The sequence below is a fragment of the Pseudomonas sp. AD21 genome (genome assembly GCF_002878485.1).
Classification (GTDB): Bacteria; Pseudomonadota; Gammaproteobacteria; order Pseudomonadales; family Pseudomonadaceae; genus Aquipseudomonas.
Map to the genome: position 1 here is coordinate 1 of NZ_NQYG01000030.1, position 56,127 is coordinate 56,127.

General features: G+C 60.3%; 52 protein-coding genes, 2 tRNA genes and 2 pseudogenes (1 of these 56 only partly in view). 22 read left to right on the plus strand and 34 right to left on the minus strand.

Annotation, left to right across the window (positions count from 1 at the left end; all coding sequences use genetic code 11):
- The first annotated feature begins 137 nt into the window (after positions 1 to 137).
- Genes PseAD21_RS17835 through PseAD21_RS17845 form a run of 3 tightly spaced genes read left to right on the plus strand, consistent with a single transcriptional unit; the run spans position 138 to position 3,703 of the window.
- Positions 138 to 797, plus strand: coding sequence for a paraquat-inducible protein A (locus tag PseAD21_RS17835; protein WP_102356810.1), 660 nt, complete (start codon positions 138 to 140; stop codon positions 795 to 797).
- Positions 784 to 1,407 carry a paraquat-inducible protein A gene (locus PseAD21_RS17840; protein WP_102356811.1) on the plus strand — a complete coding sequence of 208 codons (624 nt, stop codon included), beginning with the start codon at positions 784 to 786 and terminating at the stop codon, positions 1,405 to 1,407. The genes PseAD21_RS17835 and PseAD21_RS17840 overlap by 14 nt, the downstream gene beginning before the upstream one ends.
- On the plus strand, positions 1,400 to 3,703 hold the full coding sequence (locus PseAD21_RS17845) for a PqiB family protein (protein WP_102356812.1): 2,304 nt from the start codon (positions 1,400 to 1,402) through the stop codon (positions 3,701 to 3,703). The genes PseAD21_RS17840 and PseAD21_RS17845 overlap by 8 nt, the downstream gene beginning before the upstream one ends.
- A 182-nt stretch (positions 3,704 to 3,885) precedes the next feature.
- Here PseAD21_RS17845 and mksF read toward each other — a convergent pair whose 3' ends face one another.
- From mksF to mksB, 3 genes are read right to left on the minus strand one after another with little or no spacing between them, the layout of a single operon-like run.
- Positions 3,886 to 6,726, minus strand: coding sequence for an Mks condensin complex protein MksF (mksF, locus tag PseAD21_RS17850; protein ID WP_102356813.1), 2,841 nt, complete (start codon positions 6,724 to 6,726; stop codon positions 3,886 to 3,888).
- Positions 6,723 to 7,424, minus strand: a complete 702-nt coding sequence (mksE, locus tag PseAD21_RS17855; protein WP_102356814.1) for an Mks condensin complex protein MksE — start codon at positions 7,422 to 7,424, stop codon at positions 6,723 to 6,725. The genes mksF and mksE overlap by 4 nt, the downstream gene beginning before the upstream one ends.
- Positions 7,414 to 8,694: an Mks condensin complex protein MksB gene (mksB, locus tag PseAD21_RS17860; protein ID WP_178082141.1), complete on the minus strand. Its 1,281-nt coding sequence runs from the start codon at positions 8,692 to 8,694 to the stop codon at positions 7,414 to 7,416. The genes mksE and mksB overlap by 11 nt, the downstream gene beginning before the upstream one ends.
- 220 nt (positions 8,695 to 8,914) lie before the next feature.
- Here mksB and PseAD21_RS17865 point away from each other — a divergent pair, with 220 nt between their 5' ends.
- Positions 8,915 to 9,661, plus strand: coding sequence for an energy transducer TonB (locus PseAD21_RS17865; RefSeq protein WP_102356816.1), 747 nt, complete (start codon positions 8,915 to 8,917; stop codon positions 9,659 to 9,661).
- A complete protein-coding gene (gene rimI / locus PseAD21_RS17870) occupies positions 9,654 to 10,106 on the plus strand; it encodes a ribosomal protein S18-alanine N-acetyltransferase (RefSeq protein ID WP_102356817.1) in 453 nt (150 codons plus the stop codon). The genes PseAD21_RS17865 and rimI overlap by 8 nt, the downstream gene beginning before the upstream one ends.
- Positions 10,107 to 10,233: 127 nt before the next feature.
- On the opposite strand, the gene PseAD21_RS17875 is transcribed toward rimI, so the two are convergent.
- The gene (locus PseAD21_RS17875; RefSeq protein ID WP_102356818.1) at positions 10,234 to 10,638 is read right to left on the minus strand and encodes a serine kinase/phosphatase; all 405 of its coding nucleotides are present in this window, start codon (positions 10,636 to 10,638) and stop codon (positions 10,234 to 10,236) included.
- Positions 10,639 to 10,779: 141 nt separating this feature from the next.
- Here PseAD21_RS17875 and can point away from each other — a divergent pair, with 141 nt between their 5' ends.
- Positions 10,780 to 11,424, plus strand: coding sequence for a carbonate dehydratase (gene can, locus PseAD21_RS17880; RefSeq protein WP_102356819.1), 645 nt, complete (start codon positions 10,780 to 10,782; stop codon positions 11,422 to 11,424).
- 6 nt (positions 11,425 to 11,430) lie between these two features.
- Here the strand turns inward: can and PseAD21_RS17885 are convergent, their stop codons facing one another.
- The 3 genes from PseAD21_RS17885 to acpA all read right to left on the minus strand — a co-directional run bounded on the left by PseAD21_RS17885 (position 11,431) and on the right by acpA (position 15,138).
- Positions 11,431 to 11,946 (minus strand): SET domain-containing protein-lysine N-methyltransferase, encoded by a 516-nt coding sequence (locus PseAD21_RS17885; protein ID WP_102356820.1) that lies wholly within the window; start codon positions 11,944 to 11,946, stop codon positions 11,431 to 11,433.
- Between the two features lie 181 nt (positions 11,947 to 12,127).
- On the minus strand, positions 12,128 to 13,324 hold the full coding sequence (locus PseAD21_RS17890; protein WP_102356821.1) for a hypothetical protein: 1,197 nt from the start codon (positions 13,322 to 13,324) through the stop codon (positions 12,128 to 12,130).
- 119 nt (positions 13,325 to 13,443) lie between these two features.
- Entirely contained in the window at positions 13,444 to 15,138 is a 1,695-nt protein-coding gene (gene acpA / locus PseAD21_RS17895; RefSeq protein WP_102356822.1) for an acid phosphatase, read from the minus strand.
- A 148-nt stretch (positions 15,139 to 15,286) separates the two neighbouring features.
- On the opposite strand from acpA, the gene PseAD21_RS17900 reads away from it, so the two are divergent.
- Both PseAD21_RS17900 and PseAD21_RS17905 read left to right on the plus strand, forming a co-directional pair.
- The gene (locus tag PseAD21_RS17900) at positions 15,287 to 15,577 is read left to right on the plus strand and encodes a nucleotidyltransferase family protein (protein WP_102356823.1); all 291 of its coding nucleotides are present in this window, start codon (positions 15,287 to 15,289) and stop codon (positions 15,575 to 15,577) included.
- The gene (locus PseAD21_RS17905) at positions 15,574 to 15,912 is read left to right on the plus strand and encodes a DUF86 domain-containing protein (protein WP_102356824.1); all 339 of its coding nucleotides are present in this window, start codon (positions 15,574 to 15,576) and stop codon (positions 15,910 to 15,912) included. The genes PseAD21_RS17900 and PseAD21_RS17905 overlap by 4 nt, the downstream gene beginning before the upstream one ends.
- A 42-nt stretch (positions 15,913 to 15,954) precedes the next feature.
- Here PseAD21_RS17905 and PseAD21_RS17910 read toward each other — a convergent pair whose 3' ends face one another.
- The gene (locus PseAD21_RS17910; RefSeq protein ID WP_102356825.1) at positions 15,955 to 17,373 is read right to left on the minus strand and encodes a short-chain fatty acid transporter; all 1,419 of its coding nucleotides are present in this window, start codon (positions 17,371 to 17,373) and stop codon (positions 15,955 to 15,957) included.
- Between the two features lie 312 nt (positions 17,374 to 17,685).
- Between PseAD21_RS17910 and PseAD21_RS17915 the strand changes: the two genes are divergently transcribed.
- Entirely contained in the window at positions 17,686 to 18,999 is a 1,314-nt protein-coding gene (locus tag PseAD21_RS17915) for an MFS transporter (protein WP_102356865.1), read from the plus strand.
- Between the two features lie 6 nt (positions 19,000 to 19,005).
- On the opposite strand, the gene PseAD21_RS17920 is transcribed toward PseAD21_RS17915, so the two are convergent.
- Entirely contained in the window at positions 19,006 to 20,376 is a 1,371-nt protein-coding gene (locus PseAD21_RS17920) for a gluconate:H+ symporter (RefSeq protein WP_102356826.1), read from the minus strand.
- Positions 20,377 to 20,705: 329 nt separating this feature from the next.
- Here PseAD21_RS17920 and PseAD21_RS30330 point away from each other — a divergent pair.
- From PseAD21_RS30330 to PseAD21_RS17935, 4 genes and pseudogenes are all read left to right on the plus strand, one after another.
- Positions 20,706 to 21,392: pseudogene (locus PseAD21_RS30330) on the plus strand (PAS domain-containing protein); the annotation flags it as partial.
- Positions 21,393 to 21,494: 102 nt separating this feature from the next.
- A pseudogene (locus PseAD21_RS30335) lies at positions 21,495 to 21,932 on the plus strand (methyl-accepting chemotaxis protein); the annotation flags it as partial.
- 155 nt (positions 21,933 to 22,087) lie between these two features.
- Positions 22,088 to 22,687: a flavin reductase family protein gene (locus PseAD21_RS17930; RefSeq protein WP_102356828.1), complete on the plus strand. Its 600-nt coding sequence runs from the start codon at positions 22,088 to 22,090 to the stop codon at positions 22,685 to 22,687.
- Positions 22,688 to 22,762: 75 nt separating this feature from the next.
- Positions 22,763 to 23,395 (plus strand): LysE family translocator, encoded by a 633-nt coding sequence (locus tag PseAD21_RS17935; RefSeq protein ID WP_102356829.1) that lies wholly within the window; start codon positions 22,763 to 22,765, stop codon positions 23,393 to 23,395.
- A gap of 34 nt (positions 23,396 to 23,429) precedes the next feature.
- On the opposite strand, the gene PseAD21_RS17940 is transcribed toward PseAD21_RS17935, so the two are convergent.
- The 3 genes from PseAD21_RS17940 to ggt form a co-directional block, all read right to left on the minus strand.
- Complete coding sequence (locus PseAD21_RS17940) at positions 23,430 to 23,801, minus strand: type II toxin-antitoxin system HigA family antitoxin (protein WP_064387655.1); 372 nt, start codon at positions 23,799 to 23,801, stop codon at positions 23,430 to 23,432.
- Between the two features lie 3 nt (positions 23,802 to 23,804).
- Complete coding sequence (locus tag PseAD21_RS17945; protein WP_095122959.1) at positions 23,805 to 24,107, minus strand: type II toxin-antitoxin system HigB family toxin; 303 nt, start codon at positions 24,105 to 24,107, stop codon at positions 23,805 to 23,807.
- Between the two features lie 249 nt (positions 24,108 to 24,356).
- On the minus strand, positions 24,357 to 26,189 hold the full coding sequence (gene ggt / locus PseAD21_RS17950; protein WP_102356830.1) for a gamma-glutamyltransferase: 1,833 nt from the start codon (positions 26,187 to 26,189) through the stop codon (positions 24,357 to 24,359).
- A gap of 262 nt (positions 26,190 to 26,451) precedes the next feature.
- Here ggt and PseAD21_RS17955 point away from each other — a divergent pair, with 262 nt between their 5' ends.
- Entirely contained in the window at positions 26,452 to 27,552 is a 1,101-nt protein-coding gene (locus PseAD21_RS17955; protein ID WP_102356831.1) for a DUF2817 domain-containing protein, read from the plus strand.
- A 159-nt stretch (positions 27,553 to 27,711) separates the two neighbouring features.
- Here the strand turns inward: PseAD21_RS17955 and PseAD21_RS17960 are convergent.
- The 6 genes from PseAD21_RS17960 to PseAD21_RS17985 form a co-directional block, all read right to left on the minus strand.
- Positions 27,712 to 27,788 (minus strand) — tRNA-Met (locus tag PseAD21_RS17960).
- 86 nt (positions 27,789 to 27,874) lie between these two features.
- Positions 27,875 to 29,329 (minus strand): amidase, encoded by a 1,455-nt coding sequence (locus PseAD21_RS17965; protein ID WP_102356832.1) that lies wholly within the window; start codon positions 29,327 to 29,329, stop codon positions 27,875 to 27,877.
- A gap of 61 nt (positions 29,330 to 29,390) precedes the next feature.
- A complete protein-coding gene (locus PseAD21_RS17970) occupies positions 29,391 to 30,437 on the minus strand; it encodes an extracellular solute-binding protein (protein WP_102356833.1) in 1,047 nt (348 codons plus the stop codon).
- 28 nt (positions 30,438 to 30,465) lie between these two features.
- Positions 30,466 to 31,272, minus strand: coding sequence for an ABC transporter permease (locus tag PseAD21_RS17975; protein ID WP_102356834.1), 807 nt, complete (start codon positions 31,270 to 31,272; stop codon positions 30,466 to 30,468).
- Positions 31,272 to 32,192, minus strand: a complete 921-nt coding sequence (locus PseAD21_RS17980; RefSeq protein WP_102356835.1) for an ABC transporter permease — start codon at positions 32,190 to 32,192, stop codon at positions 31,272 to 31,274. Before PseAD21_RS17980 ends, PseAD21_RS17975 begins: the two co-directional genes overlap by 1 nt.
- 15 nt (positions 32,193 to 32,207) lie before the next feature.
- Complete coding sequence (locus tag PseAD21_RS17985; protein ID WP_102356836.1) at positions 32,208 to 33,326, minus strand: ABC transporter ATP-binding protein; 1,119 nt, start codon at positions 33,324 to 33,326, stop codon at positions 32,208 to 32,210.
- Positions 33,327 to 33,551: 225 nt separating this feature from the next.
- On the opposite strand from PseAD21_RS17985, the gene PseAD21_RS17990 reads away from it, so the two are divergent.
- Entirely contained in the window at positions 33,552 to 34,454 is a 903-nt protein-coding gene (locus tag PseAD21_RS17990; RefSeq protein ID WP_102356837.1) for a LysR substrate-binding domain-containing protein, read from the plus strand.
- Here PseAD21_RS17990 and PseAD21_RS17995 read toward each other — a convergent pair.
- The gene (locus tag PseAD21_RS17995; RefSeq protein WP_102356838.1) at positions 34,447 to 36,504 is read right to left on the minus strand and encodes a methyl-accepting chemotaxis protein; all 2,058 of its coding nucleotides are present in this window, start codon (positions 36,502 to 36,504) and stop codon (positions 34,447 to 34,449) included. The genes PseAD21_RS17990 and PseAD21_RS17995 overlap by 8 nt on opposite strands.
- A 333-nt stretch (positions 36,505 to 36,837) precedes the next feature.
- Here PseAD21_RS17995 and PseAD21_RS18000 point away from each other — a divergent pair, with 333 nt between their 5' ends.
- On the plus strand, positions 36,838 to 38,055 hold the full coding sequence (locus PseAD21_RS18000; protein WP_102356839.1) for an MFS transporter: 1,218 nt from the start codon (positions 36,838 to 36,840) through the stop codon (positions 38,053 to 38,055).
- 182 nt (positions 38,056 to 38,237) lie between these two features.
- Here the strand turns inward: PseAD21_RS18000 and ychF are convergent, their stop codons facing one another.
- From ychF to PseAD21_RS18040, 8 genes are all read right to left on the minus strand, one after another.
- Positions 38,238 to 39,338, minus strand: a complete 1,101-nt coding sequence (gene ychF / locus PseAD21_RS18005; protein WP_102356840.1) for a redox-regulated ATPase YchF — start codon at positions 39,336 to 39,338, stop codon at positions 38,238 to 38,240.
- 22 nt (positions 39,339 to 39,360) lie between these two features.
- The gene (gene pth / locus PseAD21_RS18010) at positions 39,361 to 39,945 is read right to left on the minus strand and encodes an aminoacyl-tRNA hydrolase (protein WP_102356841.1); all 585 of its coding nucleotides are present in this window, start codon (positions 39,943 to 39,945) and stop codon (positions 39,361 to 39,363) included.
- Positions 39,946 to 40,115: 170 nt separating this feature from the next.
- Positions 40,116 to 40,718, minus strand: a complete 603-nt coding sequence (locus PseAD21_RS18015; RefSeq protein WP_102356842.1) for a 50S ribosomal protein L25/general stress protein Ctc — start codon at positions 40,716 to 40,718, stop codon at positions 40,116 to 40,118.
- A 141-nt stretch (positions 40,719 to 40,859) separates the two neighbouring features.
- Positions 40,860 to 41,801, minus strand: coding sequence for a ribose-phosphate pyrophosphokinase (locus PseAD21_RS18020; RefSeq protein ID WP_003171603.1), 942 nt, complete (start codon positions 41,799 to 41,801; stop codon positions 40,860 to 40,862).
- A gap of 45 nt (positions 41,802 to 41,846) precedes the next feature.
- Positions 41,847 to 41,921 (minus strand) — tRNA-Gln (locus tag PseAD21_RS18025).
- 36 nt (positions 41,922 to 41,957) lie between these two features.
- On the minus strand, positions 41,958 to 42,809 hold the full coding sequence (ispE, locus tag PseAD21_RS18030) for a 4-(cytidine 5'-diphospho)-2-C-methyl-D-erythritol kinase (RefSeq protein WP_102356843.1): 852 nt from the start codon (positions 42,807 to 42,809) through the stop codon (positions 41,958 to 41,960).
- 2 nt (positions 42,810 to 42,811) lie between these two features.
- Complete coding sequence (lolB, locus tag PseAD21_RS18035; RefSeq protein WP_102356844.1) at positions 42,812 to 43,429, minus strand: lipoprotein insertase outer membrane protein LolB; 618 nt, start codon at positions 43,427 to 43,429, stop codon at positions 42,812 to 42,814.
- 3 nt (positions 43,430 to 43,432) lie between these two features.
- Entirely contained in the window at positions 43,433 to 45,157 is a 1,725-nt protein-coding gene (locus PseAD21_RS18040) for a tetratricopeptide repeat protein (RefSeq protein ID WP_102356845.1), read from the minus strand.
- A gap of 182 nt (positions 45,158 to 45,339) precedes the next feature.
- Here PseAD21_RS18040 and hemA point away from each other — a divergent pair, with 182 nt between their 5' ends.
- The 6 genes from hemA to PseAD21_RS18070 all read left to right on the plus strand — a co-directional run bounded on the left by hemA (position 45,340) and on the right by PseAD21_RS18070 (position 50,700).
- Complete coding sequence (gene hemA, locus PseAD21_RS18045) at positions 45,340 to 46,626, plus strand: glutamyl-tRNA reductase (RefSeq protein WP_102356846.1); 1,287 nt, start codon at positions 45,340 to 45,342, stop codon at positions 46,624 to 46,626.
- On the plus strand, positions 46,623 to 47,705 hold the full coding sequence (prfA, locus tag PseAD21_RS18050; RefSeq protein ID WP_102356847.1) for a peptide chain release factor 1: 1,083 nt from the start codon (positions 46,623 to 46,625) through the stop codon (positions 47,703 to 47,705). Before hemA ends, prfA begins: the two co-directional genes overlap by 4 nt.
- Entirely contained in the window at positions 47,706 to 48,536 is an 831-nt protein-coding gene (prmC, locus tag PseAD21_RS18055) for a peptide chain release factor N(5)-glutamine methyltransferase (RefSeq protein WP_102356848.1), read from the plus strand. It abuts the gene before it with no gap.
- On the plus strand, positions 48,530 to 49,285 hold the full coding sequence (locus PseAD21_RS18060; protein ID WP_102356849.1) for a molybdopterin-synthase adenylyltransferase MoeB: 756 nt from the start codon (positions 48,530 to 48,532) through the stop codon (positions 49,283 to 49,285). The genes prmC and PseAD21_RS18060 overlap by 7 nt, the downstream gene beginning before the upstream one ends.
- Positions 49,278 to 50,069 carry a glutamate racemase gene (murI, locus tag PseAD21_RS18065; protein WP_102356850.1) on the plus strand — a complete coding sequence of 264 codons (792 nt, stop codon included), beginning with the start codon at positions 49,278 to 49,280 and terminating at the stop codon, positions 50,067 to 50,069. Before PseAD21_RS18060 ends, murI begins: the two co-directional genes overlap by 8 nt.
- A 112-nt stretch (positions 50,070 to 50,181) precedes the next feature.
- Positions 50,182 to 50,700: an acyloxyacyl hydrolase gene (locus PseAD21_RS18070; protein WP_102356851.1), complete on the plus strand. Its 519-nt coding sequence runs from the start codon at positions 50,182 to 50,184 to the stop codon at positions 50,698 to 50,700.
- A 128-nt stretch (positions 50,701 to 50,828) separates the two neighbouring features.
- Here the strand turns inward: PseAD21_RS18070 and PseAD21_RS18075 are convergent, their stop codons facing one another.
- The 7 genes in view from PseAD21_RS18075 to PseAD21_RS18105 are tightly spaced (at most 52 nt apart) and all read right to left on the minus strand, a layout consistent with a single transcriptional unit that may run on beyond the window.
- Entirely contained in the window at positions 50,829 to 51,134 is a 306-nt protein-coding gene (locus PseAD21_RS18075; RefSeq protein WP_025109343.1) for a YkgJ family cysteine cluster protein, read from the minus strand.
- A 52-nt stretch (positions 51,135 to 51,186) separates the two neighbouring features.
- The gene (locus tag PseAD21_RS18080; RefSeq protein WP_102356852.1) at positions 51,187 to 51,678 is read right to left on the minus strand and encodes a DUF2878 domain-containing protein; all 492 of its coding nucleotides are present in this window, start codon (positions 51,676 to 51,678) and stop codon (positions 51,187 to 51,189) included.
- A complete protein-coding gene (locus PseAD21_RS18085) occupies positions 51,671 to 52,936 on the minus strand; it encodes a cyclopropane-fatty-acyl-phospholipid synthase family protein (RefSeq protein WP_102356853.1) in 1,266 nt (421 codons plus the stop codon). The genes PseAD21_RS18080 and PseAD21_RS18085 overlap by 8 nt, the downstream gene beginning before the upstream one ends.
- Positions 52,923 to 53,738 (minus strand): DUF1365 domain-containing protein, encoded by an 816-nt coding sequence (locus PseAD21_RS18090; protein ID WP_102356854.1) that lies wholly within the window; start codon positions 53,736 to 53,738, stop codon positions 52,923 to 52,925. The genes PseAD21_RS18085 and PseAD21_RS18090 overlap by 14 nt, the downstream gene beginning before the upstream one ends.
- On the minus strand, positions 53,735 to 54,982 hold the full coding sequence (locus PseAD21_RS18095) for an NAD(P)/FAD-dependent oxidoreductase (protein WP_102356855.1): 1,248 nt from the start codon (positions 54,980 to 54,982) through the stop codon (positions 53,735 to 53,737). Before PseAD21_RS18095 ends, PseAD21_RS18090 begins: the two co-directional genes overlap by 4 nt.
- Entirely contained in the window at positions 54,979 to 55,761 is a 783-nt protein-coding gene (locus PseAD21_RS18100) for an SDR family oxidoreductase (protein ID WP_102356856.1), read from the minus strand. Before PseAD21_RS18100 ends, PseAD21_RS18095 begins: the two co-directional genes overlap by 4 nt.
- Positions 55,758 to 56,127, minus strand: the 3' portion of a protein-coding gene (locus PseAD21_RS18105; RefSeq protein WP_102356857.1) for a nuclear transport factor 2 family protein. 53 nt of this gene lie beyond the right edge of the window; 370 of the gene's 423 nt are visible here — the last part of the coding sequence; its start codon lies beyond the right edge, outside the window — the gene reads right to left on this strand; it ends in the stop codon at positions 55,758 to 55,760. The genes PseAD21_RS18100 and PseAD21_RS18105 overlap by 4 nt, the downstream gene beginning before the upstream one ends.

Here is a 56,127-nt window from a genome sequence, read left to right on the forward strand (position 1 = left end):
AACCCCAATTGCGAAAGCAATTGGGGTTTTGTTTTGCCCGCAGGAAAGTTTTTTACTTAGCCAGCGAACAAATTTGCACAGTTATTTTCGAATCAGAACACTAGAATAGCCCCATCTTTTTCGGAGTCAGAGCCTTTATGTCAGAGTCGGTTGACGCCCGCGGGCTGTCAGAATTACCGCTGGAAGACCTGGTGGCCTGTCACGAGTGCGACCTGCTGATGCGCAAGCCAAAGCTTGCCCACGGCGAGAAAGCCCTGTGTCCACGCTGCGGTTATGAGTTGTATGCCCACCGCTATAACGTGGTGCAGCGCAGCCTTGCTCTGGTCATCGCTGCATTGCTGTTGTTCGTGCCAGCGAACTTTTTACCCATCATGCAGCTGAATGTACTCGGACAGTCGTCGCAGGACACCGTCTGGAGCGGTGTTGTCGGCTTGTTCGATACCGATATGCGCGGTGTTTCCGTCGTCGTATTTCTCTGCAGTATGGCGATTCCGTTGCTCAAGTTGCTCTGCCAGTTATTCGTATTGCTGACGATCCGTTTCAACATCGGGCGCAGCTACGGCTTGTTGCTGTATCGCATTTACCACCACCTCAAAGATTGGGGAATGCTTGAGGTCTACCTCATGGGCGTGTTGGTGGCGATCGTCAAACTGGCAGACATGGCGGCCATCACTGTTGGCCTCGGTCTGGCATGTTTTGTCGGTTTGTTGTTGGTTCAGGTCTGGCTGGAAGTGGTGATGTCACCGCATCAGATCTGGCAGGCGCTATCAGGAGAAGACCCTCATGCGGGCGATTGATGCGGGCATTCTGATTTGTGCTGAATGCCACGAATTGAACAGACAGGAAAAAGACTCGGAAGAACAAACCTGTACCCGCTGTGGGGCGCTGGTGCATGCCCGTCGCCCGAACAGCCTGGCTCGAACCTGGGCACTGCTGATCACCGCGGCGATTATCTATATTCCGGCTAATGTGCTGCCGATCATGACCGTCAGCTCCCTGGGGCAGGGTGATCCAAGCACGATCATGTCCGGTGTCATTCAGTTGGTGCAGCACGGCATGATTCCAATCGCCGCTGTGGTGTTTATCGCGAGCATCTTGGTGCCGACCTTCAAGTTGGTGGGTATCGCGCTGCTGTTGTTTTCGGTTCAGCGACGCCAGCCATTGTCTGCACGGCAGCGGATCTGGATGTACCGCTTCATCGAGTTCATCGGTCGCTGGTCGATGCTCGATATCTTTGTGATCGCCATTCTGGTGGCGGTCGTCAACTTCGGCCGGCTTGCCAGTGTCGAAGCTAATCTTGGCGCCATCGCCTTCGCCAGTGTGGTGATTCTGACGATGCTTGCCGCAGTAACTTTCGATCCCCGACTGATTTGGGATAACACGGAGTCGGACGACGACCATGACTGATTTGCCCGTAGCGAAAACCCGGCCGGCCTCCAACTGGTCTGCCATTTGGGTATTGCCCCTGATTGCCCTGATCATCGGCGGCTGGCTCGGCTGGCGTGCCTATAACGAAACCGGCATCGAGATTCAGGTGCGTTTCGAAAGCGGTGAAGGCATCCAGGCCAACAAGACCGAGGTCATGTACAAAGGCATGTCGGTCGGTAAGGTGAAGGCGCTGAAGCTCGACGACGAAGGCAACTCCAAAGGGGTCATCGCCACCGTCGAGATGAACAAGGATGTCGAGCAATACCTCAAGACCAGCACGCGTTTCTGGCTGGTGAAACCGAGCGTGACCCTGGCCGGTATCACTGGCCTGGAAACCTTGGTCTCGGGTAACTACGTGGCCATCAGCCCGGGTGAAGGCGAACCGACCCGCAAGTTCAAGGCGCTGGCCGAAGAACCGCCGCTGTCGGATTCCAAGCCCGGTCTGCACCTGACCATCAAGGCGGATCGCCTCGGCTCGCTGAACCGTGGCAGCCCGGTGTTCTACAAGCAGATCAAGGTCGGGCAGATCAAAAGCTACGTGCTCTCCGAAGACCAGAGCACTGTTGAACTCAAAGTGTTCATCGAGCCGACCTACGCCAAACTGGTGCGCAAACACACGCGCTTCTGGAATGCCAGCGGCATCAGTATCGACGCCAATCTGTCGGGAGTAAAAGTGCGCAGCGAGTCTCTGGCGAGCATCGTCGCCGGCGGTATCGCCTTCGCCACACCGGAGAACCGCAAGGACAGTCCGCCTACCGATCCAAGCCTGCCGTTCCGTCTCTATGAAGATTTCGACGCCGCGGCTGCCGGTATTCGGGTAAAGGTCAAACTCAGCGACTTCGAGGGCTTGCAGGCTGGCCGAACGCCGGTCATGTACAAGGGCATTCAGGTCGGTAACCTGAAGGCGTTGAAAATCGATCCGGATCTGAACAGCGCCACGGCCGAGCTTACCCTTGACCCTCTGGCTGAAGACTATCTGGTCGACGGCACGCAATTCTGGGTGGTCAAGCCGTCGATTTCCCTGGCCGGGATCACCGGGCTCGAAGCGCTGGTGAAAGGTAACTACATCGCTGTACGCCCTGGCGACAAAGGTGCCGCGCCGAAGCGCGAATTCGAGGCACGGCCAAAAGCGCCACCATTGGACCTGCGCGCACCGGGCCTGCATCTGGTGTTGTTCACCGACGCTCTGGGTTCGATCGAAGTCGGTAGCCCGATTCTGTATAAACAGGTCAAGGTCGGCTCGGTACAGAGCTATCAGTTCTCCAGGACCAAAAAACAATTGGTGATCGGCGTCCATATCGAGAAGGAATACGAAAACCTGGTCAACGCCTCGACTCGCTTTTGGAACGTCAGCGGAATCACTCTCACCGGTGGTCTGACAGGTGGGATTCAAGTGAAGAGCGAGTCATTGCAGACACTGATGGCCGGTGGTATTGCCTTCGAAACACCGCAAGCCAAGGCGCCGTTGCAAAAGCGCATTCCGCGTTTCCGTCTGTTCGCCAACCATGATGAGGCCAACCAGAAAGGCACGGTGGTGACGATCAAGGTTGACCGCGCCGATGGTTTGCGCCCGGGTACGCCGATCCGTTTCAAAGGGCTGGATGTCGGCAAGATTGAAGACGTTGATCTGACAGATGACCTGCAATCGGTAATGATCACCGCGCGGATCACTGAAGTGCCGGAGCGCATTGCGCGGGTTGGCAGCCAGTTCTGGGTGGTCAAGCCTGAGTTGGGGCTGATCAAGACCCAGAATCTGGAAACCCTGGTCACCGGGCAGTACCTGGAGGTGCAACCGGCGGCGAAGAACCTTGGCCCGCAGAAGAATTTCGTTGCGCTGGCCAATCCGCCGGAAGTGTCCAGGCAGGAAGCCGGTTTGAGTCTGGTGTTGAGTGCGGCCCGTCGTGGTTCGCTCAAGCCTGGCGTGCCGGTGACTTACCGCGAAATCACCGTGGGCAAGGTCACGGGTTATGAGCTGGGGCAGACAGCTGATCGGGTATTGGTGCACATTTTGATCGAGCCGAAGTACGCGCCGCTGGTGCGTAGCGGTACGCGGTTCTGGAACACCAGTGGCGTCGGTTTTGATATCGGTCTGTTCAAGGGAGTGACGGTACGCACGGAGTCACTGGAGACGGCGATTCAGGGCGGCATCGCCTTCGCCACGCCGGACGGCGAACGCATGGGCAACCCTGCGCGGCCTGAGCAAACGTTCCCGCTGTTCGACAAGTTCGAGGATGAGTGGCTGAGCTGGGCGCCGAAGATTCCACTCGGTAAGTAATTCAGCTGTGTCTGGAGTGGCGTCATCGCGAGCAGGCTCACTCCTATAGGGGAAGGTATTCCAACTGTAGGAGTGAGCCTGCTCGCGATAGGGCCCTAAGCGCCAGAACAAATCCAACGCCATAAAAAAGGGCCGCGATCCCATCAGATCGCGGCCCTTTTTTTGCCTTCAGCTGACGCCGATCAAACCGCATCCAGCTCCGGTTCATCTGCTTCAACATTGACCGTGGCTTTCACCACATCATGGCGACGGATGTACTTCCAGTCCGCCTCGTCGATGTAGATGCCCGCAGGCCCGCTGCCGCCTTCCAGGTCGATGGCGACACTGGCGCAGACCTGCGGCTTCACACTCGCCAGAATCGGCACGAAGCCCAGTTGCAGGCTGGTTTCCAGCAGGGCGGCCTGGTTCTTCTCATCGATGTCCGCCGCCTCGTCGAGGTAGTACGGCAGGCGCACACGACCGGCGAGGTCACGGTCCATCAAGTGCAGCAACAAGTACATGTTGGTCAGCGCCTTGATGGTCATGGTGGTGCCGTTGGACGCCGCGCCATCGATGTCGGTGTGGATAACCGGCTGACCGTTGACCTTGGTGATCTCGAACGCCAGTTCGAACAAGTCCTTGAGACCGAGCTGGTTGTGGTTCGCTGCCACCAACCGAGCCAGATATTCCTTGGCCTCTTCGTTCTTGTTGTCCTGCTCGGCGCTCTGGCTGAGGTCGAACACCGACAGGGTTTCGCCTTCTTCGTACTGACCGGCGCTATGGATGATCTGGTCGATGTGCTTGAGCGCTTCCTTGTTCGGCGCAAGCACGATACGGAAGCTCTGCAGGTTGGAGACCTGACGCTTGTTGATCTCGCGGTTGAACAGCGCCAGTTGATGTTCGAGGCTGTCGTAGTCGCTGCGAATATTGCGCAGGGTGCGAGCGATGTCGGTGACCGCCGCACGACGCGCCTTGCCCAGCGTCAGGGCTTCATCGGTACGGTGCGCGTAAGCGTTGATCAGCAGTGACAGGCGGCGCTCCATATCGTCTTCGCTGTCGAACTTGGCCACGCCTTTCAGACGCACTTGTGCGTACAGCGCTTCGATCTGACCGTCGGCGCGCAGCAGGCCTTGCCAGCTGTCCTGATAGTCGTTGAGCAGCGGCAGCAGGTTGTCCATCGAATCGTCGACCGGATCCATGAACGGCGTACCGAACGGCAGATCTGTCGGCAGCAACTGACGACGGCGCAGTGCATCGTCGAGGGTGCGTTGCTTGGCTTCCATGTCGGCGATCTGCCGGCCGACCAGTTGCAGCTTGGCCGACAGTTGCTGGACGCGCTCGGTGAACGCGTCGCTGGAACGCTTGAGTTCGTCCTGCGCGCCTTCCATCTGCGCCAGTTGTTCGAGCTTGTCGCCTTCTTCAGCGCTCAGTGTCTGGGTGCGGCGGAAATCTTCCAGGGCTTTCTGCGCATCCAGCACTTGCTGGTACAGCGCTTCGGTCTGGGTCTTGCTCGCAGCACGGTCAGCAGCAACGGCTTGCTGGGTTTTCAGTTGCTTGAGTTCTTTTTCCAGACGCTCTTTCTGATCACGCAGTGCGGCACGGTCAGCCAGCGCTTGCAGGGCTGGCGGCTCGATGTGCGAGATGTCGATCGACAGGCCCGGCACTTCGAAACGCTCACCCTTGAAGCCATCAAGGATCAACTCGACCGATTTGACCCACTCGCCGTCTTCATCGAGGGTGATGCCGTGCTCGCCCAGCGGCAGGCTGAACAGTGCGCTGTTGAACAGGCGCATCAGACGCTCGACGTCCTGTTGCGAGAATTCTTCGCGCAGACGGGCGTAGCTGTTGTTGTCGGCGTGATCGAGTTGCAGTTTCACCGACTTCAGGCGTTTTTCCAGATCGCGCAGCCGCTCTTCCAGATCCTCGGCGCTGAACTGACGCGATTGCGCCAGAGCACCGGCCAGTTCGTCGTGAGCGTCTTTGGCCGCGAGCAATTGTTGCTCCAGCACTTTGACGTCATCGACCAAGGCAAAACGATTCTTCAGCACCGACAACTCACCCAGCCAGCGCTGGATGCCGGAAATCTCCCGCTCCAGACGCATCAGCTCCTGGGTGCCGCCGCGCTGATCGTTTTGCAGACTGTCCTGCTCGCCACGGTAATGGTCGGCCTGAATCGTCAGTTCTTCTTTGCGCGCACTGGCGTAGTCCGACCATGTGCCGAGCAACGAATCGAGCAGCGGTGACAGGCGATGCAGTTTTCCGCGTAGCACGTCACGCTGTTTCACGCCGTTGGCCAAGGCCTCGACCAGTGGGCCGGCCGCGACCAGCGAGTTGTAGTCCTGTTCCATCCGGCGCACGTCGCGGAAGGCTTCTTCGCACGCGGCGATGTAATCGACACTGCCGGAACGCAGGCTGTGCTCGAAGGCATCGAGGAACAGTTGCTTGAGCTTGGCTGCGGTGATTTCACGCATGTGCAGCAGGTTGATGAACAGCGCGCGGAACGTCTTCAGGCTCTGCTCGCTGGTGGAGCGCAGCGGGATCAGGGTCAGGTCGAGCGGGATTGAGGTGTGGCCGCCAACCAGCAGACGACGCAGTTCGTCCGGCTTGAGTTCGTAGGCTTTCAGGCCTTCTTTCTCAAGGTTGCTGAACAGCTCTTTCTGACGCAGGCAGGTATCGTTCTTTTGGTAATGCGCCAGATCGAGTTTGCCGGCATAGGCGAAGAACTGGTGACCGAAACCGCCGCCCGGGCCACGACCGACCACGCCAATCACGTGCGGGCCGTGGGGCAGGTTCACTTCGACAAGGATGTAACTGGTGTCGGAGGCGAAGTAGAAACGCCGCGATTGTTCCAGGCTGTACTTGCCGAAACTCATGTCCGACATGCGCGCCAGAATCGGGAACTGCAAGGCGTTGATCGACGCCGATTTACCGAGGTTGTTCGCGCCGTAGACCGACAGCGGTTCTTCCAGCGGGAACAGGCCGAGGCTGTAACCGGCGGTGTTCAAAAGGGCAAAGCGGCGGATGCCGTAGCGTTCCTGGCTCATGCGTCGGACTCCTGTTCTTCGGCAATGGCGCGGGCCAGTGCGTCTTCTTCGCTTTCTTCTGCAAATTCGGACAGATCAAGCGGATCGTCGGTTTCGAGGAATTTGGCTTCGGCTTCTTCGTCGATCAGCACCGGTGCCGGCAGCGGCAATACGCTGTGGACGCTAGCGGCCAGATCGCGGTCTTGCTGCACCGACAGGCACACATCAAGGAAACGGTGCATCGGCGGCAAGAAACGGTACACGCCGTTTTCTTCGCCGGCGAAACCGAGTTGAGTCATGCGACGCATGATCTTTTCTTCGAGTTCTTCAACGGTCTGCACTTCGGCCTGAATGAACAGGTCGCGGTACTTTTCCAACAGCGACGGCAGTTCTTCACGGCCGAGGCTGCCACCGTCGAGCACGGCGATCGGGTCGCGGCCCTGGTCGGCCAGATGCTCGACGAGGATGAAGGTGAACAGCGCCAGACGCTGGGCGGTCTTGTTCACCGCCGCGGCGGCCATGTCCGGCACGAAGTAGTAGAAACCACGGGTGTCGCAGACCAGTTCAAAACCCAGGGCCTTGAACAGCGTGCGGTACTGATCCTGGAAGTTCGACAGTTGCGCGTACAGCTCCGGGTCGCGGCGGCTGACGTGGTAGCCCTTGAACAGCTCGCGGAAGATCGGCGCCAGTTGGGACAGTTCGGAGAGATCAAGATGCATTGGGGATGCTCGCAGAATCCTCGGCGGCGGTGTCGCGGGCCGAGAGCAGGGCGAAGGAGCGCAGGCTGACCTGGTGCTCGTGAGTGTGGTATTCGCGGCGTTCCAGACGCTCGCGCTTGAAGCGTTTTTCCCGCGACAGGCGCGAGAACCAGTAGAGCAATTCGTCAGTGGCGCCGTCCGGCTCCTGCTCCAGCAGCCAGGTCATCAGATCCGGCATTGGCAGGGACTCTTCGCAACGCTCGACCATCTCGCGCACGGTGCGTGGTGCACGTGGCGCGTCGCCGGATTTTTGTGTTTTGTGCGCTTTCGGGAAGCGTGCCGGTTTTGGTTCGAATCGGGCCAAAGCGTAAACGTAAGCTTCGACCTGACTGGCGCTGCCGAGGAAGGTGCTTTGCGGCCGGGTGAACAGCGGCATCGCCGCTTGCGGCACGGCATCGATGCCTTTACGGCGAATCGCCGCCAGTGCGAGTGCGGCACCACGGGTCACGGCGTTGTGCCGGCGCGCTTCTTCACGCAGCGGCAGCAATAGTTCGCGGGCATGACGCAAGGTCAGTTGCGCGCTGGTCTGCATTTCGAGGATGCGCGCGTGGGTGCGCAGGAGCATGTCGTCGTCAACCAGATGGCCGAGACGTTGCTGTTCGCTGAGCATCTTCAGTAGCACGGTTTCGACCTTGCGCACGCCTTGTTCGAAGGCGCCGTCGGCGTTCACCAGATCGATCATTGGCTCGACGTATTCGTCCCACGTCGCCAGTACTTCGGCGTAACGCTGGCGCAGCGGAATCTGCCGGTCGCTGGTCTTGGCCCGTTCGGCCACGGCCACCAGTGCCTGCTCGTCGTTGTCGAGCTTCTTCAACACGTCGCGCACGCGCATGTCGAGCAGGCGCAACTGGCGAGCGAGGTCGTGGCCGTCGCGAATGTCGAACGCGTCCTGAATGTAACCGGCCAGACGTTCGAGGTGGCGCAGGTAGGCTTCAATCTCCAGGCACAGGCCCAGACGGTGCTCACGGCGCAGGTAGGCGAGGAAATCGTGGATCTGTGCATTGAGCTCGAAACGGTTCGGGCTTTTCGCGACAGGAATCAGGATGTCGAGGCGAATCCACACGTCGAGCAGGCTGGTGATGTCCTGCGGCGTGCTGTCCAGTTGTTGGGCGGCCAGTTGCGTGCGCAGTTCGTTGAGGCTCAGGGTGCCTTGGTCGAAGTGCTCGCACAGTGGCTCCAGAAGTGCCCAGTGTTCAGCGAGGGCGCGCAAGACGCGCTTGGGTTCGATCATCGGAATGGCCGGCTGGTTGGCGATTAAAAGCCGCGATTGTACTGCATCACGAAGGATACGATTCACTCTCGGGGACAGGCTGTCGCTTTCTTTAGGTCAAGTCTATCGATCAACAACGGGCGATCTTGAGCGAAGGGCGGTAGAATCAGCGCACTTTCAGTTATCCACAAGTGGCCGACCTTTGCTTATCGAGTCCCGCCGCCGCGCCTATTTGAACGCCATGCAGGTGGTCAACTGGCTGCCGCGCACCGAATTGCCTTTCGCCGCACCGTCGCGGCCCGAGCTGCTGGACATGCACGAGCCTGAACCTGAGGTCGCGGTGATGCCGGTTGTGCAGGCCGAAGCGGCGGTGCAACCTGCCGCCCGTCCGGTGGAGCGGCCAAAAATCGAAGTGCCGCGCCCCTCGCTCGCCAGTACCCGCAATGGCGCCAAACCGGTGGAAGAGGTCGAAGAGGCGCCGGTCGTCGTCAAGCCCGCGCCCGCGCCGCCACCGCGCTTCGCCCTGCAATTGCTGCGCGCCGGGGCGTGTCTGCTGCTGGTGGAGTTACCCACAGGCGAAGCGTTCCAGAGCCGCGATCCGGCCTATCTGCTGCTTAAAGACATGCTGCGCGCTGCCGGTCTGCCGGACGCACCGCAAATCGTCGGCGAGCCGGTGCGCTGGCCGTGGTTGAACCGCGGCACCATGGATCAAGGCCCGGAAGCCGCCCGCGACTTTGTGCAGGGGTTCCTTTCGGTGCAAATGGAAACGGCGCCCTGCACCTGCCTGTGGCTGATTGGCCTGCCGGCGGTGCGCTTTGCTGGTGAAGCGGATGCCGAGGCGTTCAATAGTGAATTGCAGATTGAAGGGCTGGGCCTGGCCTGGGCCATTCCCGGTCTGGAATTGTTGATGGAAGAGCCACAGCGCAAAGCCGCTGTGTGGCAAGCCATGCGTCGGCTGATGGCGCGCTGGAAAGAATCGAATGAGTGAAGCTGTATCGTTCCGCCCGATGACCGAGGCGGACCTGGACGCTGTATTGAAGATTGAATACGCGGCGTACAGCCATCCCTGGACCCGCGGGATTTTTCTCGACGGGCTGGGCAAGTACCAGATCTGGCTGATGTTCGAAGGTCAGCAGCAGGTCGGCCACGGAGTGGTGCAGATCATTCTGGATGAGGCGCATCTGCTCAACATTACCGTCAAACCGGAGAATCAGGGGCGTGGGCTGGGGCTGACGTTGCTGGAGCACCTGATGTCGATTGCCTACAAGGCTAACGCTCGGGAGTGTTTTCTGGAAGTGCGTGACAGCAATACGGCGGCGTTCAAATTGTACGAGCGCTATGGCTTCAACGAGATTGGCCGGCGTCGGGATTATTATCCGGCGGTGGGCGGGCGTGAAGATGCTGTGGTCATGGCCTGCACTTTGGTTGACTAAGCCTTAAAAGCTTCGCAAGCAAGCCCGCTCTCACATGGGTTTTGGGTTGATCACAACATGTGTGAACGACTCAAAACCCATGTGAGAGCGGGCTTGCTCGCGAAGGCGGCCTCTCAGGCAACAACGATCAGCGGTTGCCATCCAGCGGATCACGCCGTGCCAGCTCCGCTTCATCCAGACCATTGCCGCCGCCGATGTCATCCTCGTCGACAATGCTCAAGTCCCAATCCGCCTGGTTGCCTTCGCCGGCTTCTTCGGCGTCCCGGGCGCCGTCTTCATGAATCAGCGTTTCCGGGCTCAAGTCATCGTCGGTGGGTTCATGGTCTGCTTTCGATGCGCCGGTAAACCCGGCCTCACGCACCCGCTCGTTCGGCATCAGTTGCTCGCGTTCGCGCTCTGGAATCTCGTCGCCGATTTTCGCGCTGGGTTCGTCTTCATCGAAATCCAGCTCATGCACCGAGCCCATGCGGTCTTCGTTATCATCGATGGGTTCCGGTTGCACCGCATCGTACGGACGTCGTGAATCAGTCATGGCAATTCCTCATACTGTGGGCCTTACTGAGTGGACTCACCGGGAACACGAGAATTCCAAAGAAAAACACCTGCGGTTCTTGCGTGACCCCGACGGGCGGTCGTCTGTCATACCAGCGCATCTTTCTTGAGGCCTTACACCATGCACGACTTACAAGACCTGATTGATAACAACGAGCGTTGGGCTGACGCGATCACCAAGGAAGACCCGGATTTCTTCGCCAAGCTGGCGCGCCAGCAGACCCCTGAGTATCTGTGGATCGGCTGCTCCGACGCACGGGTGCCGGCCAACGAAATCGTCGGCATGCTGCCGGGCGATCTGTTCGTGCACCGCAACGTCGCCAACGTGGTGCTGCACACCGACCTCAACTGCCTGTCGGTGATCCAGTACGCAGTCGATGTGCTCAAGGTCAAACACATCCTCGTCACCGGCCACTACGGTTGCGGCGGTGTGCGCGTATCGATGCAGGATCGCCAGTTCGGCCTGATTGACGGCTGGCTGCGCTCGATCCGCGATCTGTACTACGAAAAACGTGAAGAGCTGGCCAAGCTGCCGACCGAAGAGGAACAGGTCGACCGGCTGTGCGAACTCAATGTCGTCCAGCAAGTGGCCAACGTCGCCCACACCAGCATCATCCAGAACGCCTGGCATCGCGGGCAGAGCCTGTCGATTCACGGTTGCATCTATGGCATCAAGGACGGTCGCTGGAAAAGCCTGAACACCACGATCAGCGGTTTCGAACAACTGCCGCCGCAATACCGTCTGCGCCCGGTCGGGGCGTTGTAAGCCCGATCAGTGCGCATGCCGCCAGTGCTGCAGGAAATGCTGGCCCTCGATACTGGGTGGTTCATCGTAACCGGTGATCCACCCTCGGCAGCGCGGCCCGCCGCAGGTGCAGGCAAACTGTTGCAACAGGCGATCTTCGGTGGCGGCGAAGTCGATGGTCAGGCGTTCACCCGGGTGAATATCGCGCAGTGCCCAGAGCCACAGTTCGCTCATGTCGAGGAACACATTCGGGTCGCAGGCATGTTCGAGCAGCCCGCAAAAGCGCGGGTCGTAGATATGGATTCCGGTCAGTAGCTGCCGGGTCTGGCGACAGCGATAGGGCAACAGTTGCCCGGAAATACGGCACATCCGGGTGATGCGCAGGAATTCCCGGCGTGCCACCACTGTCGAGTGACCCTGTCCGTCCGGAACGATTTCGAAATCTACTGTAGAAGGGAAGCCGAGGCGCACGGGCAAGCCGGCAAAGGGGTAGATGCCTGGCGTATCAGGGGGAGTGTGCTGCGGCTGTGCGTGATTGTTCATAACGTTCCCTGTCGTCAAGTGTTGTGACTTGCGCGGTCTGACGTCCTGTCAGCACTGCAATCTATTTGTTTGGATCCAATCATTTCGTGAATGACGCACCTCGTCTACTGTCAGATCTGACAGGGGAAAAGAGCTGCGTCCCGCGTCAGCAATGACTGACACGGGAAGCCTTTTCAGCGGATCAGAGGTGTGGTGCAGGCACTGCAGTGGCTGGCAACTCGCCCTTGAGCTGTTGCAGTTGCGCCTTGATCGGCGTGGTCGAGCACTTGGCGGCAGCCTGTGCCGGGGTCAGGTTGCGGATCGAGGTGTAGAACAGCTCGCAGGTCTTGACCTTCTGCGTCACTTGCCAGGTCTGCGTGCAGCTGTTGAGCAGGGTTTTCGGGTCGGTGCCCGGTTTGCTGCCCATCCCGGCCTGCCAGCAGGCCGCGCTCAAGTCCTGGCCCATGACCTTCAACCCGGCGGCGTCGGCCTTGGCTTCATCGCCGTCGTAGCTCGCCGGGTCGGCGGCGTACCAGATGTAGCTCGGGTGGTTCGAACCCAGTACTGGCACGTTCACCCCCGCACTCGGGCTGATGGTAGCCAGCCCCAAAACGCCTACGGTCGGCCCGTATTGCTGCTTGATCCAGTTACGCACCGGCGCGCCGAACGCGACCATCGGCAAGGTGGTGCCGGCGCTGGTCTGGCTGAACTGCTTGACCAGTGTGGTCTGGTAATCCTTAAAGTAGTCGTAGACCCCCTCCAGATCACTGCCGGCATTGGACGGCGCCGCGATTGGCGCAATGTCGATGATGGTCTGATAGGCCGGGGTCTGATCGGCCGGGATACCGTTGTCGGTCAGCAGCGTGGCCCAGCGATCCGTGGTGTTCGAGCGCAGGTAATCCTGGGCCTGGGTCAGCGAATAGTCCGGCGGAAAGTGCAGCAACTCGACGCTCTTGCGGTTTTCCAGGGCCATGCCCAGCGGCAGGAACAGATACCAGCTGTAAGCCCATTTGCCATCGGCGTTGAGCTTGCTGGCGCCGTTGTAGGCCAGATCGCCGGCATCGAGCAGTGCCGACAGCGGTTTGTCGTAGCCTTGCGGTACGCCGCTGATTTCGACATGAATCTGCCCGTTATCGTTTTTCACCAGTACCTTGGCATTGGTGTAGCCATCGCGTTGCACGCTCTGGCTCAGGTAATGGGCGACGGTCTGTTCCAGCGACCACTTGCGATAGCAGATCACGCTGCAGTTATTGGGGTAGGCGAAGAGGCGGGTGACGCGCTCGGTGCTGCCCAGTTTCAGGTCGACATCGGCGTGGGCGGCCGAGCTCAGTGTGAGCGCGGCGAGGGCCAGTGCGGTGGGGGCCAGTACGGTGGGGATAAGTCCTGCGAGTTTGAACATGCTCAGATCCTTTTCAGCGTGGGTTCCCCGGGATGTCGGGGCGCTTCATATTGGATCAGCCGTGTTGCACAGAGAAACCGTCATTCACGGATTTTTGCGTCAGCCCGCAGGACTCGGTTTCAGGCTTGAAAATGCAAGGCGTTGGTCAGATCGCCCATGGGTTTCTGACCGCGGGCGATCATCGCGTCATCCCGCTGCTTGAGGCCGTCGAGGGTTTCGAGCTGGAACACTCGAGTGATCAGTCGCAGGATCGACGCTGTGTCGTAAACCGTGTGATCGACCGTGCCCTTGCGCGCAAACGGCGACACCACCAGCGCCGGCACCCGCGAACCCGGGCCCCAGCGGTCGCCCTTGGGCGGTGCAACGTGATCCCACCAACCGCCGTTTTCATCGACGGTCACAATCACCACCATGTTTTGCCACTGCGGGCTTTCGCGCAGCACCTTCAATGCGCGGACGATGTGCCGATCCCCGGACGCCACGTCGGCATAACCGGCGTGCATGTTCAGGTTGCCTTGCGGTTTGTAGAAACTCACCGCCGGCAACTTGCCGGCCTCGGCATCGGCGAAGAACTTGTTGGTGCTCGACTCATCGCCCAGGCCAGCATCGCGCAGGCGTTTATTGCGCTCGACGGGGTTTTCCGGGCCTTGCTGCTTGAAGTAGTTGAACGGCTGATGGTGATACTGAAAATTGGGGATTTTCGGAATGCCGCCAGAATCCTTGTACTGCTCCAGCGTTGCCTGCCACGCACCGGCGTACCACGCCCAGTCAATGTTCTTCTTCGACAGCTTGTCGCCGATGTGTTCGTGGGTCTGCGGCACCATGACGTTGGGCAGATCCGCTTTGGAATACGCCGGACGCTCCGGGTCGCGAATCCAGGTTGGCCAGTAGGGCGGGGCGAGCGTATTGACGCCGAAGCCGTCCGGGGTCAACGCGCTCGGGCCGAACTGCGGCGGGCCAGTCATGGCGCTGGCGGGGGATTGCTCCAGCGGTTTCAAGCGCGAATCGTTCGGATCATCGCTTTGCAAGGTGGCGATCTGACTCTTGGCCACCGAATTGGCCGCGTCCGGATAGAACGGCGCGGTGGCGCTGATCAGGTATTGGTGGTTGAGGAACGAACCACCGAAGGCACCCTGGAAGAAGTTGTCGCACAGTACGAATTCCTGCGCGACATCCCACAGACGCAGGGAATAACGGCTCTGGGCGTAATGGCCCATGGTCAGGCCGCCGGAGTCGGCCCAGGCGACGAAGCCATCGTTCTTGCCGCCATTGATCTGCATCTGGTTCTGATAGAACACGTGCCACAGATCGCGGGTGACCAGGCCGAACGGCAGGTCTTCGCCATTCGGGCCTTTGAGGGCGAACGGTGCGTTGGGCAGGTTTTCCTGAAACTGCGTGGCGGCGGGGTAGGTCACGCCATCGAGGGTTTGCGGGCCGATCTGCAACACCCCGCCCCAAGCTGGCGGCAAGGTCTGCAGCAGACTGCCGTTGCGGTCACGTTGCTGATAATCGGCAGGCTTGAGCGCTGACAGCGGTTTCTCGACACCGGGGAAATCACCGAACAGGTTGTTGAAGCTGCGGTTCTCGGCGTAGATCACCACCACGGTCTTCACTTGGTCACGAAGGGCTTTGTCCAGCTCGGTCGGCGTCAGCGGGCGCTCGGCCGGTTTGCCCGGCTGATCGCTGGCGTTACCGCAGCCAGCCAGCGTGGCACCCACACCGAGGACAGCGACCCCGCCGAGGAAGCGGCGGCGACTGGTGTCGGTGGGGTTGTCGGATTCAGGTGCGTCAGTGCTGTCTGTTTCGTCTTTCATCTATCAGCCCGTTTTGCTTAACTGTTTCAGTTTGTTTCGGGCGGACGCTAGCAAGGGAATGTGACGGTTGGGTTACAAAATGGTGCGGTGTCTACGACCCTTCGGCACTGCTAGACTGCTGCGATATCGAAACTGGCCTGAGTGAACCATGAAGCCTTCCATTGCTCTTGATCTGCAACGAGCTGCCGTCCGTGAGGTTGTCGGCAGATTCCGTGTGGCCAATCCGCGAGTGTTTGGCTCGACAGCGCTGGGTACCGATATGGAAGGCAGTGACCTTGATCTGTTGGTCGATCCATTGCCTGGCGCCACCTTGTTTGATCTCGGTGGACTACAGCTTGAACTTGAGGACTTGCTGGGGGTTACCGTCGATCTGTTAACGCCGGGAGACCTTCCGCTGAAATTTCGTCAGCAGGTTCTTGATCAGGCCCGTCCCGTATGATCGAGAATCGGCTCGGCGATTACCTTGAGCACATTCGTCAGGCCGCGAGCGACGCACTGGTCTTCGTCGAAGGTCTGAGCAAGGAAGAGTTCGTAGACGATAAACGGACGCAGCAAGCGGTCATCATGAGCCTGGTCATCATTGGCGAGGCGGCAACCAAAATAATGGACCGCTTTCCAGAATTCGCGGCTCAGAACACTCAAACTCCCTGGCGCAGCATGCGCGGGATGCGTAACCGGATCGCTCATGGCTACTTCGACATCAATCTGGATGTCGTTTGGGAAACGGTTCAGGTTGCTTTGCCTGAGCTGCTGAGATTCCTACCCTCCAGGTAACATTGATTGCACCTGCCATTTGGCAGGTGCAATCCCGTCAAGCTACGGCATCACCGGCGGCGTATACGCCAATGTCGTCCCCAGCACCCACAGCAAGAACAGCACCAGCGGCGTGTGCACCAGCAGTTGCACGAACGAGAAGCCGATCAGGTCCCGCGCCTTCAGACCGAGCACGCCCAGCAGCGGCAGCATGTAGAACGGGTTGATCAGGTTTGGCAGCGCTTCGGCGGCGTTGTAGATCTGCACCGCCCAGCCGAGGTGGTATTGCAGATCGTTGGCGACTTGCATCACGTATGGCGCCTCGATGATCCACTTGCCGCCGCCGGACGGAATGAAGAAACCGAGAATCGCCGAGTACACGCCCATCAACAGCGCATAGGTGTCGTGGGACGCAATGCTGACGAAGAAGGTCGAGATGTGATGCGCCAGCGTCTGCGCATCGGCGCCTTTGACCGTAGTCAGCAGCGCGGCAATCGAGCCGTACAGCGGGAACTGGATCAGCACGCCGGTGGTGGTCGGCACCGCTCGGGCCACCGCATCGAGGAAGCTGCGCGGGCGCCAGTGCAGCAGGGCGCCGAGCATGATGAACAGGAAGTTATAGGTGTTGAGCCCGGAAATCGCAGTGATCGCCGGTTTGGTCGAGAACTCGTGGAACAGCCAGCCGGCCGCCAGCAACACCAGCAAAATGATCAGCAACGGACTGTGCTCCAGCCACTCACCTGGCCGGGTACGCGGTTGCAGCGGCGGCAGATTGAATGCCGGGTCGATGCCGCAATCCTTGGCGTCGCGCGCAGAGTTCGGGCCGGGCGCGGTGGCGTAGGCGACGATGATCGAAATCACGATCAATGCCAGCAGCATGGCGCCGGACTGCCAGAGGAAGATGGTCTGGGTGAACGGAATCACCCCGGTGATCGACAGGATCGACGGTGGCAGGCTGGCCGGGTTGGCCTGCAACTGCGCCGCCGATGACGACAGCCCCAGCGCCCAGACCGCGCCCAGGCCCAGGTACGCCGCCGCACCGGCTGCGCGGTAATCCATTTTCAGATCGGTGCGGCGGGCGAGGGCGCGCACCAGCAAACCGCCGAACACCAGCGACAGGCCCCAGTTCAACAGCGAGGCGACCATCGAGATCAGCGCGACCCAGGCCACGGCGGAGCGGCCGTTTTTCGGGATACGTGCCAGTTTGTCGATCAGTTTGACGGCCGGCGGCGAGCTGGCGACCACGTAACCGCCAATCACCACGAAGGCCATTTGCATGGTGAACGGGATCAGGCTCCAGAACCCGTCGCCGAACGCCATCGCGGCATCGGTGGGTTTGGCGCCCATGGCCATAGTGGCCAGTGCGACAATGATCACCGCCAACGCGGCGAACACCCAGGAGTCGGGGAACCAGCGTTCGGCAAAGCTTGAACAGCGCAGGGCAAAGCGCGCGGAGCGGCTATCTTCGATCTCAACGGCCACAGGAAGTACCTCGGATTTTTATGGTTATTTTGGGTCTGCAGATCGCTGAGTGCTTTGGGTGGGAACGGGCTTGCTCGCGAATGCGGTGTGTCAGACCAATCAGTGTCGACTGACACACCGCATTCGCGAGCAAGCCCGCTCCCACAGGTTTTCACTGGACGGTGGCTGCAGACAGGCCTCAACAGTAAATCAAGCCAAGCGCTTTTGTGAGCAGGTTTTGCAAAACCGGGACTATGGTCTAACGGGTTGTCCCCAGGCGGATTTGCGTAGACCATGAGCGCCTTGGTTTTTTGCCTGCCAGAGTTCTTTGCCATGACTGCCCAATCCACAGCCCGACCGGCGCCGTTCAGCCGTTCCGACTACAAGACCCTCGGCCTTGCAGCCCTCGGCGGGGCGCTGGAAATCTACGATTTCATCATTTTCGTGTTCTTTGCCCTGACCCTCAGCCAGTTGTTCTTCCCGCCGGAAATGCCCGAGTGGCTGCGTCTTCTGCAAAGCTTTGGCATCTTCGTCACCGGTTACCTGGCGCGGCCTCTGGGCGGGATCCTGATGGCGCATTTCGCCGATCGCCTGGGCCGCAAAAAGGTCTTCAGCCTGAGCATCCTGATGATGGCGCTGCCGTGCCTGCTGATCGGGATCATGCCGACGTATGCCCAGATCGGTTATTTCGCACCGCTGTTGTTGCTGGCGCTGCGCATCCTGCAAGGCGCGGCGGTCGGTGGTGAAGTGCCGAGCGCCTGGGTGTTCGTCGCCGAGCACGCGCCCGCCGGGCATCGCGGTTATGCCCTGGGCTTTTTGCAGGCCGGGCTGACTTTCGGTTACCTGATCGGCGCGTTGACCGCGACGTTTCTCGCGCAAGTGTTCACCCCGGCGGAAATTCTTGATTACGCCTGGCGCTATCCCTTCCTGCTCGGTGGCGTGTTCGGCGTGATTGGCGTTTATCTGCGCCGCTGGCTGAGCGAAACCCCGGTGTTCATGGCGATGGAAGCGCAACGCGAGGCGCGGGTCGAACTGCCGCTGCGCACGGTGCTGCGCGAGCATCGACTGGCGATGTTGCCGGCGATGTTGCTGACCTGCGTGCTGACTTCGGCAGTGGTGGTGTTCGTCGTCATTACGCCGACCATGATGCAGAAAACCTTCGGCATGAGCGCCAGCCACACCTTCGCCCTCAGCGCATTGGGCATCGTATTCCTCAACATCGGCTGCGTGATCGCCGGCCTGCTGGTCGACCGTATCGGCGCCTGGCGCACGGTCATGCTGTATAGCCTGTTGCTGCCGCTGGGTATCGGCGTGCTGTATGGCTGCTTGATCATGGGCGGCGATTGGGTTGGCCTGGCTTACGCCGTGGCCGGTCTAGCGTGCGGTGTGGTCGGTGCGGTGCCGTCGGTGATGGTCGGCTTGTTCCCCGCGCGCATTCGCGTGTCAGGCATTTCCTTCACCTACAACATTGCCTACGCCGCATGGGCAAGCATCACACCGCTGTTGCTGATCGGTCTGATGCCATGGAGTCCGTGGATCTGCGTGATGTTCTGCGCGGTGATGGGCGCGGTCGGCATCGGTAGCGCGGCGTATTTCGGTGTGCGCATGCCCGGGGTCGGGCGCCGTTCGGTGGCGCCCTGTTCCTGAAGGCCGTTACGTCAACCAGTGCCACCACAGCAAGGTCCCCACCAGGCCTACCACCGAGACGATGGTTTGCAGGACCGACCAGACCCAGATCGTCTGTTTCAGCTGCAAGCCAAAGTACTCGCGAACCATCCAGAAGCCGGCGTCGTTGACGTGGCAGAAGAACACTGAGCCGGCGCCAATCGCCAGCGCCACCAACGAACTTTGCGTCGCGGCGAGGCCCGCCATCATCGGCGCCAGAATCCCCGCCGTCGTCGTGGTGGCCACCGTTGCCGAGCCTGTAGCCTGACGCAATGCCACAGCGATCAGCCAGGCCAGCAACAGGTACGGCATGTGCGCGCCTTCGGCGACCTTGCTGATGGTCTGGCTGATGCCGGCATCCAGCAAGGTCTGCTTCAGGCCGCCACCGGCGCCGATGGTCAGCAACAGCACGGCAATCGGCGCCAGGCTTTTGCGCAGGGTGCCGCCGACGTGGTCGCGCGGCATGCCGTTGGCCCAGCCGAGGCAGATCACCGCCGCCATCACCGCAATGCCCAGCGCCACCAACGGTTCGCCGAGGAACTTCAGGGTCAGGGCGACGCTGCTTTCCGGGCTCATCGCGACTTTCGCCAGAGTGCTGCCGAGCATCAGCAGCACCGGCAACAGAATGATCAGCAGCGACATGCCGAAACTCGGCTGACGCGGCGCTTTCGGCGGAGCGCTGAACAGTGCGCCGAGTTCTGCCGGCTCATCGACGTGCATGCGTTTCGACAGCCAGTTGCCGTAGATCGGTCCAGCCAGGATCACCGCCGGGATGGCGATGCTGAAGCCCAGCAACATGGTCAGCCCAAGGTCGGCATGCAACGCGCTGACGGCAATCAACGGCCCGGGATGCGGTGGCATCAGTGCGTGCAGTGTGGTCATCCCGGCCAGTGCCGGAATCGCGATTTTCAACAGTGGCTGCCCCGAACGGCGGGCCATGACGAAGATGATCGGCACCATCATCACCAGCCCGACTTCAAAGAACAGCGGCAAGCCAATCACCATCGCCACCAGCGCCATGACCCACGGCAGGGACTTGCCTTTGCCCAGTCCAAGCAAGGTCGAAGCGATACGGTCGGCCGCGCCGGATTCGGCCATCAGCGCGCCGAGCATCGAACCCAATGCAATGATGATCCCGGCTTCACCGAGAATCGCCCCGGCGCCTTTGCTGAACGCCTTGGCCACGTCCTCAGGCGGTAAACCCGCGCCGACGCCGGCAATGAATGTGCCGATCAGGATCGACAGGAAGGGCGGAAGCTTGGTGGCGCTGATCAGCACAATAATTGTGGCAATGGCCAGCAGGCAGCAGAGAATCAGGCGGGTGTCGTGAACCATCCAGGCAGCGGTCGATAAATCCAAAACGGCACTCCTTATCGGGCGGATAGCTGCAACATGTTGTTGCAATTTACTCTGAGAATACCTGATATGGCCGGGCCAAAGCGCCCGGTTTTGTATCCTGCCGGTTGGCGTAAAGATAAGACCAATGGCCTATTGAGATTATTTTTGACTGACCGGTCGCAATCGCTCTTCAGAAAAGATTTTCAAGGCCGATGGTTAGGCTGCATCCCGCTTTCCACCTTGCCTATCGGTACTTTCCCATGTTCAACAAACGCCTCAAGCAAGAGCTGGCCACTCTTCGTGAAGAACTTTCCAGCCTGCTACAAGTGAAGGAAAGCCTGGAAAGCGAGATGTTGGTGCTAACCCTGGAGCCCGATGGACGGATTCAGTCGGTCAACCAGAACTTTCTCGCCGAGATGCTCTACAAGAGCCAGGATCTGGTGGGGCGGGCCATTGAAGACATCGTTCCTGTGCATGTGAAGGCCGATGAATTTCACCATCGTTTCAAGTCCGCACTGACCCGTGGCGAGCACTTCGCCGGGGCCGTGCGTCTGTTGCGCGGTAATGGGGAAGAGGCGTGGCTGCGCTCCATCGTGCAGCCGGTGCGTTCTTCGGATGGCCGAATCAAGCAGTTCTCGATTTTCTCCAGTGACCTGACCCGCACCATTGAAGCCTCCCGCGAGCACGAAAACCTGATCGGCGCGCTGGTACGTTCCACCGCAGTGATCGAGTTCGACCTCAACGGCAACGTGCTGAATGCCAACGAGCGCTTCCTCAGCGGCATGGGTTACAGCCTGGCGCAGATCAAGGGCAAACATCACCGCATGTTCTGCGCGCCGGAGGAGTACAACAGCGCCGAGTACCAGAATTTCTGGCGTCGCCTGAACAATGGCGAATTTGTGGCTGAGCGCTTCAAACGTATCGACAGCCACGGCCGCGTGGTCTGGCTGGAGGCGTCCTACAACCCGGTGGTCGATGCCAACAACAAGCTGTACAAAGTGGTGAAGTTCGCCACGGTGATCACCGATCAGGTCAATCGCGAGCAAGCGGTTGCCGACGCGGCCAGCATCGCCTACAGCACTTCGCAGCAAACCGACAGCACCGCGCAACGTGGCACTACCGTGGTCACCGAGGCGGTGAATGTGATGCGTGATCTGTCGCGACACATGCAGTCTGCCGGCGAGGGCATCGAGGCACTGAACGAGCAGTCGCAGGTGATCGGCACCATCGTCAAAACCATCAGCGGCATTGCCGAGCAAACCAACCTGCTGGCGCTCAACGCTGCCATTGAGGCGGCCCGTGCTGGCGAACAGGGTCGGGGCTTTGCGGTGGTGGCCGACGAAGTGCGACAACTGGCCTCGCGCACCAGTCAGGCGACCGAAGAGATCGTCACTGTGGTGCGGCAGAACCAGGAGATGGCGCGCAACGCCGTGGCGCTGATGACCGACGGCAAGCTTCAGGCCGAACAAGGCCTGGCGCTGGCGGCGGAAGCAGGCACGGTGATCGTCGAGATTCAGGACGGCGCGCAGAAGGTGGTGGATGCGGTCGGTCAGTTCGCCAATCAACTCTCCCACTAATCTCCACTGATCCATTGTGGGAGCGAGCCTGCTCGCGATGACGGTCTGACATTCAACAATGGTGCTGACTGATTCACCGCTATCGCGAGCAGGCTCACTCCTATAGGTCACAGGTGGCGCTACAATCAGCTCCTTTTTCCCCGGAGCAGATCCCCATGAGCGCTTCCCACCGCCGCCCGGTGCCCCTGAACAAAGCCTACCGTCTGCTCAATCACGGGCCGACCGTGCTGGTCAGCGCCGCCCATGACGGTCAGCGCAACATCATGGCCGCCGCCTGGGCGATGCCGCTGGATTTCGAACCGCCGAAAGTCGCGGTGGTCCTCGACAAGTCCACCTGGACCCGCCAGTTGCTCGAAGCGTCCGGCACCTTCGTGCTCAACGTCCCCTGCGTCGATCAGGCCGACATCGTGCAAACCGTCGGCAATACGTCGGGTCTGGACATCACCCAAACCCAAGGGCAAGACAAATTTCAGGCTTACGGCTTGCAGACGTTTTCTGGCGAACAAGTCGAAGCGCCGCTGCTCGAAGACTGCGTCGCCTGGCTCGAATGCCGTTTGCTGCCGGAGCCGCGCAATCACGAGCAATACGACCTGTTCCTCGCCGAAGTCATCGCCGCCCACGCCGATGAGCGCGTGTTCAGCGACGGACGCTGGCATTTCGAAGGGCATGACGGTTTGCGCACCTTGCACCACGTAGCGGGTGGGCATTTCCTGAAGATTGGTGATGCGGTGGATGGCAAGACGCTAGCGGTCTGAATGTCTGCTGATGGCAAAACATTGCCGGATGTTGCAAGGTAGAGGGCATCGTCGAACCGATCAGGCGCATGCCCCATGGATCTTTCCCCCTTGAGTTATCTGGCGCCCTTGCTGTCGCTGGCCGTGTTGTGGACCGTTGCCGTGGTCACGCCCGGCCCGAACTTCTTCAATATCGCGCAACTGGCGGTCAGCCGTTCCCGCCGCCACGGTGTCGTCGCGGCGCTCGGCGTCGCCAGCGGGACCGTGTTGTGGGGGCTGGCGGGTGGCTTGGGCATTCAGTCACTGTTCAGTGCTGCGCCGACGCTGTACCTGAGCTTCAAGATTGCCGGTGGCTGCTACCTGATCTACCTCGGACTCAAGCAGTTCAAGCGCAAGGCACCGATCGTCCCGGGCACGCTCGATACTTCGGAGCAGACGTTGCTCGGAGCTTATGGCCGCGGCTTTCTTGGCAACATGACTAATCCCAAGTCGGCATTGTTCGTCGCCACCATCTTTGCCACCGCCATGCCGGCCCACATCCCGCCACTGTTACTGGCGCTGGCGGTGCTGACCATGGCGACGTTGTCGTTCAGTTGGTATTGCTGCGTGGCGCTGTTCTTCGCCAGTCGCCGGATTGCCGGTGTGTATGAGCGTTCGCGACAATGGCTGGATCGCTTCGCGGGCGGTTGCTATCTGTTGTTTGGGGTGCATCTGGTGGCTAATCGCTAAGCTGCAGTCAAAGGCTGGGTTGCTGCAATTTGTATCAGATTTGCTTCATTGGTTTGATCAGGCTTTCGGCAGGAATTCCAAACAGCTCATGAAGTTTCCATATCATTGGCAAAGTGAGTGCCCGCTTGCCATTCAACACTTCATAGACCCTGTTTGTTCGACCGATAGCCGGAGCGAGATCCGCGGCTGACAGGCCTGACTGTTCCATTCGGAATTTGATGGCATCGATTGGATTGGGCAAATCCAGTGGAAACTGTTTGGCTTCATAGGCCTCAATGAGAGTGATCATGATGTCGAAGTAATCACCTTCAGGGGTACCCGGTTCTGGCTCGTTGTCGAAAAGTGCAGACACGTTTTTGAGCGCCGCACGGTAGTCTTCTTCGTTATGAATCGGACGTATGTTCATGGGTTACTCCATTTCGACGGTATCAGCGTCGATTGCATCGTACTGCTTGTGGGTGCCGACGAATTTTATGTATATGGCGCCGAAGCGGTAGGCCACGGCTACGATCAGGCGAAAGTCATTGCCCTTGATGTTGAACACCACTCTGCGGCTTTTCAGAATGCTCGCAGAAGCAAAATGTGCCTTGATGTCCGAGGGCGTTGACCAGCTTGCTTTCCTCGCTTCATCTATCCACGCCAACAGTGGTTGCTCTGAGTCCGGATACCGTTCCCAAAAATTTTTGAGCTGACTGACAGCGATAATTCTCATGACGCGATCCTAGTCCCGCTATGGGACTGATGCAAGGCTGTTGGCTGTCGGTGGACGTACGGTTCTAATATTTGCGTGTTCATAAATGCCAGCAGATCCCGAAAGTGTTGTTTGCTGAACGGCCACTTACTCTATCCGTGGCAGCAAATTTTCGGTGTAGGAAAAGGCGACGGGATGCGAGTGAACACAATCTGTTAGCCACAAAAAAGGCCTACCTCACGGTAAGCCTTTTCTCTTTGCGTCCTAGCCTCAATCCCCCAACGCTTCGCCTTCACGCCGTGGATCCGCGCCACCCTCCAGCGACGCTTTCCCCTGCGCATCCTTGACCCGCACGATGGCCTGGGTGCCGCTGGTCATGTCGATTTCATTCACTGCATGCCCTTTGTCTTTCAGCGCCTGAATCAGCGCCGGGCTGAACTGGCCTTGTTCCAGTTCGGTCGGGCCGTTGCGGCTGCCGAAGTTGGGCAGGCTGATGGCGCTTTGCGGGTCGAGGTGCCAGTCGAGCAGGCCGACGGTGGTTTTCGCCACGTATTCGATGATTTGCGAACCGCCCGGCGAGCCGACCGTGGCGACGAATTCGCCGCTGGGGCGATCGAAGATCAGCGTTGGCGCCATCGACGAGCGTGGACGTTTGCCGGGTTCGACGCGGTTGGCGACTTTCTGTCCGTTTTCTTCGGGGATGAACGAGAAGTCGGTCATCTGGTTGTTCAGCAGGAAGCCCTGAACCATCAGGTGCGAGCCGAACGCTGCTTCGATGGTGGTGGTCATCGATACGGCGCCGCCGAGGTCATCCACTGCGACGACTTGCGAGGTGGAGATGCGCAGCGGCGAGCGGTCCGGTGCGTAAGCCACCTGCACGCCCGGCGGTGTGCCCGGTTTGGCGCTGCCCATGCTGCGTTCGCCGATCAGGCTGGCGCGACTGGCGAGGTAGCCCGGGTCGACCAGGCCTTTGACCGGCACTGGCACGAAGTCGGTATCGGCAACGTATTGCGCGCGGTCGGCGTAGGCCAGGCGTTCCGCTTCGGCGATCAAATGCACGGCTTGCGGATCCGGTTCAATGCCGGCCGGTTTGTCGGTTTTCACTGGTTTGAGCGGTGTCAGGGAAAGACGTGGATCGCGGGTTTCCAGCGCCTGCAACGTGCCGAGAATCTGCGCCACGGCGATCCCGCCCGACGACGGTGGCGGCATGCCGCAGACCTGCCAGCGTTTGTAGTCGGTGCACAGCGGCGCGCGCTCTTTGGCCTGGTAGCCTTGCAGATCCTTCAGCGACAGGCTGCCGGGGTTGGCGTGGTCTTGCACCTTGGCGACGATCTCTTCGGCGATCGGGCCTTTGTACAGCGCGTCCGGGCCTTCTTGGGCGATGCGCTTGAGCACGGCGGCCAGCGCCGGGTTTTGCAGGCGCGTGCCGATGGCTTTGACGCTGCCATCGGCGTTGAGGAAGTACTTGGCCATATCAGGCGACTTGCGGATGACTGGATCTGATTCCAGCAACGAATGCAGGCGCGGAGAAATTGCAAAGCCTTGCTCGGCGAGTTTGATCGCAGGTTCAAACAGCGTGGCCCATGGCAGGCGACCGTGTTGTTTGTGCGCCAGTTCCAGCGCACGCAGCACGCCCGGTGTGCCGACCGAGCGCCCGCCGATCTGCGCCTGCGGGAACGGCATCGGTTTGCCGTCGGCTTGCAGGAACAACTTCTCGGTGGCGCCGGCCGGTGCGGTTTCGCGACCGTCATAAGTGCGCACCTGTTTGCCGTCCCACAGTACGATCATCGCGCCGCCACCGATTCCGGAAGATTGCGGCTCGACCAGCGTCAGCACCGCTTGCATCGCAATCGCCGCGTCGATGGCCGAGCCACCCTTGCGCAGCATCTGGCGACCGGCCTCGGCGGCCAGCGGGTTGGCGGCAGCGGCCATGTGTTTGCTGGCGTGGCGGGTCTGCAGATCGGTGCGGTAGCCGGAGGCGGCTTCCGGGGCCAGTGGCAAGGTCGAGGAGGGCGGGGCGTTGCACGCGGTGAGGGTCAGGGCGCTGACGAGCAGGGTCAGGGCTGGCAGGGGAAAGCGGCTCAGGGGCAGGGCTGGAAACACGTGGTGCTCTCCGTCCGTGGGATAAAAGTCTGAGGGACTTTATCGACCGCTCGGTCGCGACGCAAACCGATGGGCATTTTTGTCTTTCTTTTCTGGCCGGATATTCGCTAGGGTCAACCGCAAATCTACTGAGCTGCAACGAGCACCTGTGGGAGCGAGCTTGCTCGCGAATACGTTATTCCAGTCAAACGAAGTGTTGAATGTACAACCGCTTTCGCGAGCAAGCTCGCTCCCATAATTACAAGATCAACAAGAGGCCGATATGCACAGCGATTTCCCCACCGAATCCAGCTACCGCGACCAACGCCAACAGTTCATCGCCGCCGCCAATGCCGCCGGCGCCACGCTCACCTCTTACGCGCATCCACGTTGCGGGCCATTCGGCGAACCGCTGAGCACCGACGTCGCTGTGCTCGGCGATCCACAGGCCAAACGTCGTCTGGTAGCGCTCAGCGGTACGCACGGAGTCGAGGGCTATTACGGCTCGGACTGTCAGATCGATTGGCTGAAAACCGTCGAAACCGGCTCGCTGCCCAAGGATGTCGCGGTGGTGATGATCCACCTGATCAATCCGTGGGGCACCGCCTGGTTACGGCGGGTCAACGAAGACAACATCGACCTCAACCGCAATCATCTGGATTTCACCGTGCTGTTGCCGGACAACCGCGCTTATGCGGCCTTGCACGAGATTTACGCCTGCACCGATTTGAATGGCCCGGAGCGTGCGCGGGCCGATGCCTTTCTCGATGCGCAGATTGCCGAACACGGCTGGCCGGCCGTGATGTCGATTGTTGAGGGCGGTCAGCACAGCCATCCCGATGGCCTGTTCTATGGCGGCCGCGCACCGAGTTGGTCGAATCGCACCTTGCATCAAATCATCGATGAGCATCTGGCAGGCGCTGAAACGGTGATGTGCTTCGACCTGCACACCGGTGCGGGCGAGTACGGCCATCCGATGTTGCTGACGATTACCCAAGCGCCTTATCCGGCACTCGCGCAAGCCCAGGCGATCTACGGTCCATGGCTTTACACGCTGCACACGGGCGCCGAGACCTTGAGCGAAACCGGAGTGGCAGCGACTGCTACGGGCTACACCTCGCAGGCGTTGCTCAATGCATTGCCGGACGTGCAGTTGATGCCGTTCGTGATCGAGTGCGGGACTTATCCGGGGCCGGATGTACATCGGCATTTGCGCGATGACCATTGGCTGCATTTGCATGGCGATCCGCTGGACGCGACGGCGAGGGCGATCAAGTTGAATCTGCTGGAGCAGTTCTATCCGGCTGATCCGGATTGGCGGGCGATGGTCGGTTTGCGCACGCGGCAGATCTGGGTGAAAGGGCTGGCGGCGCTGGCAGGCTGATTGTAGCGAGGGGATTTATCCCCGATGGGCTGCGAAGCTGCCCCAATGTTCATCTGGTAAAAAAAACAGGGGCAGCCTCGTGCTCCATCGGGGATAAATCCCCTCGCTACAACAGGCATAAAAAAACGGCCTACCTTTCGGTAAGCCGTTTTTAGTACTTGGTGGCTACACAGGGACTTGAACCCCGGACCCCAGCATTATGAATGCTATGCTCTAACCAACTGAGCTATGTAGCCAAGTGGCGCGCATTATTCCCCTGAAATGGAAAAGCGTCAAGCGTAAATTTAAAAATTTTTTCTACGCTTTCAACCGTTTATCAAAATCATGGGCCGAGCAGCGGCGAAGGACAGCGTTGGAACCAGCGGCTGGCCTGTTCATACGCGTGCGCCAGTTGCAGAACCGCGAAGTCTGCCTGGTGCCGGCCGATGACCTGTAGCCCCATCGGCAACCCCTGTGTATTGAAGCCGGCCTGGACGTTCGCCACCGGACACCCGGACAACGTGCCGGGAATCACCACCTCCATCCAACGATGATAAGTGTCCATACTCACGCCTTCGATAGCGGTCGGCCACGGCTGCGTCTTGTCGAACGGGAACACCTGAGCGCTGGGCAACAACAGATAGTCATAGCGTTCGAACAACTTCGAGATCGCCCGATACCAGTCGCTGCGCACCACCGAGGCGGCAAACACTTCGCTGGCCGACAGCTTCAGGCCGTTCTCCACTTCCCAGATCGCTTCCGGTTTCAACAACGCGCGCTTCTGCGGATCGGCATACGCCGGGCCCAGTGACCCCGTGACCATCCAATGACGCAAGGTGCGCCAGCTGCCCCACAACCGCTCAGGCGCGAACCCCGGCTCAACCGACTCAACCTGGCAACCCAGACTTTCAAAGTCGGCAAAGGTCTTCTCACACAACGACAGCACTCCTTTCTCCATCGGCAGGTAACCGTTGAGGTCCCCCAGCCATCCCAACCGCGTGCCTTTGAAATCACGCTCCAGTGGCGCGGCAAATGCATCGCCGGACTCACTGATCGACAACGGCGCCCGCGCATCGCCCCCGGCCTGTACCGACAATAGCAACGCCGCATCCCTCACGCTGCGCGCCATCGGTCCTTCGTAACCGAGCTGATCAAAGAACAGATCAGCACTGTCATCAAACGGCACGCGGCCCTGGGACGGGCGGAAACCGAAGATGTTGTTGAACGCCGCCGGGTTACGCAGTGAACCCATCATGTCGCTGCCATCGGCCACCGGTACCAGATGCATCGCCAGTGCCGCCGCCGCGCCGCCACTGCTGCCGCCCGCGGTTTTGCTCGGGTCGTAGGCGCAGCCAGTCGCGCCGAACAATGGGTTATAGCTCTGTGAGCCGAGGCCGAATTCCGGGGTGTTGGTCTTGCCGATGATGATCGCGCCGGCGGCCTTGATCCGCTCGACCATGATCCCATCGCGCTCGGGAATGAAGTCCTGGAACAACGGTGAGCCGAGCGTGGTGCGGATGCCACGGGTCAGCGACAGATCCTTGATCGCGTGGGGCAGGCCATGCATCCAGCCACGGTATTCGCCGCGCGCCAGTTCGGCATCGCGTTCATCGGCCTGAGCCAGCAGATTTTCAGGTGATTGCAGGCTGATCAGCGCATTCACCAACGGGTTGAAACGGTCGATGTGGGCAAGGTAAGTCTGCATCACTTCCCGGCAGGAGACCTGGCGCAGGCGGATGCGTTCGGCGAGCTCGTGGGCCTGCAACAGGAGCAGTTCGCTGATGTTATTGGAGTTCATGACAACGGCGCCTTTCAGACGGCTGGAAAAACGCCCCGGCCTCGTGCCGGGGCGGCAGGGATCAACGCATCAGGTTGGTCCAGAGACGATCGGCCAGACGGATCGCGCCTTCGCCGCAGGTCTTGCTGAACACTACGTTGGTGCCCTCGGGAATGTGCAACTCGGGGGCATCTTTGAGGCTTGCATCGAGGAACGGTTCGACGCCTTTGATCGGGCTCTGGTGCTTGAGGAAATTCTGCGTCATCGCCGAGTTTTCCGGCTGGCTGAGGAAGGCGATGAACGCCTTGGCATTTGCCGGGTTCTTGCTGCCGGTGGGGATCACCATGTTGTCGACCCAGGCCAGCACGCCTTCTTTCGGGTAGAGGTATTTCAGCGTTGGTTTCATCTCGCGGGCACGCATCGACGAACCGCCCCAGAACATCGACATGTCGATTTCACCCGAGGCGAGGTTCTCGCGAATCGAGCCGGCCTTGGAACTGTAGGTCTTCACGAACGGCTTCTGCACCTTGAGCAACGTCAGCACTTGTTGCATCTGTTTCGGGTCTTCGCTGCACAGCGGAATATTCAAATAGAGGCTGGCCATGTCGACCATCTCGCTGGTCGAGTCGAACATGTTGATCCGCCCCTGCAACTCGGCTGGCGGCTCATACAAAACCTTGTAGCTGTCGGCCGGGCCTTTGTAGCGCGCCGAGTCCAGCACGACGCTAGTGGTCCCCCAAATGAACGGCACCGAATACGCGCCTTCCGGGTCCCAGGTCGGTTTTTTCAGGTTATCCACAACGCTGGCGTAGTACGGCTCCTTGACCGGGTCGAAGCGTTCCAGCAGGTTTTCCTTGATCAGGATCGGAATGAACTGGTGCGACGGGATCGCCACGTCGTAACCGGCGCCGCCCTGTTTCAATTTCGCCAGCAGGGTCTCGTTGGAGTCGTAGGAATCGACGGTGACTTCGATGCCGGTCTGCTTCTGAAACTTGGCGAGAATCTCCGGAGAAAAGTAGCCGCTCCAGCTCACCACGTTGAGTTTTTCGGCAGCCTGAACACTGCCGGCCATGGCCAGCGGCACAGTCAGGAACAACGAAGTGCCGACGCTTTTTATCCACTTGCTCATGCTATTTCCCCACAGGTCGTAGAAAGGTTCAGGCGTTCTTTTTGCCCAACAGGTAAGAGAGGCTGACGAACAGCACCGAGACGCCGAGGATCAGCGTCGATACGGCGTTGACGTCGGGTGTCACGCCCATGCGCAGCAGGCCGAAAATGAAGATCGGCAGCGTTGTCGTGCCGGCCTGAGAGACCATCATCGAGATCACAAAGTTATCCAGCGAGACGATGAAGGCCAGCATCAGTCCGGAGAAAATCCCTGGCATCAGCAGCGGCAGAGTGACCTTGCGAAAGGTTCGCCACGGGCCGGCGTAGAGGTCGGCGGAGGCTTGCTCCAGCGACAGATCCATGTCGTTCAACCGGGCGCGGATCGGCAGGTAGGCGAAGGGAATGCAGAACACCGTATGGGCGATGATCAAGTTGCCGTAACCCAGCGACAGGCCAATGGTGGAGAACAGCGCCAGCGTCGCCACGCCGACGACAATTTCCGGCAGCACCAGCGGCAACATGATCGCGCCCATCGACAATTGCAGGCCCTTGAACTTGGCACCTCGCGAAGTACCGAGGGCGGCGAGGGTGGCAATCGCCGTGGCGATCGTGCTCGCGCAAACCGCGATCAACAGGCTGTTGCCGGCGGCCTGACGCAAGGCCTGATTGGCGAACGCGGCGCGATACCAGTCGAGGCTGAAACCGGTCCACACCGTCGCCGACTGGTTGGCATTGAACGAGAACACCACCAGCACCACGATTGGCGCATACAGGTACAGATAGAACAGAAAGCTGAAGCCGCCGAAGCCGGGAAAGTCCTGCACACCCAACCCTTTGCGTTTGAATAGAGCGAGCATTACGCACCTCCCTTGGCGATGCGCTGGCGCTCGGCGCGCTGGGCATAAACGGTCAGCACCAGCATCACTGCAGCCATCAGCACCAGCGACAACGCCGCGCCGAACGGCCAGTTACGCGCATCGCTGAACTGCCGGAAAATCAGGTTGCCGAGCATCATCCGCGTGCCGCCACCGAGCAGTTCCGGAGCGATCATTGCGCCCAGGCACGGCACGAAGGTGAGGATGGCGCCGGCGAGAATCCCCGGTTTGGCGATCGGCAGGACGACCTTGCGTAAGGTGCGCACACGCCCGGCATACAGATCCTGAGCCGCTTCGAGCAGACGGATATCCATCTTTTCCAGCGTCGCGTAGATCGGCAACACCACGAACGGCGCGTAGGTGTAAACCAGCCCCAGCAGCACCGCGCCGTCGGTGTACAGCAACTGCAACGGTTCATGGATGACCCCCATGCCCATCAGGCTGTTGTTGATCACCCCGGTGTTACGCAGCAGCAAAATCCACGCGTAAGTGCGGATCAGCAGGTTGGCCCAGAACGGCACGGTGATCAGAAAGATCAGCAAGCCGCGACGATGCGCCGGCTGCATGGCCAGCCACACCGCGACCGGAAAACCGATCAACAACGTGATGATGGTGGTCAGGCCGGCGATGCCGATCGAGCGCAGGGCGATGATCAAATACGAGTCGGCAAAGGCGAGGCTGTCGTCCAGTTGCCGCTCGAACAGCAGCGAGGTGTAGGCGTCGCTGCTGAAGACTTTATTGCCCCCGCCGTAGGGGTTGGCCTCCATCAGCGAATAGCCGATGACGATCAGGATCGGCACCAGCAGAAACAGGCTGATGGCGACCAGTGCCGGGCTGACCCCGAGGAAACTCTGGAAGGCCTTGCGGCGTTCCAGGGTGTTGGCAATCGGTAAGGCGTGCATGGCAACTCCTCGGGCTCAATCGTGCAGGACGCTGGCGCTTCCACGGTCGAACAACAGACCGGCCGGGCTGCCGACGGCAAAGCGCAGGCTCTGGTCGACGCAGTTGGGCGTACGCACGGTGAGGCGCGAACCATCGCTGAGGCTGACCTGATATTGCAGGTCGGTGCCCAGATAGATTTGCGCTTCGATCCGGCACTGCAACGCGGCCTCGGTTGCGGCAGGTACCAGGTGCAGGCGCTCGGGGCGCACCGACAAGGTCACGCTGGCGCCGACCGCTACGTCGCTGCACGGTTGCGCCGGCAGCGGATGGCCCGCCGGCCCGGCGAACCACGCCTGACCGTCTTCCACACGGGTGACGGTGCCTTCGATGAAGTTGGTTTCGCCAATGAAGTCGGCGACGAAGCGATTGCGCGGGCGCTCGTAAATATCTTCCGGGCGCCCGACCTGCTGCACTTCGCCTTCGGACAACACGGCAATACGGTCGGACATGGTCAGCGCTTCTTCCTGGTCGTGGGTAACGAAGATGAAGGTGATGCCGGTTTTCGCCTGGATGGTTTTCAGCTCTTCGCGCATCGCTTGGCGCAGCTTGAGATCGAGCGCCGACAGCGGCTCATCGAGCAGCAGCACTTTCGGATGCGGTGCCAGTGCGCGGGCGAGGGCGACACGTTGCTGTTGACCGCCCGACAGTTGCGCCGGTTTGCGGTTGGCGAAGCGCTCCATCTGCACCAGCGCGAGCATCTCGCGAACTCGCTCGGCGATTTGCGCCTTGTTCAGAACCTTGCCCATCGGCTGTGATTCAAGGCCGAAGGCCAGGTTCTCGGCGATGGTCATGTGCGGGAACAGTGCGTAGTGCTGAAACACCGTGTTGACCGGGCGCTGGAACGGCGGGCGGTCGGCGATGTTTTCGCCGTAGAGCAGGATCTCGCCTTCGGTGGGAAATTCGAACCCGGCAATCATCCGCAGCAGCGTGGTCTTGCCGCAGCCGGACGGGCCGAGCAGGGTGAAAAATTCGTTGTCGCGGATGTCCAGATCGATGTTTTTCAACGCCACCGGACCGGTGTTTGGATCACCGTAAACCTTGCGCACTGAGCGGATCGAGACCGCCAGCGTTTGCAGCGAATGCAGGGCATTCATGCGTTACCTCCGATTCCCCCATCGCCTGCGACTCGCTTTGAAAGCATAGTCATCGGGCCATGGATATTATTTTTTTGGGCAGGATCGAGATTGCGTTCGGGTGTGAAACCAGCTGTTTTTTTGTTCTGCTGTGGCTCGATTATCAGCCAGGGGTTGCGCGGGGCGACACTTCAATTTAAACATGGCAGGTGTTAGTTAATTTAACAGCCAAAGGTGCCAGGAATCATGCCCGACCACCGTTTGCCGCCGCTCAACGCGGTGCGTGCCTTTGATGCCGCCGCCCGTTTGGGCAGCTACGTCGAAGCCTCGAAAGCCCTGCACGTGACCCAGCCGGCGATTGGCCGGCACGTGAAGTTGCTCGAGGACTGGTTGGGCATTCAATTGTTCGAGCGCACTTCGCGCGGGGTCAACCTGACAACAGCGGGGGAGAAGTACCATCGCAAGATCGCCGCCGCCCTGCAGTTGATCATCGAGGCGGGCAAGGACGCTCGACCGAAAGATGCCGAGCGCTGGTTGCGGATCATGGTGGTGCCGGGTTTCGCCAAGCGCTGGTTGATGCCGAGGATCGAAGCGCTGCGGCATCTGCGGCCGGGATTGAAACTGGCGATCGAGCCGAACTCCACCTTCACCGAAGTGGATGGCAAGAGTGCCGATCTGGGTATCGTCTACGGCCTCGACGGGCAGTATGCCGACTCACGGCAAGCGCTGATTTGCCCACGGGTGTTTCCGATCTGCACGCCGGCATATCTGGCCAGCATCGCGCCGATCAACAGCCCGGCCGATCTGGTCAGACACGAACTGATCCATGTCGATGACGGCGAATGGTGGAACCTGTGGTTTGCCGCTCACGACCTCGACATCCACCTGAGCTCCGACATGCTCTACGTCAACAACGACCACGCGTTGTCTGTCGCCGAAAGCGGGCAGGGCATCGCGCTGGCCAACGAGGTGCTGGTGCGCCATGAACTCGCCAGCGGCAAACTGGTGCGTGCGGTCGACGCCCAAGTGAAGCTGGAAAGCTATCGGGTGTTGACGCCGTCCGCCGAACTCTCGGCGGATGTGGCGTGGTTTATTCAATGGATCAAGGCTGAACTGGAAACGGACTTCCCCGAAGCAGTGATCAACTGAGACGGAAGCGCGCGGTGTTGTCGCTCAACGCTTTGCTGCCCTGGCTCAAGGTGTCCGCCGCAAGATTCACCGCCCTGGCGCCTTCGAGCAAGCGCACGGCCGCCTGATCAACCTGCTGGATATTGCCGCTGACTTCATCGGCGGTACTCGCCTGTTCCTCAACCGCCGTGGCGATTTGCGCCAACGTGTCGGTGACGCTTTGCACGGCGCTGGCGATTTCTCCCAAACGTTCACCGAGACCGGTGACCGACTCGGCATCGGTTTGCGCTTGGCCGCAGGCAGCTTCCATCAAACTCACCGCTTCGTTGACCGTGGCGCGCAGGCTGTCGACCGTGCCGGCGATCTGCGCGGTCGATGACTGGGTGCGTTGCGACAGGCTGCGCACCTCATCGGCCACCACGGCGAAACCGCGCCCTTGTTCGCCGGCACGCGCGGCTTCGATGGCCGCGTTGAGCGCCAGCAGATTGGTTTGCTCGGCAACGCCGCGAATCGTATCGACCACCAGTTGAATCTGCTGGCCTTGCTCGCTGACCCGACTCAACGCCGCTGCGGTGTCGTTCAAACGCTGGTTGAGCTGCTGAATACTCGCCGTGGTGCGCTGGCTGTCACGGCTGCTGTCGGCCGCGATGCGCCGGGTGTGCTGGGCGCTGCCGGACGCCTGTTCACAACTTTGCGCTACGCCTTGCGAGGTCGCGGCCAGTTGCGTCGCGGCGGCGGCGATCTGGCTGATCTGCAACTGCTGCGCTTCGACTTCACTGAGGGCGCCGCTGGAGTGATCGTTGAGGCTGCGCACGGCGTGGCTCAGTTGCGAGGTTTCGTGATCGACCCCGAGCATGCTGGCGCGCAGTTGCACCACGGCGACGTTCAGCGCGGTGCTGATCGCCGCCAGTTCATCGCGGCCCACCACCGGCACCTGCAGGCTCAGGTTGCCGTCACGCAGGGCTTCGGCCAGCAGGGTGATGCCGCTGGCGCTGCGGCGGATCGAGGCTTGCAGGCAGACGAACAGGTACAGCGCTGCCAGCAACAGGCAGCCGAACACGGCGGCGACCACCATGAACTGGCGAATCGCCGAGGTGTGGTAGGCGTCCAGGCGCTGATCCAGCGACAGCAGCGATTGCTGGCGCAGGGAGGCGAGATCGCCCAGCAATGCATCGAGGCTACGTTCGAAGTCCTCGGGCTTGAGCGTGATGCTGCCACCGAACACGCCGTCATCCAGCACCTTGAGACCGGCATCGAGGCGCTTGAGGCTGTCGTGGTATTGGCCTGCCCAGGTCTGCAGATCGCTCGGCAAACGCGCTTCGAGCAGGCCGGCGGTCTTCACCAGTTGCTCGCGGGCATCGCCGATACGGCTGCGCAGGTCGCGCAGTTGCAGGCGGCTCTGCAGGGTGAACTGGCCCGAGACCACTGAAGCCTGACCGACTGCCGCGAGGCGGCCCACACGCTCGATCAGATCCGGTGCGTGCTGCGTGGAGATCTGTGTCAGCAAATAGGTTTCCAGCCACGGCGCGAGGGTCAGGCGGTTGTCCATGACGATCTGCTCGCGCAAGGCTTGCAGGGCGCTGAGGGCGTTGGTGAACCGGTCATAGCCGTCCGGCCACCAGCCGACGCTGCTCAGGCTTTTCGAATCCAGACCGCCGAGTGCGCTTTGCAGCGCCTGATAGCGGGCGAGGGTTTCGCCTTCGGCGCCTTCCTTGCTCAGTGCATTGCCCAGATCACTGGTGGCTTGCACGAGGGCGGGGTGCACGGCGTCGAACGCTGCCATGGCGGCGAGGGTGGCCGGGGTCGGCTGGCGATTGGTTTCGGTGGCGCGCCAACGGGCGGCACGGTCACGTTGCGCGGCGAGCAGGTTGTCCAGCGCATCCAGCGCGAGCAACTGCCGCACGCCGGCACGTTCGCCGGAAATCAGATTGAGTTTGTCGCGATAGTCTTGGCCGATCATCAACAGGCTGCCGGCCAACGGCAGAATGAACAGCAGAAACAACAACTGGAATTTACGCGCGAAGCAAAACCGCCCCAGCAATTTGATCCCCGGTGAAAGGAAAGCCTGCATGCCCCATGACTCCTCTGGACACCACGCACCAATGGCGTGCATCGCGGTCTGGCGACCTTGATGTTGTGCCCTGCTAAAAGGCCTCGAAAGTTCACTCTCGCCCGCTCTGTAGGCCGGCTCTGTAGCGAAACTTCCCATTGTCGGTCGCCTTTGTAAGGCGCCCGCGTTCAAGGGGAGAAGCAAGGCAAGATTCAGACCATGGCGTTGCGCTATCACCTGGTGCACGACGATCAGTCAGTTAGTTAGCTGGCTAAGGGGATGGCGCTGGCGCACTGAAAAATGGCACATTGGCGCACCTGCCCGCGTGCATCCATCTGCTGTACGGAAACTTCCATGGCTATCAGCAACGCTCAGACCGCCGCTGCCTCGGCGCCCGCTGCTCCGCAAAGCAGCCCACTGGTGATGCGTATCATCGGCGCCGTGGCGCTGGCGCATTTGATCAACGACCTGATTCAGTCGGTGCTGCCGTCGATCTACCCTATGCTCAAGGCCAACTATGGCCTGAGTTTCACTCAGGTCGGCCTGATCACCCTGACCTTCCAGTTGACCGCTTCGCTGTTGCAGCCGTGGGTCGGTTATCACACCGACCGCCATCCGAAACCGTGGCTGTTGCCGGCCGGTTCGATTTGCACGCTGATCGGCATCGTGATGATGTCGGTGGTCGGCAGTTTCCCGTTGATTCTGTTGGCTGCGGCGCTGATCGGTATCGGCTCCTCGACCTTTCACCCAGAGGCATCACGGATTGCGCGGCTGGCCTCGGGCGGACGCTTTGGTCTGGCGCAATCGACCTTCCAGGTCGGCGGTAACGCCGGTTCCGCGTTCGGCCCGTTGCTGGCGGCGGCGATCATCATTCCGTTTGGTCAGGGCAACGTGGCGTGGTTCGGTCTGTTCGCGGTGTTTGCACTGTTCGTGCTGTACCGCATCAGCCGCTGGTATGCCCATCACCTGAACCTGTTCAAACTCAAGGCCGGTCAGGCGGCGACTCATGGGTTGTCGAAGGGCAGGGTGACCAGTGCGCTAGTGGTGCTGGGGCTGTTGGTGTTCTCGAAGTATTTCTACATGGCCAGCCTCACCAGTTACTTCACGTTTTACCTGATCGAGAAGTTCGACCTGTCGGTGGCCAGTTCGCAGCTGCACCTGTTCATGTTCTTGGGCGCGGTGGCGGCGGGGACGTTCTTCGGCGGGCCGATTGGCGACAAGATCGGGCGTAAGGCAGTGATCTGGTTCTCGATCCTTGGTGTGGCGCCGTTCACGCTGCTGATGCCTCACGTCGATCTGTTCTGGACCACTGTTCTCAGCGTGGTGATCGGCTTCATCCTCGCCTCGGCGTTCTCGGCGATTGTGGTGTACGCGCAGGAATTGGTGCCGGGCAATGTCGGGATGATTGCCGGGGTGTTCTTCGGTTTGATGTTTGGTTTCGGCGGGATTGGCGCGGCATTGCTGGGTCATCTGGCGGATGTGCACGGGATTGAGTATGTGTATTTCCTGTGCTCGTTCCTGCCGTTGTTTGGTGTGTTGGCAATTTTCTTGCCGCGCGCCAAAAAGGCCTGATTCACACATTACCCATTGTAGTAGTGAGCCTGCTCGCGATAGCGGAGTGTCTGTTACAGTTGATTCGACAGACACACCGCTATCGCGAGCAGGCTCACTCCTACAGGGGGAATGTGTTGGGCCATAAATTTCAGGCACAAAAAAGCCGCGTATCAAACGCGGCTTTTTCTTGGGCGTGTCGCTTACACGTTGAAGCGGAAGTGCATCACGTCGCCGTCCTTGACGATGTAATCCTTGCCTTCCAGACGCCATTTACCGGCTTCTTTGGTACCGGCTTCGCCCTTGTACTGGATGAAGTCGTTGTAGGCGATCACTTCGGCGCGGATGAAGCCTTTCTCGAAGTCGGTGTGGATCACGCCGGCAGCCTGAGGTGCGGTGGCACCGACTTTGACGGTCCAGGCGCGGACTTCTTCGACACCGGCGGTGAAGTAGGTCTGCAAGTGCAGCATTTCGTAGCCAGCGCGGATTACGCGGTTCAGGCCAGGCTCTTCCAGGCCCAGGGCCTCGAGGAACATGTCCTTCTCTTCACCGTCATCGAGTTCGGCGATTTCTGCTTCGATCTTGTTGCAGACCGGAACGACCATCGCGCCTTCTTCTTCGGCGATGGCGCGAACCACGTCCAGGTGCGGGTTGTTCTCGAAACCGTCTTCAGCGACGTTGGCGATGTACATGACCGGTTTGGTGGTCAGCAGGTGGAAGCCCTTGATCACTGCCTTTTCGTCAGCGCTCATGTTCTTCATCAGGCTGCGCGCAGGCTTGCCTTCGGTGAAGTGCGCGATCAGTTGCTCCAGCAGAGCTTTCTGAACCACGGCGTCCTTGTCACCGCCCTTGGCGTTACGCGCGACTTTCTGCAGTTGCTTCTCGCAGCTGTCGAGGTCGGCGAAGATCAGTTCCAGGTCGATGATTTCGATGTCGCGCTTCGGATCGACGCTGTTGGAAACGTGGATCACGTTTTCGTCTTCAAAGCAGCGCACCACATGAGCGATGGCATCGGTTTCACGGATGTTGGCGAGGAACTTGTTGCCCAGACCTTCACCTTTCGAGGCGCCGGCTACCAGGCCTGCGATGTCGACGAATTCCATGGTGGTCGGCAGGATGCGCTTCGGATTGACGATGGCCGCCAGAGCGTCCAGGCGCGGATCCGGCATCGGCACGATGCCGCTGTTCGGCTCGATGGTGCAGAAGGGGAAGTTCTCGGCCGCGATACCGGATTTGGTCAGGGCGTTGAACAGGGTGGACTTGCCGACGTTAGGCAGGCCGACGATGCCGCAATTGAATCCCATGGTGTGTCCCCTCGGAGTAGAGTCAGGCCTTCTGGCTGTGCAGGTTTTTCATCGCGCGGTTCCATTCACCGGCGAGGATATCCGGCAGCACGCCGAGGGCAAAGTCGATGCTGGCATCGAGTTTTTCCTGTTCGGCGCGTGGCGCACGACCCAGGACGAAATTTGAAACCATACTGGCGACGCCCGGGTGGCCGATGCCAAGCCGCAGGCGGTAGAACGTATTCTGATTACCCAGTTGCGCGATGATGTCGCGCAACCCGTTGTGACCGCCATGGCCGCCGCCCTGCTTGAGCTTGGCAACGCCCGGAGGCAAGTCGAGTTCGTCATGCGCCACGAGGATTTCTTCAGGCGTGATGCGGAAGAAACCGGCGAGTGCCGCCACGGCCTGGCCGCTGCGGTTCATGTAGGTGGTGGGAATCAGCAGACGAACATCCTGACCCTGATGCGAATAGCGTCCGGTCAGGCCGAAATATTTGCGATCGGCCACAAGGTTGACACCTTGCGCGGCTGCGATGCGCTCAACAAAAAGGGCCCCTGCGTTATGCCGGGTCTGGTCGTATTCGGCGCCTGGATTTCCCAGGCCAACGATCAGTTTGATGGCAGTCACGATAGGGGCCCTTCCTTTGAGTGGTGAGTAACATCGCCGCGATCAGGGAAAGCGGCGAAAGTGGACGAAAATTGCTCATTTACCATGAATGTAAACTCCGCGTTCTCGCCCGCTTTCTCGCTACGTTCCAGTCCGCGATGTTACTGATCACTCAGGCGTTACAGAGTGAATTACTCTGCTGCGCCTTCTTCGGTAGCTTCTGGAGCAACACGTGGAGCGTGGACGTTGGCAACAGCCTTGTCATCGCCGTGTGCCAGAGCAACGAACTCAACGCCTTTAGGAGCTTTGAGGTCCGACAGGTGAATGATCGAACCGATTTCAGCGTTAGCCAGGTCGACTTCGATGAACTCAGGCAGATCTTTCGGCAGGCAGGTCACTTCGATTTCAGCAACAACGTGCGAAATCTCGCCGCCTTTCTTCACTGGAGCAGCTTCGTTGATGAAGTGCACAGGAACGATAGCGGTCAGTTTCTGGCCAGCTACAACGCGTACGAAGTCAGCGTGCATCACGTGGCCTTTGGCCGGGTGACGCTGCAGAGCTTTGATGATTACGTTTTGCTTGGTGCCACCAACGTTCAGCTCGATGATGTGGCTGTAAGCCGCTTCGTTTTCGAGCAGTTTGGCAACTTCCTTGGCCAGCATGCTGATGGATTCAGGGGCTTTTTCGCCACCGTAAACAACAGCTGGAACCAGGGCGGCGATACGACGCAGGCGGCGGCTCGCACCTTTCCCCAGGTCGGAACGCACTTCAGCATTCAGAGTAAAATCGTTCATTTTGTATCTCCAAAATAGCCATGACCGGGTGGCGTTTGCGACCAGCGCCAAACACGGTATGGGCAAAAAAGCCCCGCCCCGGCAGGAATGCCGGGGCGGGGCGCTTTTCGTCAACGAGACATTTCGAGAAGGGCAGGGCCCTTAACGGAACATCGCGCTGATCGATTCTTCATTGCTGATGCGGCGAACCGCTTCGGCAACAACCGGTGCGATATCCAGTTGACGGATACGTGCACAGGCTTGTGCTGCAGCGGACAGCGGGATGGTGTTGGTCACCACCAGCTCGTCCAGCACGGAATTTTCGATATTCTCGATGGCCCGACCCGACAGCACAGGGTGTGTGCAGTAGGCAAAGACCTTGGCTGCGCCATGCTCTTTCAGGGCCTTGGCCGCGTGGCACAGAGTGCCGGCGGTATCGACCATGTCATCGACCAGAATGCAGGTACGCCCTTCGACATCACCGATGATATGCATCACTTCAGAGTGATTGGCTTTCTCACGGCGTTTGTCGATGATCCCGAGATCCACGCCCAGGGATTTGGCAACGGCCCGTGCACGCACGACGCCACCAATGTCCGGGGACACGATCATCAGGTTTTCGAAGCGCTGATCTTCAATGTCATCCACCAGAACCGGGGAGCCGTAGATGTTATCTACCGGAATATCGAAGAAGCCCTGAATCTGGTCAGCATGCAGATCAACCGTGAGAACACGGTCGATGCCGACTACGGTAAGCATGTCAGCGACGACTTTCGCGCTGATAGCCACACGTGCGGAACGCGGACGGCGATCCTGACGGGCATAACCAAAATAAGGAATAACAGCAGTGATACGAGTAGCCGAGGAGCGGCGGAAGGCATCAGCCATCACTACCAGTTCCATCAGGTTATCGTTGGTCGGAGCGCAAGTCGGCTGAATAATGAAAACGTCTTTACCGCGAACGTTTTCATTGATCTCGGCAGTAATTTCGCCGTCGGAGAACTTACCGACAGAGATGTCACCGAGAGGGATATGCAGCTGACGTACAACACGCCGAGCCAGATCGGGGTTAGCGTTCCCCGTAAAGACCATCATCTTGGACACGCGCAGTACCTAGAGGCTGAGGGTAACCTGGATGAGTATAGAAAATGGCAGGGGCGGCTGGATTCGAACCAACGCATGGCAGGATCAAAACCTGCTGCCTTACCGCTTGGCGACGCCCCTGTATCTGTTGCATCAAGTGCCGAGCACTTGGTTCCTTTAGAGCAGACTTTGCAGCTTGCGGTGCAACATCGAAATGTTGCTTCCTTTCGCTACAAACCCTGTAAGGGTCTCTGTCAGAAGGGCCGAGACTTTATCAGCTTCAGCTTTGCTTGGGAAGCCCCCAAACACACAACTTCCAGTTCCAGTGAGTTTTGCTTCGGTAAATTTACCTAACAAATCCAATGCGTTACGTACCTCTGGATAACGCCTTGCAACCACCGGCAAACAGTCATTTCGACTGTTTCCCTCGGGAACGGGGCGCACTTTAATGGGCGGCGTGTTACGTGTCAACAAAGGATCGGAAAAAATTTCTGCCGTACTTACAGAGACTTGCGGTACGAGCACCAGATACCACGGTTCTTCGGGGTCGACCGGGGTCAGTTTCTCGCCCACGCCTTCGGCAAATGCCGCGTGGCCACGGACGAAAACCGGGACGTCGGCACCCAGCGCCAGGCCCAGTGCAGCCAGGCGATCTTCATCCCAGCCCAGTTGCCACAGGTGATTGAGACCGAGCAGGGTGGTGGCCGCGTTGGAGCTGCCGCCACCGATGCCGCCGCCCATGGGCAAAACCTTGTCGATCCAGATGTCGATGCCGAGGGTGCAGCCGGATTGTGCCTGGAGTATTTTTGCCGCGCGCACGATCAGATTGCTGTCATGCGGTACACCGGCGAACTCGGTGTGCAGCTGAATCACGCCGTCATCGCGCACGGCGAACGTGATTTCGTCGCCGTAATCGACGAACTGAAACAACGTCTGCAATTCGTGATAGCCATCTTCACGGCGACCGAGAATGTGCAGCATCAGATTGAGCTTGGCTGGCGACGGCAGCGTCAGGCGTGGAGCGCTCATGCTTATTGCCCCAGTTTGCGCGGTTGCCAGGTCTTGATCACCAGCGTCACGTCCAGGTCGGTGCCGTGCAGTTTGATCCGCTCGGGCAGCCAGTAACCGTTTTGCTCGGCGTAGCTGAGGTACTCGACCTTCCAGCCATCCTGTTCCAGATTGGCCAGGCGACTGTCGTTATCGAGGGTCAGGCGGCTTTTGCTGCTTGGCGCAGGCAGGCCACGGACCCACCAGGCCAGATTCGATACCGGCAGTTTCCAGCCGAGTTGCTCTTCGAGCAGCGCTTCCGGTGAGTCGGAGTCATAGCGGCCCTGATTGGCGACTTCCAGCGAGACCTTGCCCGGACGCCCGGTCAGTCGCGCCGCGCCACGACCCAGCGGGCCGGACAGACGAATGTCGTAATAGTCCTGACGCTGCAGCCAGAACAGCGTGCCGCTACCGGAATCTTTCGGCGCGCGGATGCCGATCTTGCCATCGATCTGCCAGCCGTCGAGGCCGGTCAGCTGTTGTTTGTTCGCGGCCCATTGAGCCGGACTGCCGTGGCCCTCGACCGATTCGCGAGCGCCGAAGCCCGCGCAACCGGCGAGCAGGGCGATGAAGCTGAAAACAATAACGTGGCGCAAAAACATGAGTTAGAGAGTCTCGGATCCGGTCAGGCGCTTGATGGTGCTGCGCAGGATGGTGCTGTCGGGCTGGTCCTTGAGGAACTTGCCCCAGATTTGCTTGGCTTCACGCTGATTGCCCTTGGTCCACAGGACTTCGCCCAGGTGCGCGGCGACTTCGTGGTCAGGGAAACGCTCCAGCGCCTGACGCAGATATTTCTCGGCGTCGTCCAGGTTACCCATGCGGAAGTTCACCCAGCCGAGACTGTCGAGCACGGCAGGGTCTTCCGGGTTGATCCGGTGTGCCTGTTCGATCAGGTCTTTGGCTTCTGCGTAGCGGGTGGTGCGATCAGACAGCGTGTAACCCAGCGCGTTGAGCGCCATGGCGTTGTCCGGATCGCGCTTGATGATCAGGCGCAGGTCTTTTTCCATCTGGGCCAGGTCATTGCGCTTTTCCGCGAGCATGGCCCGGGTGTAGAGCAGATTCAGGTCATCCGGGTATTGCAGCAGGGCTTGCTGCAGTACTTTCCAGGCCTTGTCGTCGTGTTTGTTGGCCGACAGGGTTTCGGATTCGATCAGGTACAACTGGATCGCGTAATCCGGTTGCGCATCGCGCTCGGCCGCCAGTTTGCTTTGTGCTTCGGCGGTCTTGCCATTGTTCATCAGGATATCGGCCTGACGTAGTTGCGCCGGCAGATAGTCATTGCCCGGGCCGACCTGCGCGTATTCGATCAGCGCGCCCTGCGGGTCGTTGCGCTCTTCGGCGATGCGGCCGAGGTTCAGATGCGCCGAATCAACGTGGCTTTCCCGGGCGATCAGGTCTTCCAGGTAGCCCTTGGCCTCGTCCCAGGCCTTGGCTTCCAGGCACACCAGCGCCAGCGAGTAGCGTAGCTCATCGTCTTCCGGGTATTGCTGAACCAGGGTGGAAAACTCGACCTTGGCGTCGTCCATCCGGTCCTGTTCAACCAGCGTGCGCGCATAGGTCAGGCGCAGGCGCTTGTCGTCCGGGTATTTCTTGATGCTTTTCTGCAACAACGGCAGGGCTTCGTCGCCACGATTCATGGTTTGCAGCAGACGGGCACGCAGCAGAATCGGGGCGATCTCGCCTTCTTCCGGCGGGTTGTCTTCGAGCAGGGTCAGTGCGGCTTTATTGTCGCCATCCTGTTGCAGGAGCAGGGCCTTGCCGAAAATCAGCTGGCTGTTCTTCGGGTGACGCTGCAGCAGACGGTCAAAGCTTTTCATCAGACCGTTGCGGGTTTCCTGGTCGGTGTCGGCTGCCGACAGCGCGAGGAAGTCGAAATGGGTGTCGCCCTTGCCCTGCAGGACTTTCTCCATATAAACCATGGAGTCGTCATAACGCCCGGCACGCGCCAGTTGCACGGCGGCGGCGCGTTGCGCTTCGAGGTCGTCCGGGGCGTTTTTCGCCCAGATCAGCGCGGTATCCAGCGCAGGCTGGTCGGCGCCCAGGTATTCGGCGATGCGGAACGCGCGCTCGGAAACCCCCGGGTCCTGGGTGTTGATGGCCTGGGTCACGTAGTTGTCCAGGGCAATGTCGAAGCGATTGCGCTGGCCGGCGAGTTCGGCGCTCAACAGGCTGAAAACGGTTTCTTCGCTGAACGAGCTGTAAACCTTGGGTTTTTCAGGCGGGGACGCGGTGTCTTCGACCGGCGGGGTACCGTCCGGCGAAACGGGGGCCAAGGCCTGGCAGCCGCTGAGGAAGACAAAAGCAAGGAGCAACGCGGAAGATCTATTCATATAGGAAGAGGACGACTAACCTGCGGTCGGATCATCATGACACAAGCCTTCGGCCAAACATAACCGAGTCTCGAATGTGACCTTTATAGTGGCCGACAATTGGGACAATAGTCAGCGGTAGTTGTTCTGGATCTGACGAAGTAGGACAATTGCCGGCTTCACGTCACCATCAGCGACCTTGAATGGCCTTCCTTGCACTCGGTATTAACCACAAGACTGCTTCAGTAGACGTCCGCGAGCGCGTGGCCTTTACCCCTGAGCAGCTGGTGGAAGCCTTGCAGCAGCTCTGCCGACTGACCGACAGCCGCGAAGCTGCGATCCTTTCCACCTGCAATCGCAGTGAGCTTTATATAGAGCAGGATCAGTTGTCGGCGGATATCGTGCTGCGCTGGCTGGCCGATTATCACCATTTAAGCCTCGATGAGCTGCGCGCGAGTGCTTATGTGCACGAAGATGATGCGGCAGTTCGTCACATGATGCGTGTCGCCTCCGGGCTCGACTCGCTGGTCTTGGGCGAACCGCAGATTCTCGGCCAGATGAAATCGGCCTACGCCGTGGCCCGCGAGGCCGGCACTATCGGCCCGCTGCTGGGACGCCTGTTTCAAGCGACGTTCAATGCTGCCAAGCAGGTGCGCACCGACACCGCCATCGGCGAAAACCCGGTGTCCGTGGCGTTTGCCGCCGTCAGCCTGGCCAAACAGATTTTCAGCGATCTGCAACGCAGTCAGGCCCTGCTGATCGGTGCCGGCGAGACCATCACCCTGGTTGCCCGTCATTTGCACGAGCTCGGGGTCAAGCGCATCGTGGTTGCCAACCGTACGCTGGAACGCGCCAGCCTGCTGGCCGAGCAGTTCGGCGCGCATGCGGTGCTGCTTTCGGACATCCCGGCGGAGCTGGTGCGCAGCGATATCGTGATCAGCTCGACCGCCAGCCAATTACCGATCCTCGGCAAGGGCGCGGTCGAAAGTGCGCTGAAGCAGCGCAAGCACAAACCGATTTTCATGGTCGACATCGCCGTACCGCGAGACATTGAGCCAGAAGTCGGCGAACTCGACGACGTTTACCTCTACAGCGTCGACGATCTCCACGAAGTGGTCGCCGAAAACCTCAAGAGCCGGCAGGGCGCAGCACAGGCGGCGGAAGAGATGGTCTCGGTTGGCGCCGACGATTTCATGGTGCGCCTGCGCGAACTGGCGGCGGTCGATGTGCTCAAGGCCTACCGGCAACAGAGCGAACGCCTGCGCGACGAAGAGCTGCAAAAGGCCCTGCGTCTGCTGGCCAACGGCGGCAACGCCGAAGATGTGCTCGGGCAACTGGCCCGCGGCCTGACCAATAAACTGTTGCATGCGCCCAGCGTGCAATTGAAAAAGCTTTCTGCCGAAGGCCGCCTCGATGCGCTGGCCATGGCCCAGGAACTCTTTGCCCTCGAGGGCTCACCGGATAGTTTTTCGGATAAAAAACCGCAATGAAAGCGTCACTGCTCAACAAGCTGGACATCCTCCAGGACCGTTTCGAGGAACTGACCGCGCTGCTCGGCGACGGCGAAGTCATTGCCGATCAGGCCAAATTCCGCGCCTATTCCAAGGAATACGCTGAACTCGAGCCGGTCGTGCACGCCTATAAAAAGCTGCTCGGCGTACAAAGCGATCTTGAGGGCGCGCAGGCGCTGCTCAAGGACAGCGACCCGGACATGCGTGAAATGGCCGTGGAAGAAGTCCGTGAAGCCAAGGAATTGCTGATCACTTTGGAAGGCGACCTGCAACGCATGTTGCTGCCCAAGGATCCCAATGACGGTCGTAACGTGTTCCTCGAAATCCGCGCCGGCACCGGTGGCGACGAGGCGGCGATCTTCTCCGGCGACCTGTTCCGCATGTACTCGCGTTACGCCGAGCGCCGTGGATGGCGTGTCGAGATCCTCTCGGAAAACGAAGGCGAACACGGCGGCTATAAAGAAGTCATCGCCCGCATCGAAGGCGACAACGTTTACGGCAAGCTGAAATTCGAATCCGGCGCGCACCGCGTACAGCGCGTACCCGCCACCGAATCCCAGGGCCGTATCCACACCTCGGCCTGCACCGTGGCGGTGTTGCCCGAGCCCGACGAGCGCGAAGCCATCGAGATCAACCCGGCGGATCTGCGTGTCGACACGTTCCGCTCCTCCGGGGCCGGTGGTCAGCACGTCAACACCACCGACTCGGCGATCCGCATCACGCACATACCGACCGGCACCGTCGTCGAGTGTCAGGAAGAGCGTTCCCAGCACAAGAACCGGGCGCGGGCGATGGCCTGGTTGTCGGCCAAGCTCAACGATCAGCAGACCGCCGCAGCGGCCAATGCCATTGCCAGTGAACGCAAGCTGCTGGTCGGCTCCGGTGATCGCTCCGAGCGTATCCGCACTTACAACTTTGCCCAGGGCCGGGTCACTGACCACCGCGTCAACCTGACCCTGTACTCCCTTGATGAAATTCTCGCCGGTGGCGTTGAAGCGGTGATCGAGCCTTTGCTGGCCGAATACCAGGCTGACCAACTTGCAGCGATAGGTGAATAAATGACCATCATTGCCAGTCTGTTACGCGCCGCCGAACTGCCGGATTCGCCCACGGCGCGTCTGGATGTCGAATTACTCCTCGCGGCTGCACTGGGCAAACCGCGCAGCTTCCTGCACACCTGGCCCGAGCGCATTGTGCCCAGCGAAGCGGTGCTGATTTTTACCGAGTACCTGCAACGGCGTCGCAGCGGTGAGCCGGTGGCCTACATTCTCGGTCAGCAGGGCTTCTGGAAGCTGGATCTGGAAGTGGCGCCGCACACGTTGATTCCGCGTCCGGACACCGAATTACTGGTAGAGGCCGCGCTGGAACTGCTGGCAGCAAATCCGGCGAAAGTTCTCGATCTGGGTACCGGCAGCGGTGCGATTGCCCTGGCCCTGGCCAGCGAGCGCCCGGCGTGGAAGGTCACCGCGGTTGATCGCGTGCTGGAAGCCGTGGCCCTGGCCGAACGCAATCGCCAGCGCTTGAACCTGAGCAACGCCACGGTGCTGAGCAGCCACTGGTTCAGCGCCCTCGAAGGCCAGCGCTTCAATCTGATCATCAGCAACCCGCCTTACATTGCCGCCGCCGACCCACATCTGGTCGAGGGCGACGTGCGCTTCGAACCAGCCAGTGCGCTGGTGGCCGGTATCGACGGGCTCGACGATCTGCGCCTGATCGTCGCCCAGGCTCCGGATCATCTTGAAGCCGGTGGCTGGCTGATGCTCGAACACGGCTATGATCAAGCCGAGGCCGTGCGTGATCTGTTGTTGACCAGCGGTTTCGAAGAAGTCCACAGCCGCACCGATCTGGGCGGCCATCAACGGATCAGCCTGGGGCGCCTGCCGTGCTGAATGATCAGGAATTGCTGCGCTACAGCCGGCAGATTCTGCTGCAACACATCGATATCGATGGGCAACTGAAGCTCAAGGACAGCCGCGTGCTGATCGTCGGCCTCGGCGGTCTCGGCGCGCCGGTCGCGTTGTATCTGGCGGCGGCGGGGGTCGGTGAGCTGCATCTGGCGGATTTCGACACGGTCGACCTGACCAACCTGCAACGCCAGATCATCCATGACACCGACAGCGTCGGCATGAGCAAGGTCGACTCGGCGCTCAAGCGCCTGGGCGCGATCAATCCCGAGATTCAACTGGTTGCCCATCGTCAGGCGCTGGACGAAGACACGCTGGCCGCCGCCGTGGCCGCGGTGGACCTGGTGCTCGACTGCTCCGACAATTTCTCTACCCGCGAAGCGGTCAATGCCGCCTGCGTGGCTGCGCGCAAACCGCTGGTCAGCGGCGCGGCGATTCGCCTGGAAGGGCAGTTGTCGGTGTTCGACCCGCGCCGCCCGGAAAGTCCGTGCTACCACTGCCTGTACGGGCACGGCAGCGAGGCCGAGCTGACCTGCAGCGAAGCCGGTGTGGTCGGGCCGCTGGTGGGTCTGGTTGGCAGTCTTCAAGCGCTTGAGGCGTTGAAAGTGCTGATCGGTTTCGGCGAGCCACTGGTGGGCCGCTTGCTGTTGATCGATGCTTTGGGTTCGCGCTTCCGTGAACTGCGGGTCAAGCGTGACCCGGGTTGCAGCGTCTGTGGTTCGCAGCATGCGTGAGGCACCGATCGCGGTGTTCGACTCCGGCGTCGGCGGCTTGTCGGTATTGGCCGAGATCCAGCGTTTGCTACCCCATGAGTCACTGCTGTATTTCGCCGATTGCGGACACATTCCCTACGGTGAGAAAACCCCGGAATTCATTCGCCAGCGCTGCAGTGTGATGGCCGGTTTTTTCCGTGAGCAGGGCGCCAAGGCCCTGGTGATCGCCTGCAATACCGCCACGGTGGCTGCGGTTGCCGATCTGCGCCGGGACTTTCCTCAATGGCCGATCGTCGGCATGGAGCCGGCGGTCAAACCCGCCGCTGCCGCGACCCGTAGCGGTGTGGTCGGCGTACTCGCCACCACCGGCACGTTGCAGAGCGCCAAGTTCGCCGCATTGCTCGACCGTTTCGCCACCGATGTTCAAGTCATCACCCAGCCGTGCCCCGGTCTGGTTGAGCTGATTGAGAGCGGCGATCTGCACAGTACCGAGTTGCGTGCATTGCTCAAGCACTATGTCGATCCGCTGTTGGCCAACGGTTGCGACACGATCATCCTCGGCTGCACCCACTATCCGTTTCTCAAGCCGATGCTCAAGACGATGATCCCCGAGAGCATCAGCCTGATCGACACAGGCGCGGCCGTAGCACGACAACTGCATCGGCTGCTGGCCGAGCGCGAACTGCTCGCCGAGGGGCCGAACCGCCCGGTCAGATTCTGGACCAGTGCCGATCCCGAGTCCTTCCGCAAGACCCTGCCCCTGCTGGGCCAGGTTGCCGGCGACGTTGAAAAATTCACCTTGTAAAAAAAGCGTGAAATATCTAAAAAGTCAGCTGAACTTCTGCTCAAGCGCCGATTTCTATACGGCTGAGTCACCTAGAAAACCAAACGATCGTTCCGGAAAAGGAAGTTTCAACGTGAAGCGACTATTCTGCTTGGCCGCGATTGCGGCTGCATTGATGGGGCAAAGTTTTACTGCACAAGCGGCAAACGTTGAGTTTGCAGTGGGGGCGACCAGCGATTCGACGATGACGTATCGCCTGGGGATGAATTTCGATTGGGACAAGAGCTGGCTGCAAAGCGACGTCGGGCGTCTGACCGGTTACTGGAGCGGTGCCTACACTTACTGGGAAGGTGACAAGACCTCCAGCAATAACAGCCTGTCGTTCTCGCCGGTGTTGGTTTACGAGTTTGCCGGCCAGTCGGTCAAACCGTATGTCGAGGCGGGGATTGGTGCCGCGGTGTTCTCCAACACCGAGTATGAAGGCAACAAGATCGGCCAGGCCTTTCAGTTCGAAGACCGTTTCGGCTTCGGCTTGCGCTTTAACGGCGGGCATGAAGTGGGGATCCGCGCGACTCACTATTCCAACGCGGGTATGTCGAGTAACAACGACGGAGTAGAGAGCTACTCGCTGCATTACTCGATGCCGCTGTAAGCGCAACGCACAACCCCTGTAGGAGTGAGCCTGCTCGCGATAGCGGAGTATCAGTCAACGTTTGTTTGGCTGATACTCCGCTATCGCGAGCAGGCTCACTCCTACATTTTTTTGGGGTGGTTTCGGAGTCAGCGATACGCCGTGGCAATGCCTTTGCGTTCTTCAATGCATTCCGGCGCGCCCATCTCGAATTCGCGGCAGATCAGCGGGCGTTTCTCATAGATCGTGCACATCATGCTGTCGCGATCCAGCGCTGCGCACCAGCCGTCGTCCAGACGCAACATCACTTCACCGCCCCACTCATCGGTATCGATAAAACGCTCAGGCACGCCGGTGTCGGTGATCAACATCACTTCGAGCTGACAGCAACAGGCGGCGCAGGTCGAGCAGGTGACCGCTGGTTCGGCAATTTGCCGATGGGGAATGGTTTTCATGGGCGCAGTGTAAGGCAGTGGCCAGTGACTGTGTGAAAGGCCTGACAGACGCTCAGTGGCTCAGACGTCGCGCCATGGCATGCAGCAACGGAAACAGCAGCGCCCACAGCAGGCCGATGCCGATCAGGGTCGGCAGTTCGCCGTAGGGAAATTGCACTCCGGCCAAACGTCCGCCACCGCAATAGGACACGGCGCCGCCCACTGCACCGAGTGCGCTGGCCAGCCACCATGGCCGGGCGCTCCATTGCAGGCAGTGGCGCAATGTGGTGGCGAGCAAGGCCCAGAGCAGCATCAGCCACAGCGGAATCAGTGGCGACAGATCCTGGAACTCGAACACCCCGGCAGCACGCAGTACGCTGTCCACCGCCGTACCGACAATCACCACGCTGAGGACCAGGCGACCTTCCGCCGCCCAACTGCTGATCCAGCCCAGATGGATCACCAGTACCGCCAGTGCCAACAGCAACCACAGACTGTTGCCACCGAGCACGCAGGCCAGCCATCCGATCTGGAACAGCACCGCGTTGCAGAGCCGCTCAAGCATCGAAGCGTCCCAGCAGCGGTGCCGGCATCGCCGCAGGTTTAGCCAGAAGCAATTGCGCGGTGCCGATGGTGCGCTCCAGGAACCCGCCTTCGCAGTAACACAGGTAAAACTCCCACAACCGCAGGAAGTAATCGTCGTACCCCAGCTCGCTCAAGCGCCCATGGGCGCGGCGAAAATTCTCGTGCCACAGGCGCAGGGTGCGGGCGTAGTGCAGGCCGAAGTCTTCCATGTGCAGCAGGTTCATGTCGGTGTCGCGGCTGACGATCTCGAGCATCTTCTGCACACAGGGCAGGGCGCCGCCGGGGAAGATATAGCGCTGGATGAAGTCGACGCCGCGCCGGGCCTGTTCATAGCGCTGCTCGCGGATGGTGATCGCCTGCAACAGCATCAGGCCGTTGCTCTTGAGCAGGTGCGCGCATTGCTTGAAGTAAGTCGGCAGAAAGCGGTGGCCCACTGCTTCGATCATCTCGATCGACACCAGTTTGTCGTATTCGCCGGTGAGGTCGCGGTAGTCCTTGAGCAGCAGCGTCACCCGATCCTGTAGTCCCAATGCCTCGATGCGCTGGGCGGTAAACGCGTACTGCTCTTTCGACAGTGTTGTGGTGGTTACATGGCAACCGTAATGCTGCGCGGCGTAAAGCGCCATGCTGCCCCAGCCTGTGCCGATCTCCAGCAGATGATCGGTGGGCTTGAGCGCGAGCTTCTGGCAGATCCGTTCCAGCTTGTTCAGTTGTGCCTGTTCCAGACTGTCTTCGGCGGTGAGGAACTGCGCTGCCGAATACATCATTGTCGGGTCGAGAAACTGTTCGAACAGGTCGTTGCCCAAGTCGTAGTGCGCGGCGATATTTTTCTGCGAACCCTTGCGCGTGTTGCGGTTGAGCCAGTGCAGGCCTTGCACGAAAGGTCGACCCAGGCGGGCCAGTCCACCTTCCATCGCGTCCAGCACTTCAAGATTGCTGACGAACACCCGCACCACGGCGGTCAGGTCAGGCGAACTCCAATAGCCGTGGATAAACGCCTCGCCTGCACCGATCGAACCGTTGCTGGCGACCATGCCCCAGGTGGCCGGGTCCTGTATGTGGATTTCGCCCAGCACCGCACTGCCCGGGGTACCGAACAGTGTTTGCTCACCGTCCTCGATCAGCAGCAGTTGGCCGTATTTGAGTTGCCCCAATTGGCGCAACACACCGCGACGCAGCAGCGAGCCGGTCAAACCGTTGGTACTGAGGCGATTGACTGACAGGCTAGAGGATTTCATGGTGGTGCTCCTTGGGAGGCACAGTGGCGGTTTGAAAGCTGCCGTTGGCAGCCTGATGAGCAAAAACCGGGGCACGCTTGAGCAGCAGACGCATGGCTTGCCAATAAATCGCCAGGCAGGTTTTCGCGGTCATCCATGGAAAGCGCCACAAGTAGCGGTGCAGGCTGCGGCGATCGAGGGGCTTGCGCTGCAAGTTCAGCGTGGCGTCGAACAGTTTTTGCTCGCCCTGCCAGTCGGCCATGTGCACGCCGAGGGTTTGCGCGGCCGGGCTGAAACTCATGCGGTACTCAAGATCGCGCGGCAGGAACGGCGAGACATGAAAGGCCTTGGCCACCGCGAAGTGCTGGTGAAAGTCCTGCAGATCGACCGGTGCGCGCGCCGGCAGCACGTAGTGATAACGCTCGCGCCACGGCGTGTTGGTCACTTCACAGAGAATCGCCGCCAGTTGCCCGTCAGCCTCGTGGCAATAGAAGAAGCTCACCGGATTGAACGCCAGACCCCAGCTGCGCGGTTGGGTCAGCAGGCAGACTGATCCTTGCGGCTCATGGCCAAGGGCGGCGCCGACCTGCTGGCGCACCGCATCGATCAAGCGCATGCCGCTGCCGGTGAAGGTTTTCAGGTAGTCGGTTTCGCGAAACGAAAACGGCGCAAAGCGGCTGCGACTGGCGAGCGCTGACAGTGCGAACACCGCGTCCTGTTCGGCCAGATCGAGGTACAGCAAACCGATCCGGTAACGAAATTCATGGCGTCTGGGCGCAAAGCGCCGATGGCCGATCCAGCCACTGTACAGGGCGCTGTTCATAAGCTTTCCCCGAACGCGGCGGCCACACGCAAGGCGCTGACCACGCCGTCCTCATGAAAGCCGTTGGCCCAGTAGGCGCCGCAGTAATGGGTGTGTTGCTGACCGTCCAGCTCGGCCCAGCGGTTCTGCGCCGCGACTGCCGCGAGGCTGAATTGCGGGTGGGCGTAGGTGTATTTGGCGAGCACCTTGAACGGGTTGATGCCGGCGCTCTGATTGAGGCTGACGCAGAACGTGGTGTCGCTCGCTATCCCCTGCAGGATGTTCATGTCGTAGGTGACTGCGGCATGCGTATGGCCGGCACCACTCAAGCGATAGTTCCAACTGGCCCAGGCCAGTTTGCGCGAAGGCAGCAGGCGGGTGTCGGTGTGCAGCACCACTTCGTTGTCGGCGTAGGGCAGGGCGCCGAGGATCGCCCGTTCCACCTGGCTGGGGCGGGTCAGCAGTGGCAGGGCCTGATCGCTGTGGCAGGCGAGCACTACTTTGTCGAAGCGCTCGATGCCGGCCGGGCTGTGGATAACCACGCCGTGTTCGTCGCGATCGATGCGGGTCACGGGGCAACTGAGGCGGATCTTATCGTTGAACGCAGCGATCAACGGCGCAACGTAGGCACTGGAGCCACCCTCGATCACCTGCCATAGCGGGCGATCCCTGACCGACAACAGGCCATGGTTGTTGAAGAACCGCACGAAGAACTGCAGCGGGAAATTGAGCATCTCGGCCATCGGCATCGACCAGATCGCCGAGCCCATGGGCACGATGTAATGCAGGATGAAGCGTTCGCCGTAACCGCCGGCCTTGAGGTAATCGTCGAGCGTGGTGTCGGCGGCGATCCGTTGTTCGGCGAGATCGCGCTGGGCTTCTTTATTGAAACGCAGGATGTCGCGCAACATGCCCCAGAACCCCGGCGACAGCAGGTTGCGACGCTGGGCGAACAGGCTGTTGAGGTTGTTACCGTTGTATTCCAGGCCCGTGTCCGGATCGGTCACCGAGAAGCTCATTTCGGTCGGTTTGAACGACACCCCGAGCTGGCCGAGCAAACGAATGAAGTTCGGGTAGGTCCAGTCGTTGAACACGATGAAACCGGTGTCCACGCTGTATTGGCGGCCATCGACGGTCACCTGCACGGTGTGCGTGTGGCCGCCGACCCAGTCGCTGGCCTCGAACACCGTGACGTCATGTCGGCGATTGAGCAGGTACGCGCAGGTCAGGCCCGCGATCCCGCTGCCGACAATGGCGATTCTCACGTTGGATCCCGCAGGGGTGGGCTACTGCGCACCATGCGCTTGCCGATCGCCAGTTGCAGGCGGGCCGGCAGTTTCGACAGTGGCCACAGTGCAGCCATGAACAGTGCCGGAAAGGCGATTTCCAGCGGTCGTTGCTTGAGGTGGGTGAAGATGTGTCGCGCGGCTTTCTCAACAGGCCAGCTCAATGGCATCGGAAAGTCGTTCTTGGCCGTCAGTGGCGTTTCGACAAAACCCGGGCTGATGATGGTGACATCCATGCCCTCGATGGCCAGATCAATGCGCAGCGATTCAAACAGGTAACGCAGCCCGGCCTTCGACGCGCCATAGGCCTCGGCCCGTGGCAGCGGCAGGTAGGTCACGGAACTGGCCATTCCGACCAGATGCGGTGTGGTGCCTTTACGCAGTAACGGCAGGGCGGGTTCGATGCAGTAGCTGCTGGCGAGCAGGTTGGTACGCACCACATGCTCGATGATCGAGGCGTCGAACTGCCGGGCATCGACGTATTCGCAGGTGCCGGCATTGAGGATCACACTGTCCAGTGCGCCCCAGACCTGTTCGATCTGCTGGCCGATCTCGCGCACGGTCTGACTGTCAGTCAGGTCGCCCGCCACCACCAGCACTTGCCCCGGATAACGTTGCGCCAGCACCTTGAGCGGTGCCAATTGACGCGAGCTGACGGCCAGTTGCGCGCCGCTTTTCAGAATCTCTTCGGCCAGCGCTGCGCCGATGCCACTGCTGGCACCGGTCAGCCAATAACGCCGTGGAGGTGTACGACTCATCCCATTCTCCTTTTCAGCCAGGCAATCAGCCGGCCCAATACGGGTAAATGTTCATATAGCATGGCCCCGGCATCGAAATAATCCCGGTGGCGATAGACCTTGTCGCGCCACAGCAGGTGCGAACACCCGGCGACGCGAATCAATCGGCCACCCGCCAGGCGCGGGTGGCGGTAACTCATGACCCAGCGCAGGTAGCCTTCACAGTCACCGATCTGGTCGAAGCCGTGGAAGTCAAAGCGCAGCTCGTTGACGTTGGCGTACAGCTCGCTGAAGTAATGCTGCAGTTGCGCCAGCCCCTGGACTTCGTGCAACGGGTCGGTGAAGTGAATGTCATCGCTGTACAGCTCGCCCAGACGTTGCAGGTTG

Bases quoted from the DNA above. Each gene is read 5' to 3' on its own strand.
- PseAD21_RS17975 (WP_102356834.1), bottom strand. From the start codon at position 31,272: ATGCTCGCTCTATTCAAACGCAAAGGGTTGGGTGTGCAGGACTTTCCC.
- prmC (WP_102356848.1), top strand. From the start codon at position 47,706: ATGACCATCATTGCCAGTCTGTTACGCGCCGCCGAACTGCCGGATTCG.
- hemA (WP_102356846.1), top strand. From the start codon at position 45,340: ATGGCCTTCCTTGCACTCGGTATTAACCACAAGACTGCTTCAGTAGAC.
- mksB (WP_178082141.1), bottom strand. From the start codon at position 8,694: ATGATCGAACCCAAGCGCGTCTTGCGCGCCCTCGCTGAACACTGGGCA.
- PseAD21_RS17835 (WP_102356810.1), top strand. From the start codon at position 138: ATGTCAGAGTCGGTTGACGCCCGCGGGCTGTCAGAATTACCGCTGGAA.
- PseAD21_RS18080 (WP_102356852.1), bottom strand. From the start codon at position 51,678: ATGCTTGAGCGGCTCTGCAACGCGGTGCTGTTCCAGATCGGATGGCTG.
- PseAD21_RS17990 (WP_102356837.1), top strand. From the start codon at position 33,552: ATGCCCGACCACCGTTTGCCGCCGCTCAACGCGGTGCGTGCCTTTGAT.
- prfA (WP_102356847.1), top strand. From the start codon at position 46,623: ATGAAAGCGTCACTGCTCAACAAGCTGGACATCCTCCAGGACCGTTTC.
- PseAD21_RS18075 (WP_025109343.1), bottom strand. From the start codon at position 51,134: ATGAAAACCATTCCCCATCGGCAAATTGCCGAACCAGCGGTCACCTGC.
- can (WP_102356819.1), top strand. From the start codon at position 10,780: ATGCACGACTTACAAGACCTGATTGATAACAACGAGCGTTGGGCTGAC.
- PseAD21_RS18085 (WP_102356853.1), bottom strand. From the start codon at position 52,936: ATGAAATCCTCTAGCCTGTCAGTCAATCGCCTCAGTACCAACGGTTTG.
- rimI (WP_102356817.1), top strand. From the start codon at position 9,654: ATGAGTGAAGCTGTATCGTTCCGCCCGATGACCGAGGCGGACCTGGAC.
- PseAD21_RS17915 (WP_102356865.1), top strand. From the start codon at position 17,686: ATGACTGCCCAATCCACAGCCCGACCGGCGCCGTTCAGCCGTTCCGAC.
- PseAD21_RS18090 (WP_102356854.1), bottom strand. From the start codon at position 53,738: ATGAACAGCGCCCTGTACAGTGGCTGGATCGGCCATCGGCGCTTTGCG.
- murI (WP_102356850.1), top strand. From the start codon at position 49,278: ATGCGTGAGGCACCGATCGCGGTGTTCGACTCCGGCGTCGGCGGCTTG.
- PseAD21_RS18000 (WP_102356839.1), top strand. From the start codon at position 36,838: ATGGCTATCAGCAACGCTCAGACCGCCGCTGCCTCGGCGCCCGCTGCT.
- PseAD21_RS17885 (WP_102356820.1), bottom strand. From the start codon at position 11,946: ATGAACAATCACGCACAGCCGCAGCACACTCCCCCTGATACGCCAGGC.
- PseAD21_RS17840 (WP_102356811.1), top strand. From the start codon at position 784: ATGCGGGCGATTGATGCGGGCATTCTGATTTGTGCTGAATGCCACGAA.
- ychF (WP_102356840.1), bottom strand. From the start codon at position 39,338: ATGGGATTCAATTGCGGCATCGTCGGCCTGCCTAACGTCGGCAAGTCC.
- lolB (WP_102356844.1), bottom strand. From the start codon at position 43,429: ATGTTTTTGCGCCACGTTATTGTTTTCAGCTTCATCGCCCTGCTCGCC.
- PseAD21_RS17995 (WP_102356838.1), bottom strand. From the start codon at position 36,504: ATGCAGGCTTTCCTTTCACCGGGGATCAAATTGCTGGGGCGGTTTTGC.
- PseAD21_RS17945 (WP_095122959.1), bottom strand. From the start codon at position 24,107: ATGAGAATTATCGCTGTCAGTCAGCTCAAAAATTTTTGGGAACGGTAT.
- PseAD21_RS17890 (WP_102356821.1), bottom strand. From the start codon at position 13,324: ATGTTCAAACTCGCAGGACTTATCCCCACCGTACTGGCCCCCACCGCA.
- PseAD21_RS17875 (WP_102356818.1), bottom strand. From the start codon at position 10,638: ATGACTGATTCACGACGTCCGTACGATGCGGTGCAACCGGAACCCATC.
- PseAD21_RS17935 (WP_102356829.1), top strand. From the start codon at position 22,763: ATGGATCTTTCCCCCTTGAGTTATCTGGCGCCCTTGCTGTCGCTGGCC.
- mksE (WP_102356814.1), bottom strand. From the start codon at position 7,424: ATGCATCTTGATCTCTCCGAACTGTCCCAACTGGCGCCGATCTTCCGC.
- PseAD21_RS17930 (WP_102356828.1), top strand. From the start codon at position 22,088: ATGAGCGCTTCCCACCGCCGCCCGGTGCCCCTGAACAAAGCCTACCGT.
- PseAD21_RS18015 (WP_102356842.1), bottom strand. From the start codon at position 40,718: ATGAACGATTTTACTCTGAATGCTGAAGTGCGTTCCGACCTGGGGAAA.
- PseAD21_RS18040 (WP_102356845.1), bottom strand. From the start codon at position 45,157: ATGAATAGATCTTCCGCGTTGCTCCTTGCTTTTGTCTTCCTCAGCGGC.
- PseAD21_RS17965 (WP_102356832.1), bottom strand. From the start codon at position 29,329: ATGAACTCCAATAACATCAGCGAACTGCTCCTGTTGCAGGCCCACGAG.
- PseAD21_RS17940 (WP_064387655.1), bottom strand. From the start codon at position 23,801: ATGAACATACGTCCGATTCATAACGAAGAAGACTACCGTGCGGCGCTC.
- PseAD21_RS17845 (WP_102356812.1), top strand. From the start codon at position 1,400: ATGACTGATTTGCCCGTAGCGAAAACCCGGCCGGCCTCCAACTGGTCT.
- mksF (WP_102356813.1), bottom strand. From the start codon at position 6,726: ATGAGCCAGGAACGCTACGGCATCCGCCGCTTTGCCCTTTTGAACACC.
- PseAD21_RS17955 (WP_102356831.1), top strand. From the start codon at position 26,452: ATGCACAGCGATTTCCCCACCGAATCCAGCTACCGCGACCAACGCCAA.
- PseAD21_RS17980 (WP_102356835.1), bottom strand. From the start codon at position 32,192: ATGCACGCCTTACCGATTGCCAACACCCTGGAACGCCGCAAGGCCTTC.
- acpA (WP_102356822.1), bottom strand. From the start codon at position 15,138: ATGAAAGACGAAACAGACAGCACTGACGCACCTGAATCCGACAACCCC.
- PseAD21_RS17985 (WP_102356836.1), bottom strand. From the start codon at position 33,326: ATGAATGCCCTGCATTCGCTGCAAACGCTGGCGGTCTCGATCCGCTCA.
- PseAD21_RS17905 (WP_102356824.1), top strand. From the start codon at position 15,574: ATGATCGAGAATCGGCTCGGCGATTACCTTGAGCACATTCGTCAGGCC.
- PseAD21_RS17970 (WP_102356833.1), bottom strand. From the start codon at position 30,437: ATGAGCAAGTGGATAAAAAGCGTCGGCACTTCGTTGTTCCTGACTGTG.
- PseAD21_RS18100 (WP_102356856.1), bottom strand. From the start codon at position 55,761: ATGAGTCGTACACCTCCACGGCGTTATTGGCTGACCGGTGCCAGCAGT.
- PseAD21_RS17900 (WP_102356823.1), top strand. From the start codon at position 15,287: ATGAAGCCTTCCATTGCTCTTGATCTGCAACGAGCTGCCGTCCGTGAG.
- PseAD21_RS17865 (WP_102356816.1), top strand. From the start codon at position 8,915: ATGCAGGTGGTCAACTGGCTGCCGCGCACCGAATTGCCTTTCGCCGCA.
- ispE (WP_102356843.1), bottom strand. From the start codon at position 42,809: ATGAGCGCTCCACGCCTGACGCTGCCGTCGCCAGCCAAGCTCAATCTG.